General features: G+C 57.7%; 55 protein-coding genes and 1 tRNA gene (2 of these 56 cut by a window edge). 23 read left to right on the top strand and 33 right to left on the bottom strand.

Annotated elements, in window-relative coordinates; genetic code table 11:
- The 8 genes from AC2FF7_RS04465 to AC2FF7_RS04430 all read left to right on the top strand — a co-directional run.
- On the top strand, positions 1-531 hold the 3' portion of the coding sequence (locus AC2FF7_RS04465) for a TorD/DmsD family molecular chaperone (RefSeq protein WP_480867413.1). Its footprint begins 81 nt before the window's first position; 531 of the gene's 612 nt are visible here — the last part of the coding sequence; its start codon lies beyond the left edge, outside the window; its stop codon occupies positions 529-531.
- 63 nt (positions 532-594) lie between these two features.
- Positions 595-783, top strand: coding sequence for a ubiquinol-cytochrome c reductase iron-sulfur subunit N-terminal domain-containing protein (locus AC2FF7_RS04460; RefSeq protein ID WP_353393099.1), 189 nt, complete (start codon positions 595-597; stop codon positions 781-783).
- A 106-nt stretch (positions 784-889) separates the two neighbouring features.
- Entirely contained in the window at positions 890-3,784 is a 2,895-nt protein-coding gene (locus AC2FF7_RS04455) for a formate dehydrogenase subunit alpha (protein WP_480867411.1), read from the top strand.
- 12 nt (positions 3,785-3,796) lie between these two features.
- A complete protein-coding gene (gene fdh3B, locus AC2FF7_RS04450) occupies positions 3,797-4,390 on the top strand; it encodes a formate dehydrogenase FDH3 subunit beta (RefSeq protein ID WP_037307340.1) in 594 nt (197 codons plus the stop codon).
- Between the two features lie 73 nt (positions 4,391-4,463).
- Positions 4,464-5,669, top strand: a complete 1,206-nt coding sequence (locus AC2FF7_RS04445; RefSeq protein ID WP_496905249.1) for a formate dehydrogenase subunit gamma — start codon at positions 4,464-4,466, stop codon at positions 5,667-5,669.
- The gene (locus AC2FF7_RS04440; RefSeq protein ID WP_496905248.1) at positions 5,670-6,929 is read left to right on the top strand and encodes a c-type cytochrome; all 1,260 of its coding nucleotides are present in this window, start codon (positions 5,670-5,672) and stop codon (positions 6,927-6,929) included. It begins immediately after the preceding gene.
- A 17-nt stretch (positions 6,930-6,946) separates the two neighbouring features.
- The gene (locus AC2FF7_RS04435; protein WP_269149587.1) at positions 6,947-7,072 is read left to right on the top strand and encodes a hypothetical protein; all 126 of its coding nucleotides are present in this window, start codon (positions 6,947-6,949) and stop codon (positions 7,070-7,072) included.
- A complete protein-coding gene (locus AC2FF7_RS04430; RefSeq protein ID WP_480867406.1) occupies positions 7,073-7,945 on the top strand; it encodes a substrate-binding domain-containing protein in 873 nt (290 codons plus the stop codon). It abuts the gene before it with no gap.
- Here AC2FF7_RS04430 and AC2FF7_RS04425 read toward each other — a convergent pair.
- The 9 genes from AC2FF7_RS04425 to AC2FF7_RS04385 all read right to left on the bottom strand — a co-directional run bounded on the left by AC2FF7_RS04425 (position 7,942) and on the right by AC2FF7_RS04385 (position 17,238).
- Entirely contained in the window at positions 7,942-8,760 is an 819-nt protein-coding gene (locus tag AC2FF7_RS04425; RefSeq protein ID WP_480867404.1) for an ABC transporter substrate-binding protein, read from the bottom strand. The genes AC2FF7_RS04430 and AC2FF7_RS04425 overlap by 4 nt on opposite strands.
- 20 nt (positions 8,761-8,780) lie before the next feature.
- Complete coding sequence (locus tag AC2FF7_RS04420) at positions 8,781-9,515, bottom strand: ATP-binding cassette domain-containing protein (RefSeq protein ID WP_496905247.1); 735 nt, start codon at positions 9,513-9,515, stop codon at positions 8,781-8,783.
- Positions 9,508-10,221, bottom strand: a complete 714-nt coding sequence (locus AC2FF7_RS04415; RefSeq protein WP_170750743.1) for an ABC transporter permease — start codon at positions 10,219-10,221, stop codon at positions 9,508-9,510. Before AC2FF7_RS04415 ends, AC2FF7_RS04420 begins: the two co-directional genes overlap by 8 nt.
- Before the next feature lie 152 nt (positions 10,222-10,373).
- Positions 10,374-11,363, bottom strand: coding sequence for an ABC transporter substrate-binding protein (locus AC2FF7_RS04410; protein ID WP_170750741.1), 990 nt, complete (start codon positions 11,361-11,363; stop codon positions 10,374-10,376).
- Positions 11,364-11,416: 53 nt separating this feature from the next.
- On the bottom strand, positions 11,417-12,262 hold the full coding sequence (locus tag AC2FF7_RS04405) for an ABC transporter permease (RefSeq protein WP_480867399.1): 846 nt from the start codon (positions 12,260-12,262) through the stop codon (positions 11,417-11,419).
- Positions 12,259-13,176, bottom strand: a complete 918-nt coding sequence (locus AC2FF7_RS04400) for an ABC transporter permease (RefSeq protein ID WP_170353150.1) — start codon at positions 13,174-13,176, stop codon at positions 12,259-12,261. The genes AC2FF7_RS04405 and AC2FF7_RS04400 overlap by 4 nt, the downstream gene beginning before the upstream one ends.
- Before the next feature lie 4 nt (positions 13,177-13,180).
- On the bottom strand, positions 13,181-13,978 hold the full coding sequence (locus AC2FF7_RS04395; protein ID WP_170750737.1) for an ABC transporter ATP-binding protein: 798 nt from the start codon (positions 13,976-13,978) through the stop codon (positions 13,181-13,183).
- Between the two features lie 462 nt (positions 13,979-14,440).
- Entirely contained in the window at positions 14,441-15,895 is a 1,455-nt protein-coding gene (gene hydA / locus AC2FF7_RS04390) for a dihydropyrimidinase (RefSeq protein ID WP_170352863.1), read from the bottom strand.
- A 92-nt stretch (positions 15,896-15,987) separates the two neighbouring features.
- Positions 15,988-17,238, bottom strand: coding sequence for a Zn-dependent hydrolase (locus tag AC2FF7_RS04385; RefSeq protein WP_480867397.1), 1,251 nt, complete (start codon positions 17,236-17,238; stop codon positions 15,988-15,990).
- Between the two features lie 171 nt (positions 17,239-17,409).
- Between AC2FF7_RS04385 and AC2FF7_RS04380 the strand changes: the two genes are divergently transcribed.
- Positions 17,410-18,018, top strand: a complete 609-nt coding sequence (locus AC2FF7_RS04380) for a TetR family transcriptional regulator C-terminal domain-containing protein (protein ID WP_170750733.1) — start codon at positions 17,410-17,412, stop codon at positions 18,016-18,018.
- A 34-nt stretch (positions 18,019-18,052) separates the two neighbouring features.
- Here AC2FF7_RS04380 and preA read toward each other — a convergent pair whose 3' ends face one another.
- From preA to AC2FF7_RS04365, 3 genes are all read right to left on the bottom strand, one after another.
- Positions 18,053-19,357, bottom strand: coding sequence for an NAD-dependent dihydropyrimidine dehydrogenase subunit PreA (gene preA / locus AC2FF7_RS04375; RefSeq protein WP_496905246.1), 1,305 nt, complete (start codon positions 19,355-19,357; stop codon positions 18,053-18,055).
- 44 nt (positions 19,358-19,401) lie between these two features.
- A complete protein-coding gene (locus AC2FF7_RS04370) occupies positions 19,402-20,736 on the bottom strand; it encodes an NAD(P)-dependent oxidoreductase (RefSeq protein WP_480867394.1) in 1,335 nt (444 codons plus the stop codon).
- Between the two features lie 160 nt (positions 20,737-20,896).
- Positions 20,897-21,529 carry a cupin domain-containing protein gene (locus AC2FF7_RS04365; RefSeq protein WP_480867392.1) on the bottom strand — a complete coding sequence of 211 codons (633 nt, stop codon included), beginning with the start codon at positions 21,527-21,529 and terminating at the stop codon, positions 20,897-20,899.
- 152 nt (positions 21,530-21,681) lie between these two features.
- Here AC2FF7_RS04365 and AC2FF7_RS04360 point away from each other — a divergent pair, with 152 nt between their 5' ends.
- From AC2FF7_RS04360 to AC2FF7_RS04350, 3 genes are all read left to right on the top strand, one after another.
- Positions 21,682-22,677, top strand: coding sequence for a GT-B fold glycosyltransferase domain-containing protein (locus AC2FF7_RS04360; RefSeq protein WP_480867390.1), 996 nt, complete (start codon positions 21,682-21,684; stop codon positions 22,675-22,677).
- A 72-nt stretch (positions 22,678-22,749) separates the two neighbouring features.
- Entirely contained in the window at positions 22,750-24,042 is a 1,293-nt protein-coding gene (locus AC2FF7_RS04355; RefSeq protein ID WP_480867389.1) for an O-acetylhomoserine aminocarboxypropyltransferase/cysteine synthase family protein, read from the top strand.
- A gap of 3 nt (positions 24,043-24,045) precedes the next feature.
- On the top strand, positions 24,046-24,756 hold the full coding sequence (locus tag AC2FF7_RS04350; protein WP_496905245.1) for a GNAT family N-acetyltransferase: 711 nt from the start codon (positions 24,046-24,048) through the stop codon (positions 24,754-24,756).
- Between the two features lie 3 nt (positions 24,757-24,759).
- Here AC2FF7_RS04350 and AC2FF7_RS04345 read toward each other — a convergent pair whose 3' ends face one another.
- Entirely contained in the window at positions 24,760-25,455 is a 696-nt protein-coding gene (locus AC2FF7_RS04345) for an SIMPL domain-containing protein (protein WP_496905244.1), read from the bottom strand.
- A 165-nt stretch (positions 25,456-25,620) separates the two neighbouring features.
- On the opposite strand from AC2FF7_RS04345, the gene AC2FF7_RS04340 reads away from it, so the two are divergent.
- Entirely contained in the window at positions 25,621-27,519 is a 1,899-nt protein-coding gene (locus AC2FF7_RS04340) for a hypothetical protein (RefSeq protein ID WP_496905243.1), read from the top strand.
- A gap of 48 nt (positions 27,520-27,567) precedes the next feature.
- Here the strand turns inward: AC2FF7_RS04340 and hppD are convergent, their stop codons facing one another.
- A complete protein-coding gene (gene hppD / locus AC2FF7_RS04335; protein ID WP_480867383.1) occupies positions 27,568-28,665 on the bottom strand; it encodes a 4-hydroxyphenylpyruvate dioxygenase in 1,098 nt (365 codons plus the stop codon).
- 146 nt (positions 28,666-28,811) lie between these two features.
- Between hppD and AC2FF7_RS04330 the strand changes: the two genes are divergently transcribed.
- On the top strand, positions 28,812-29,267 hold the full coding sequence (locus tag AC2FF7_RS04330; RefSeq protein WP_170352849.1) for an Lrp/AsnC family transcriptional regulator: 456 nt from the start codon (positions 28,812-28,814) through the stop codon (positions 29,265-29,267).
- A gap of 15 nt (positions 29,268-29,282) precedes the next feature.
- Positions 29,283-31,163 carry a monovalent cation:proton antiporter-2 (CPA2) family protein gene (locus AC2FF7_RS04325; RefSeq protein ID WP_170352848.1) on the top strand — a complete coding sequence of 627 codons (1,881 nt, stop codon included), beginning with the start codon at positions 29,283-29,285 and terminating at the stop codon, positions 31,161-31,163.
- Positions 31,164-31,185: 22 nt separating this feature from the next.
- Here the strand turns inward: AC2FF7_RS04325 and cobT are convergent, their stop codons facing one another.
- Positions 31,186-32,199, bottom strand: coding sequence for a nicotinate-nucleotide--dimethylbenzimidazole phosphoribosyltransferase (gene cobT, locus AC2FF7_RS04320; RefSeq protein ID WP_480867382.1), 1,014 nt, complete (start codon positions 32,197-32,199; stop codon positions 31,186-31,188).
- A gap of 79 nt (positions 32,200-32,278) precedes the next feature.
- On the opposite strand from cobT, the gene cobS reads away from it, so the two are divergent.
- Positions 32,279-33,043 carry an adenosylcobinamide-GDP ribazoletransferase gene (cobS, locus tag AC2FF7_RS04315; protein ID WP_480867381.1) on the top strand — a complete coding sequence of 255 codons (765 nt, stop codon included), beginning with the start codon at positions 32,279-32,281 and terminating at the stop codon, positions 33,041-33,043.
- On the opposite strand, the gene AC2FF7_RS04310 is transcribed toward cobS, so the two are convergent.
- From AC2FF7_RS04310 to AC2FF7_RS04285, 6 genes are all read right to left on the bottom strand, one after another.
- Positions 33,040-33,810 (bottom strand): ion channel, encoded by a 771-nt coding sequence (locus tag AC2FF7_RS04310; RefSeq protein WP_170750707.1) that lies wholly within the window; start codon positions 33,808-33,810, stop codon positions 33,040-33,042. The genes cobS and AC2FF7_RS04310 overlap by 4 nt on opposite strands.
- A gap of 114 nt (positions 33,811-33,924) precedes the next feature.
- Positions 33,925-34,434, bottom strand: a complete 510-nt coding sequence (locus AC2FF7_RS04305; protein WP_170352844.1) for a CarD family transcriptional regulator — start codon at positions 34,432-34,434, stop codon at positions 33,925-33,927.
- A 283-nt stretch (positions 34,435-34,717) separates the two neighbouring features.
- Positions 34,718-35,056: a ferredoxin FdxA gene (gene fdxA, locus AC2FF7_RS04300; protein WP_170352843.1), complete on the bottom strand. Its 339-nt coding sequence runs from the start codon at positions 35,054-35,056 to the stop codon at positions 34,718-34,720.
- Between the two features lie 66 nt (positions 35,057-35,122).
- Entirely contained in the window at positions 35,123-35,488 is a 366-nt protein-coding gene (locus AC2FF7_RS04295; protein WP_480867379.1) for an RNA-binding S4 domain-containing protein, read from the bottom strand.
- A 6-nt stretch (positions 35,489-35,494) separates the two neighbouring features.
- Positions 35,495-38,293, bottom strand: a complete 2,799-nt coding sequence (locus AC2FF7_RS04290) for a helicase-related protein (protein WP_496905242.1) — start codon at positions 38,291-38,293, stop codon at positions 35,495-35,497.
- A gap of 16 nt (positions 38,294-38,309) precedes the next feature.
- Positions 38,310-38,918 (bottom strand): tetratricopeptide repeat protein, encoded by a 609-nt coding sequence (locus AC2FF7_RS04285; RefSeq protein WP_170352840.1) that lies wholly within the window; start codon positions 38,916-38,918, stop codon positions 38,310-38,312.
- A gap of 31 nt (positions 38,919-38,949) precedes the next feature.
- Here AC2FF7_RS04285 and AC2FF7_RS04280 point away from each other — a divergent pair, with 31 nt between their 5' ends.
- The 3 genes from AC2FF7_RS04280 (at position 38,950) to AC2FF7_RS04270 (ending at position 42,093) form a co-directional block, all read left to right on the top strand.
- Positions 38,950-39,240, top strand: a complete 291-nt coding sequence (locus AC2FF7_RS04280; RefSeq protein WP_170750697.1) for an SCP2 sterol-binding domain-containing protein — start codon at positions 38,950-38,952, stop codon at positions 39,238-39,240.
- Positions 39,240-40,205, top strand: coding sequence for an alpha/beta fold hydrolase (locus AC2FF7_RS04275; protein ID WP_496905241.1), 966 nt, complete (start codon positions 39,240-39,242; stop codon positions 40,203-40,205). The genes AC2FF7_RS04280 and AC2FF7_RS04275 overlap by 1 nt, the downstream gene beginning before the upstream one ends.
- Positions 40,206-40,272: 67 nt before the next feature.
- Positions 40,273-42,093, top strand: coding sequence for a M3 family oligoendopeptidase (locus AC2FF7_RS04270; RefSeq protein ID WP_480867373.1), 1,821 nt, complete (start codon positions 40,273-40,275; stop codon positions 42,091-42,093).
- Here AC2FF7_RS04270 and AC2FF7_RS04265 read toward each other — a convergent pair whose 3' ends face one another.
- The 3 genes from AC2FF7_RS04265 to AC2FF7_RS04255 are packed head-to-tail and all read right to left on the bottom strand — an operon-like array spanning position 42,094 to position 44,287.
- Positions 42,094-42,981, bottom strand: a complete 888-nt coding sequence (locus tag AC2FF7_RS04265; protein WP_496905240.1) for a DMT family transporter — start codon at positions 42,979-42,981, stop codon at positions 42,094-42,096.
- A gap of 3 nt (positions 42,982-42,984) precedes the next feature.
- Positions 42,985-43,254 carry a DksA/TraR family C4-type zinc finger protein gene (locus AC2FF7_RS04260; RefSeq protein WP_480867370.1) on the bottom strand — a complete coding sequence of 90 codons (270 nt, stop codon included), beginning with the start codon at positions 43,252-43,254 and terminating at the stop codon, positions 42,985-42,987.
- A 58-nt stretch (positions 43,255-43,312) separates the two neighbouring features.
- On the bottom strand, positions 43,313-44,287 hold the full coding sequence (locus AC2FF7_RS04255; RefSeq protein WP_480867368.1) for a Gfo/Idh/MocA family protein: 975 nt from the start codon (positions 44,285-44,287) through the stop codon (positions 43,313-43,315).
- A gap of 140 nt (positions 44,288-44,427) precedes the next feature.
- Between AC2FF7_RS04255 and AC2FF7_RS04250 the strand changes: the two genes are divergently transcribed.
- Complete coding sequence (locus tag AC2FF7_RS04250; protein WP_480867367.1) at positions 44,428-45,609, top strand: dipeptidase; 1,182 nt, start codon at positions 44,428-44,430, stop codon at positions 45,607-45,609.
- A gap of 45 nt (positions 45,610-45,654) precedes the next feature.
- Here AC2FF7_RS04250 and rpoH read toward each other — a convergent pair whose 3' ends face one another.
- Positions 45,655-46,551 carry an RNA polymerase sigma factor RpoH gene (gene rpoH, locus AC2FF7_RS04245; RefSeq protein WP_170750687.1) on the bottom strand — a complete coding sequence of 299 codons (897 nt, stop codon included), beginning with the start codon at positions 46,549-46,551 and terminating at the stop codon, positions 45,655-45,657.
- 146 nt (positions 46,552-46,697) lie between these two features.
- On the bottom strand, positions 46,698-47,732 hold the full coding sequence (locus AC2FF7_RS04240; protein WP_170750685.1) for an RluA family pseudouridine synthase: 1,035 nt from the start codon (positions 47,730-47,732) through the stop codon (positions 46,698-46,700).
- Between AC2FF7_RS04240 and AC2FF7_RS04235 the strand changes: the two genes are divergently transcribed.
- Positions 47,731-48,033 carry a DUF6476 family protein gene (locus AC2FF7_RS04235; RefSeq protein WP_170352830.1) on the top strand — a complete coding sequence of 101 codons (303 nt, stop codon included), beginning with the start codon at positions 47,731-47,733 and terminating at the stop codon, positions 48,031-48,033. The two genes, AC2FF7_RS04240 and AC2FF7_RS04235, sit on opposite strands and share 2 nt — an antisense overlap.
- A gap of 7 nt (positions 48,034-48,040) precedes the next feature.
- Here AC2FF7_RS04235 and AC2FF7_RS04230 read toward each other — a convergent pair whose 3' ends face one another.
- From AC2FF7_RS04230 to AC2FF7_RS04205, 6 genes are all read right to left on the bottom strand, one after another.
- Positions 48,041-49,024: a hypothetical protein gene (locus AC2FF7_RS04230; RefSeq protein ID WP_496905239.1), complete on the bottom strand. Its 984-nt coding sequence runs from the start codon at positions 49,022-49,024 to the stop codon at positions 48,041-48,043.
- 31 nt (positions 49,025-49,055) lie between these two features.
- Entirely contained in the window at positions 49,056-50,054 is a 999-nt protein-coding gene (locus tag AC2FF7_RS04225; RefSeq protein WP_496905238.1) for a glycosyltransferase family 2 protein, read from the bottom strand.
- A gap of 104 nt (positions 50,055-50,158) precedes the next feature.
- Positions 50,159-52,165 (bottom strand): tetratricopeptide repeat protein, encoded by a 2,007-nt coding sequence (locus AC2FF7_RS04220; RefSeq protein ID WP_480867361.1) that lies wholly within the window; start codon positions 52,163-52,165, stop codon positions 50,159-50,161.
- Positions 52,162-53,103 (bottom strand): hypothetical protein, encoded by a 942-nt coding sequence (locus AC2FF7_RS04215; protein WP_496905237.1) that lies wholly within the window; start codon positions 53,101-53,103, stop codon positions 52,162-52,164. Before AC2FF7_RS04215 ends, AC2FF7_RS04220 begins: the two co-directional genes overlap by 4 nt.
- Positions 53,104-53,108: 5 nt before the next feature.
- Positions 53,109-54,092 carry a glycosyltransferase family 2 protein gene (locus AC2FF7_RS04210; protein ID WP_496905236.1) on the bottom strand — a complete coding sequence of 328 codons (984 nt, stop codon included), beginning with the start codon at positions 54,090-54,092 and terminating at the stop codon, positions 53,109-53,111.
- A 151-nt stretch (positions 54,093-54,243) separates the two neighbouring features.
- A tRNA-Leu gene (locus tag AC2FF7_RS04205) sits at positions 54,244-54,330 on the bottom strand.
- Positions 54,331-54,476: 146 nt separating this feature from the next.
- On the opposite strand from AC2FF7_RS04205, the gene AC2FF7_RS04200 reads away from it, so the two are divergent.
- Complete coding sequence (locus AC2FF7_RS04200; protein ID WP_496905235.1) at positions 54,477-55,136, top strand: DsbA family oxidoreductase; 660 nt, start codon at positions 54,477-54,479, stop codon at positions 55,134-55,136.
- A gap of 39 nt (positions 55,137-55,175) precedes the next feature.
- Entirely contained in the window at positions 55,176-55,838 is a 663-nt protein-coding gene (gene lipB, locus AC2FF7_RS04195; protein WP_480867357.1) for a lipoyl(octanoyl) transferase LipB, read from the top strand.
- 338 nt (positions 55,839-56,176) lie between these two features.
- Here lipB and AC2FF7_RS04190 read toward each other — a convergent pair whose 3' ends face one another.
- Positions 56,177-56,545: the 3' portion of an HIT family protein gene (locus tag AC2FF7_RS04190; RefSeq protein WP_480867355.1), read on the bottom strand. The gene runs 54 nt beyond the window's last position; the window shows 369 of its 423 coding nt (coding positions 55-423); the start codon falls outside the window, past its right edge; it ends in the stop codon at positions 56,177-56,179.

The raw sequence follows: 56,545 nt of genomic DNA, 5'->3' as shown, positions 1-56,545 counted from the left end.
CTGTTGGCCGGTCCGCCAGATCAGATGCTGCTGGACCAGATGGTGGGCCTCAGCGGCGATGACAGCGATCTGGGTCAGGCTATTCAGGCGATGGCTCGGGTGGCCAAAGTCACCAAACCTGCGGCTGCTGAACGTGAGTTCAACGCACTGTTCATTGGGTTGGGACGCGGAGAGCTTCTGCCCTATGCCAGCTTTTACCTGACCGGATTCCTGAACGAGAAACCATTGGCACAGCTGCGCAATGACATGGCCGTGCGCGGTATTACCCGGGCGCAAAACGTCTATGAACCCGAAGACAACATCGCCTCGTTGATGGAGATGATGGCGGGGATGATCGTCGGCCGGTTCGGCCCGCCCGCGTCTTTGGAAGACCAGAAAGCGTTCTGGAACAAACATATCGGCCCTTGGGCCACGCATTTCTATTCGGATTTGGAAGGCGCCGAGAACTCGGTCCTCTATGCCTCGGTCGGCACTGCCGGTCGGGTCTTCATGGAGATCGAGCGCGAAGCTTTCCGAATGTCGGCAGCGTGAGACGTTGTCATTCGCCAGCGTCCCTTGCGGGGCGTTAAACTGCAAATGGGAAAGGAGAACCCCATGAGCAAGACCAAGGAAGAAGGTGCAACGCGCCGCGACTTCCTCAAACTGGCCGGAACCGCAGCACCCGCTGCTGTCGCCGCAGCCAGCCTGACCGGAAAGGCCGAGGCAGCTGAGCTGCCCACGGACGAAACCCGGATGCAGGACACCGCGCATACACGCGCATATCTGGAAAGCACCCGGTTCTAGGATCGGACGTTTTCACCACCCGACAGACGGTTGCGATTGGCCCTGACGTCGGTTTTGCGAAGTACCAAGCAGCTGTGGCTGACACGGCACGCAAGGGAGGAAAGTAATGCTTAGGAAAAAGACCAACGGGGTTGCGAGACGCCCCCAGCGGACAAGTATCCTGTCCCAGGTCGGCGAGAAAACCGTCGATCGCCGCGCATTCCTGCGTGGCTCGGGCCTGACGATCGGCGGCCTTGCCGCGATCAGCGCCACGGGTGGAACCGTGACGCCAGCCAGTGCCCAGACAGCGGCGAACAAGGCCGTTGAAAACATCAAATCCGTATGCACCCACTGCTCGGTTGGCTGTACCGTCGTTGCCGAAGTGCAGAATGGCGTCTGGGTCGGGCAGGAACCCGGCTGGGACAGCCCGTTCAACCTGGGTGCGCACTGCGCCAAGGGGGCCTCGGTCCGCGAGCACGCTCATGGCGAACGCCGCCTTAAGTACCCGATGAAAAAGGAAGGCGGAGAGTGGAAGCGCATCAGCTGGGAACAGGCGATCGACGAGATCGGCGACGGCATGATGAACATCCGCCAGGAATCCGGGCCGGACAGCGTGTACTGGCTGGGTTCTGCGAAACACAATAACGAACAGGCTTATCTGTTCCGCAAGTTCGCCGCCTACTGGGGCACGAACAACGTGGACCATCAGGCCCGTATCTGCCACTCAACCACTGTTGCGGGCGTTGCGAACACATGGGGCTATGGCGCCATGACCAACTCGTACAACGACATGCACAACAGCCGGGCCATCTTTATCATCGGTGGTAACCCGGCCGAGGCGCACCCCGTCTCGTTGCTGCATATCCTGCGTGCGAAAGAGCAAAACAACGCCCCTCTGATCGTCTGCGACCCGCGCTTTACGCGCACCGCGGCCCACGCGGATGAATATGTCCGTTTCCGCCCCGGCACCGACGTTGCACTGGTCTGGGGCATCCTGTGGCACATCTTCGACAACGGCTGGGAGGACAAAGAGTTCATCCGCACCCGTGTCTGGGGTATGGACCAGATCCGCGAAGAGGTTGCCAAGTGGAACCCCGACGAGGTTGAGCGCGTCACCGGTACGCCCGGCTCGCAGCTGCGCCGCGTCGCCCGGACCATGGTGAACAACCGTCCTGGCACCGTCGTATGGTGCATGGGTGGTACACAGCACACCAACGGCAACAACAACACCCGCGCGTACTGCGTGCTTCAGCTTGCGCTTGGCAACATGGGCACATCGGGTGGTGGCACCAACATCTTCCGCGGCCACGACAACGTGCAGGGCGCAACAGACCTTGGTGTTCTGTCCCACACCCTGCCCGGCTACTATGGCCTGTCCAAGGGTGCTTGGGGCCACTGGGCGCGTGTCTGGGGTGAAGACCCTGAATGGCTAGCGGGTCAGTTCGCCACGATCAAGGACAAGGAAGGCAAGGACAAGCCGCTTCAGAACGAGCGCGGCATCCCGGTCTCCCGTTGGATCGATGGTGTTCTGGAAGACCCAGCCAACATGGATCAGGACAATAATGTCCGTGCCATGGTTCTGTGGGGCCACGCGCCCAACTCGCAGACCCGGATGACGGAAATGAAGACGGCGATGGAGAAGCTGGACATGCTGGTCGTGATCGACCCGTACCCCACCGTCTCGGCCGTGCTGCATGACCGCACCGACGGCGTCTACCTGTTGCCCGCCTGTACGCAGTTCGAAACACGTGGCTCGGCCACGGCATCGAACCGGTCGCTGCAGTGGCGCGACAAGGTGGTTGATCCGCTGTTCGAAAGCTTGCCGGACGAGGTCATCATGGCCAAGTTCGCCAACAAGTTCGGCTGGGCGGACCGCTTCTTCCGTAATATCGAGATGGAAGATGCCGAGACCCCGAATGTTGAAAGCATCACGCGTGAATTCAACTCGGGCCTCTGGACCATCGGCTATACCGGGCAGTCGCCGGAACGTCTGAAAAGCCACATGGCCAACCAGCACACGTTCGACAGAACCACGCTGCAAGCCATCGGTGGACCCAACGACGGCGAATACTACGGCCTTCCGTGGCCCTGCTGGGGCACGCCGGAGATGGGTCATACGGGGACACCGAACCTCTATGACATGTCCAAACCGGTGGCCGAAGGCGGCCTGACTTTCCGCGCCCGTTTCGGTGTGGAACGCGATGGTGACAACCTGCTGGCCGAAGGGGTCTATAGCGTTGGATCGGAAATTCAGGATGGTTATCCGGAATTCACGATGCAGATGCTGATGGATCTTGGCTGGGATGGCGATCTGACAGCCGAGGAACGCGCGGCGATTGACGCTGTTGCGGGTCCTGAAACCAATTGGAAGACCGACCTCTCCGGCGGTATCCAGCGGGTTGCGATCAAGCATGGCTGTGCGCCCTTCGGGAACGCCAAAGCCCGCGCGGTCGTCTGGACCTTCCCGGATCCGATCCCACTGCACCGCGAGCCGCTATATACCAACCGGCGCGATCTGGTGGAGGACTATCCGACCTACGAGGACCGTCAGGCTTATCGTCTACCCACCCTTTATGCTTCGATCCAAAAGAACGACTTTTCAAAGGATTATCCGATAATCCTGACGTCAGGTCGTCTGGTCGAATATGAAGGCGGCGGTGATGAAACCCGGTCGAACCCATGGCTGGCCGAGCTTCAGCAGGACATGTTCGTCGAGATCAACCCCCGCGATGCCAACAACCTTGGTATTCGTGACGGATCACAGGTCTGGGTCGAAGGTCCTGAGGGCGGAAAGGTCAAGGTGATGGCGATGTTGACCAACAGGGTTGGCGCCGGCGTGGCCTTTATGCCGTTCCACTTTGGCGGCCATTTCCAGGGCGAGGATCAGCGGCACAAATACCCCGCAGGTGCAGACCCCTATGTCTTGGGTGAAAGTTCTAACACCGCCCAGACCTATGGCTACGACTCAGTAACCCAGATGCAGGAGACCAAATGTACTCTCTGCAAGATCTCGGCAGCGTAAAGGAGGACGAAAATGGCTAGAGCAAAGTTTCTCTGCGACGCTGAACGCTGCATCGAGTGCAACGCCTGTGTCACCGCGTGTAAAAACGAGCACGAGGTGCCATGGGGCATCAACCGCCGCAGGGTGGTGACGATCAATGACGGCAACCCGGGCGAACGCTCGATCTCGGTGGCCTGTATGCATTGTTCGGATGCGCCTTGCATGGCGGTGTGCCCGGTCGACTGCTTCTATCAAAACGAAGAAGGGGTCGTCCTGCACTCCAAAGACCTGTGCATTGGCTGCGGCTATTGCTTCTACGCGTGCCCGTTCGGTGCGCCGCAATACCCGCAGGCGGGCAACTTCGGATCACGCGGCAAGATGGATAAATGTACCTTCTGTGCCGGTGGTCCCGAAGAAACGCACTCGACCGCAGAGTTCGCCAAATATGGTCGCAACCGGATCGCCGAGGGCAAACTGCCTATCTGCGCCGAGATGTGTTCCACCAAGGCCCTGCTTGCCGGTGACGGCGACGTGGTCTCGGCCATCTACCGCGAACGCGTTGTGGCACGCGGGTTTGGCTCGGGCGCGTGGGGTTGGGGCACCGCCTACGACCAGAAAGACGGCTAAGTTCGTCTTATTGAACCAAACAGACGACCCGCATGCGTGGGTCGTCTGAACTGGATTTATGACCGAGGTTCAGATGTTCCGCTTACTCACCGCATTGTTGCTAACTTTTACGATGGCAAACGTAGCCATTGCACAATCAAGTGACACCGACGCTCCTGCCGCGAACGAGCGCACGTCGACAGGTGGAGCGACAACGCTTGAAGACATTCTTGCCCGTCAACGTGGTGAGAAAGTCGACAATACCTATCGGTCTGAAAACACTGGACAGGGTAACGTCGAAGGGTTGTTGGGCCAGTTTGGAACACGCGGCGTGGCGTCCGACAGTGACGTCTATCGCGCTCTTCGATACGGTTCGGCGGATGTGACCGTTTCATCAAAAGGACCTGCTGCAAGCGTCTTGATCCAAGATGGTGGCATGTGGTGGTGGGCTTTCCGCACCGGACCTCTGCGCGAATACGGCACTTACATCATCGCAGGCATGGCTGCAGTAATCTTGTTGTTTTTCCTGATCCGCGGAAAAATCCGCATTGATGGCGAAAAAACAGGCCGCACAGTCACGCGTTTCAACGGTTTCGAACGGTTTGGCCACTGGCTTTTCGCCGGATCGTTTTTGATCCTCGGGCTCACTGGCTTGCTGACGCTTTACGGTCGAGACTTTCTAATCCCAATCTTTGGAAAAGAAGGCTTTGCGACGATCGCGCAAGCCTGCAAATGGCTTCATAACAACTTGGCATGGGCCTTCATGCTGGGCCTTGTCATCGTCACTGTAAACTGGATCGCCCATAACATCCCAAACCGTACCGACCTAAAGTGGTTGGCCGCTGGCGGTGGGCTTTTCACCAAAAACAGTCATCCTCCAGCCAAGAAATTCAATGCAGGGCAAAAGGTCATTTTCTGGGCCTGCATTTTGCTTGGCGTGTCGATCAGCCTGTCGGGTTTGTCCCTGTTGTTTCCGTTCGAGATGCCCCTGTTTGCCAAAACATTCCAGATCGCCAATGCAACCGGGTTGCCTCAGGCAATGGGCCTGAATCTGCCGGTGCAAATGTCGCCGCAAGAGGAAATGCAATACGCCCAAATCTGGCACGTGATGATTGCCTATGTCTTTATCGCCATCATTATCGCGCATATCTATCTGGGCTCGGTGGGAATGGAGGGCGCCTTCGACGCCATGGGAACCGGCGAGGTCGAGGAACAGTGGGCGCGTGAACACCATTCGCTGTGGCTGGCAGAGGTGCAGGAAAAAGAGGCTACCAAGGGCGCAGCCTCGCCTGCCGAATAGATGCGCGTACTGGCGCTGATCCTTGCGCTGATCCCCCTGCCCGCGTGGTCCGAGTTCTTTACGCTAAAAGGCCATGGCGGGCCGATCATGGGGATCGCGACGGCCCCGGATGGGCGGATCGCTACGGCAAGCTTCGACAACTCGGTCGGCCTCTGGTTCGACCAGATGCCCGAATGGCTGGAAGGCCACGAGGCGGCGGTAAACGCAGTCGCCTTCAACGGCACCGCGATCTATTCCGCAGGTGATGATTTCACCCTGCGCCGCTGGCCGGGCGGAGAGGTTGTGGGCCAGCACAAGGGCAAGATCGTCCACATCGCAGCGTCGAAAACCCATGTGGCGACGGCCAGTTGGGACGGCACAATTGGCCTTTGGCCGGCGGATGGGTCGGACCCCACGGTTCTGTCTGCGGGCGGCGGCGTCAATGCGGTTGTGTTTACGCCCGACGGATCACAGCTCTATTCCGCCGGGGTCGACGGGGCGTTGCGCCTGTGGGATGTCGCAAGCGGGCAGGAAACTCTGCGTGTGGTCGAGCATGGCTTTGGCATCAATGAGCTGGTCCTGAACGCGCAAGACAACTGGATCGCCTATGGCGCGGTCGATGGCGTGACCCGCATTCGCGATCTGACCACGGGTGAGGAACGAGATTTCACCCTCGACCGCCGTCCTATTCTGGCGCTGGCGCTCAGCCCGGATCGCAGCTTGTTGGCGGTGGGGGATGGCGAAGGCTATATCATGCTCATCGACACGGTCGATTGGCGCATCGCACAGGATTTCCGCGCCACGTTGCGCGGGCCAGTTTGGGCGCTGGCCTTTTCGCCGGACGGCCAGAACATCCATGCAGGCGGGATTGACGAGGCCATGTATAGCTGGCCCATCGCCACCTTGCGCGAACAGGACCAGATGGCCGCCGTGGAGCCCAGTTTCCTGAAAAACCCCGATCAGATGAGCAATGGTGAACGGCAGTTCGCCCGCAAATGTTCGATCTGTCATAGCCTGATACCAGACGGCCAGCGCCGCGCCGGGCCGACGCTGCATGGGGTGTTCGGACGCAAGGCCGGGTCACTGCCGGGATATTTCTACTCGGACACGCTGCAAGACTCTGATATCATTTGGAATGACGAGACCATAAATGCCCTTTTCGACGAGGGGCCAGACCACTACATTCCGGGGTCGAAGATGCCGATGCAGCGGATCACGCAGCCCAGCGACCGGGACGATTTGATCGCCTTTCTGCGCCGCGCCACGGCACCGGAAAACTGAAAGACCGGAGGAGACAGATGAAAGCCTTCCTTGCCGCCGTGGCCGCCATGGTCGTCATTGCAATAGCAGCGCCTTTTGTGCTGAATCAGATCGGATTCAGTGCCGCCGATGCTGGAACCGGTTCAGCGGTGCGCCTCGACTGAATGCCTGAATTCCTGACCACAAAGGAACTGGCCGACCTGCTGCGTATCGGCGAGCGTAAAGCCTATGATCTGGCCTCGTCGGGCGAGGTGCCCTGCGTACGCGCCATGGGAAAGCTGCTGTTTCCCCGCGCCGAGGTCATCGCCTGGCTGAACGCGTCGCGCAGTGGCCCGCAGGTGGCAGAACCGCCCCTGCCTCCGATTGTCGCGGGTAGCCATGATCCACTTCTGGACTGGGCGCTGCGCGAAAGCGGTTCGGGATTGGCGACGTACTATGACGGCTCGTTCGATGGCCTGAACCGGTTGAAAGACCGGACTGCGCAGGCCGCCGCGCTGCATATTCACGAAGACGGCGGGTTCAACCTTGGGGCTCTGCGCGGTGCGTTGGGCGAGGCGCCGGTGGTTTTGTACGAAGTTGCGCAGCGTCAGCGTGGATTGCTGTTGGCTCCGGGTGTGAGTGACATCTCAGGATTTACCGACCTGAAAGGCCGCCGCGTGATCCTGCGGCAGGAGTCGGCCGCCAGCCAGCGCCTGTTTGACGGGCAACTGGAGGCACATGGCCTCACCCGCGCGGATCTGGACGCCCTGCCCACTTGCGCCCGTACCGAGGAAGAGCTGGCCATCGCCCTGCATGACGGCAAGGCTGAGGCCGGGTTTGGTCTGGGCGCGCTGGCGGGGCTGTATGATCTGGGCTTCTGTCCGACCCATGCTGAACGGTTGGACCTGGCCATCTGGCGGCGGGCCTATTTCGACGAACCGATGCTCAAACTGCTGGCCTTTGTGCAATCCGACCGATTTGCCGCCCGCGCCGCAGAGTTTGGCGGCTATGACCTAAGCCATCTGGGCACGATCCATCACAACGGAGCCAGCGGTTAAGACCCGCTGGCGTTGGGAAAGAACAACTGCTGGCCGTCCAGCTTGTAAGACGCAATCGCCGCTTGCCCGTCCGGCCCGGTCAGCCAATCGATGAACCGCTGGCCCGCTGCAGCCCGAACACGTGGATGCTTGTCCGGGTTCACCAGAATAACGCCATATTGGTTGAACAGACGCGGGTCGCCCTCGACCATCACCTCAAGATTGCCCCTGTTGCCAAAGGATTGCCACGTGGCGCGGTCGGTCAGCACATAGGCATCCATGCCGCTGGCCACATTCAGGGTCGCCCCCATACCCGAGCCCGTCTCGCGATACCATGCGCCCGATGCAGCCGTGGGATCAACCTCGGCCGCAGTCCAATGGCGCATCTCGGCCTTATGCGTGCCGCTGTCATCCCCGCGCGAGGCAAAGGGGGCCTCGGCCTCGGCCACAGCGGTCAAAGCCGCCACGATATCCGTGCCGCCTTTCACCTTGGCCGGGTCGGATTTCGGCCCGACCAAAACAAAATCGTTATACATGACGTCAAAGCGTTCGACGCCCCAACCATCGGCGACGAACTGATCCTCGGCCTGTTTGGCATGGACCAGCAGAACGTCTCCGTCCCCGTTGACCGCATTGCGGATCGCCTGCCCGGTGCCCACAGCCACCACACGCACGTCTATCCCAGTTTCGGCCTCGAACCCCGGCAGGATATAGTCCAGAAGCCCCGAGTTCTGCGTGGACGTGGTCGATTGCACGACGATAAACGGCTCTTCGGCGAACGCAGGTGCGGCCAGGCCAAGCGAAAGCAATGCTGCCCGAAGAAAATTCCGGATCATTTCGATCTCCGTCTTATTGATTAAGTCACAAGCCCGCCCGCCAGATAGCGGCGTGCGGCATCACTTTGAGGCGCGTTTAAGACCTGTTTAGCCAACCCATGTTCAACCACATGCCCACCCTGCATCATGACGATATCCGCAGCCAGTCGGCGAGCCTGCCCAATGTCATGGGTCACCATGACAATCCGCACGCCGCGACTTGATGCCCTCAGGATCATCCGCTCGATCATCTGGGTCGCGCTTGGGTCCAGCGCGCTGGTGGGTTCGTCCAGAAACAGCGTCTCGGGGTCCAGCGCCAGCGCGCGCAGGATGGCCAGCCGTTGAGCCTCGCCCCCGGACAAGGATCGCGCGGGCTGACGCGCCTTGCCTTCCAGCCCGCCCTCAGCCAACAGGCTTTCGATCCGTAGCTTGCGGGCACCGCGCGGCAGCCCCTGACGTTTCAGAACGAAATCAAGATTGGCCGCAACCGAGCGGCGCAGCAGCACAGGTTGTTGAAACACCATCGCCTGTTGCGCTTTGTGCCTATCGGTCAGCCGTGACCCATCCTGCTCAACCCGCCCCTGATCCGGTTCGATCAAGCCATGCAAACAACGCAAAAGCAGGCTTTTGCCAGCCCCGTTCGGCCCCAGGATCAGTGTCGGACCCGGCCCGTCCAGCGAAAGGCGCGAAACATTAAGCAGCGCTTTGCCGTTTCGAACAACGCGCAAATTTCGCACCAACAGGCTGCTGGCTGTATCACATAGCATATCACGCATGACGCAGCCCTTCCTGTTCAGCGCGCAGGCTGACTGCGCTGACCATAGCGTTTACCGCGATTGCAATTCCGATCAGGATCGCGCCCAACGCCAATGCCAGCGCCAGATTGCCCTTGGAGGTCTCAAGCGCGATGGTCGTGGTCATCACCCGCGTCACGTGATTGATGTTGCCGCCCACGATGATCACCGCGCCCACCTCGGCGATAGCGCGGCCAAACCCGGCCAGCAGCGCCGTGATCAACGCCAGCCGCGCGTCCCATAGCAGCACCGGGACCGAGGCCAGACGCGACACGCCCAGCGATCGCAACTGTTCCGAATATTCCTCGGCTAGCATCTCAATCACCTGTCGTGTCAGAGCAGCTACGATCGGTGTCACCAGCACGACCTGTGCGATGATCATGGCCGTGGGCGTATACAGCAGTTCCAGCACACCCAATGGCCCTGAGCGCGACAGCATCAGATAAACCAACAGCCCCACAACGACCGGAGGGAACCCCATCAAAGCATTCATCAACACGATCATCGCCCGCCGCCCCGGAAAGCGCGCAACGGCCAGCGCTGCCCCAACAGGCATCCCGATCAATGCAGCGATCAGCACGGCAAAAATCGAAACTTTCAGGGACAACAGAACAATCGCCCACAACTCGGCATCCCCGTTCAGGATCAGAGCCAAAGCCGATGTAAATTCTGCTGCAAATCCCTGCATAATCTCCCCATATCCACGCAATCGGAACCAAATGCGTTTAATTTCATAGTAATACTAAGGCATTTTTCAACGAATGGCACACACTTTTCCGGCATCTCAAACGCAAAACGCGGCCCCCGAAGGGACCGCGTCAAATGCGTCTGACAGACGGCTTAGTTCAGGGCTGCATCCGTGATCTGATGTGTCCAAGCGCCCTCAGGCTGCTTGGTGATCACTGGATCCGACCCGCCAGCCAGCAGTGTGCCCACCGTGCGTTCAAAATCCGCAGGGTCCAGCGCACCGTTCGAACCAGCGGTCAGCTTGGCGATTTCACCCATCATGCGCTTTTGGTGCTCTTCAGTCTGGGCACCGGTCGCGTCGTTTTCCAGCACGATTTCGGCCGCCTCATCCGGGTTTTCCTCGGCGTATTTCCAGCCTTTCATCGATGCGCGCACAAAGCGTTCCATCTTGTCCGTAAAGGCCGCATCACTGAGGTTTTCCTCAAGCACATAGAGACCGTCTTCCAACGTGGCGACGCCCTGATCTTCGTATTTGAACGTCACCAGCTCATCAGGGCTAACGCCTGCGTCGATCACCTGCCAATACTCGTTGTAGGTCATGGTGCTGATGCAATCGGCCTGACGCTGCAACAGAGGGTCCACGTTAAAGCCCTGTTTCAGAACCTCAACTCCGCTTTCGCTCTTGCCACTGGTGTCGATGCCCAGCTGGCTCATCCAGCTCATGAACGGAAATTCGTTGCCAAAGAACCAGACACCTAGCGTACGGTTCTTCAGATCCTCGGGCGAAGTGATCCCCGCATCCTTCCAGCAGGTCAGCATCATGCCCGAGCTTTTGAAGGGCTGGGCGATATTGACCAGCGGAAGCCCCTTTTCGCGCGCGGCCAGCGCGGCGGGCATCCATTCAACGGTTACATCGGCGCCGCCCCCTGCGATCACCTGCGTGGGTGCGATATCGGGGCCGCCGGGCAGGATGGTGACGTCCAGCCCCTCTTCCTCGTAGAACCCTTTGTCTGCCGCCACGTAGTAACCCGCAAACTGCGCCTGCGTGACCCATTTCAGCTGCAATGTCACCTCATCCGCCGACCATGCCGCACCGGCTGTAAGTCCAAAGGCAGCAAGCGCCCCGCTAAGTAGCTTATTCATCTTCATGTCTCCTAGTTGCTGTTGGTGCCCCGTTTTCGGGGTCTGTTGAAGTGTTATCCTCTTTGTGACGGGTGCCAGAAGGTCACCGCCTTTTCGATCATCGCGACCGCGCCATAGAATGCGGTTCCGGCTAGTGCGGCTACCACGATCTCGGCCCAGACCATATCCAGCGAAAGCTGACCGACGCTGGTGGAAATCCGAAAGCCCATACCCAGGGTCGGAGAGCCAAAGAACTCGGCCACGATAGCGCCGATCAGCGCCAATGTGGTGGAAATCTTCAACCCGTTGAACACAAACGGCATCGCCGCAGGCAGGCGCAGTTTCAGAAAGCTCTGCCAATAGGTTGCGGCATAGGTCTCCATCAGGTCGCGCTGCATCGCCGTCGCCTCGCGCAGGCCGGCCACAGTATTCACCAGCATCGGAAAGAACACCATCACAACGACGACTGCGGCCTTGGAATGCCAGTCGAACCCAAACCACATCACAAGAATGGGGGCCGTGCCGACGATGGGCAGAGCGGCGACGAAATTTCCAACGGGCAGCAGACCCAGACGCAGGAAATCCCAGCGGTCCACGGCGATCGCCATCAGAAACGCGGCACCACACCCGATGATGTAGCCGCTAAGCGCCCCTTTGACGATGGTCTGCACGAAGTCCGCCCACAGGATCGGCAGACTGTCCGCAAAGCGCACCGCAATCACCGAGGGCGCGGGCAGGATGACCAGCGGCACTTCGAGCCCACGCACCAGCAGCTCCCACATACCGATGATCGTAAGGCCAAAGATCAGCGGGGCCACGACGCCCACAATGCGCGTGTCAGCATAAGGCCCGCTGGCCAGACGGCCATTCACCCACCAGCCCAGCAGCCACAGAAGGATTGCACCAATAACCAAGATCATTGCGCCATTCCCATTCGTTTCAGCACCGTCCGTTCGATCAAGCCCAGCAGCGCCACAAGACCGGCCGCCAGAATGGCCGCCGCAAACAGGGCCGACCAGATTTGCACCGTCTGACCATAATAACTGCCCGCCAGCAGACGCGCGCCCAGGCCAGCGACGGCCCCGGTCGGCAGCTCACCAACGATGGCCCCGACCAGCGAAGCAGCGATGCCGATTTTCAGCGAAGTGAACAGATACGGCATCGAGGCTGGCAGGCGCAGTTTCCAGAAGCCTTGCGACCGACTGGCACCATAGGTGCGGAGCAGGTCCAGCTGCATCGCGTCGGGGCTGCGCAGACCTTTGACCATACCTACGACCACCGGGAAAAAGCTGAGATAGGCCGAGATCACCGCCTTGGGAATGATGCCCTGAATGCCCACCGAATACAGCACCACGATAATCATGGGCGCCAGCGCGATGATCGGGATGGTCTGGCTGACAATGGCCCATGGCATCACCGACAGGTCCATCACCCGGCTATGCACAATCCCCACCGCCAGCAAAATGCCCAACCCGGTGCCGATGGCAAATCCCAGCATCGTCGCACTCAGCGTCACCCAGCCATGATAGATCAGCGACCGTTTCGAGGTGATCTTTTTCTGCACCGTCGTCTCCCACATCTCAATGGCGACCTGATGTGGCGCAGGAAGACGGGGGCGGTCCTGCTCCCACGTGGCGGGGATGGCAAAGCTGTTGTTCAGCACCAGGCCGAACTCGGACATGTCGCGCCGATCCTTGGCCGAGGGCGGCTGCACCTCGGCCCCTGCCCGCTCTTGTTCGGTCAGCACGCCCTTGATGTTCATCGGCACGCAGGCCGCGTACCAGAACGCAACGATCACGGTCAGGACGGTCAGCACCGCCCAAAAGGCTTTCAGGCCGCTAGTCATCCGAATGCCCCGCCCGCAGCCCTTCACGCACGCGATGAGCGACCTCAATAAACTCGGGCGTGTCGCGGATATCCAAAGGCCTTTCCTTGGGCAGAGGGCTGTCGATCACATCCGTAATCCGCCCGGGCCGAGGGCTCATCACCACGATCTTGGTGCTGAGATAGACCGCCTCCGGGATCGAATGCGTCACGAATCCGATGGTCTTGCCCGTCCGCGCCCACAGCGCCAAAAGCTGTTCATTCAGGTGATCGCGCACGATTTCGTCGAGCGCGCCAAAGGGTTCATCCATCAGCAGGATATCGGCGTCAAAGGCCAGCGCCCGCGCGATACTGGCCCGCTGCTGCATCCCGCCCGACAGCTGCCACGGGAATTTGCCACCAAAGCCCGCCAGATCGACCAGTTCCAGAACCTTGCTGACCCGTTCTTCCTGTTCGGCCGCCGAATAGCCCATGATCTCAAGCGGCAGTTTGATGTTCTTGGCGATGGTCCGCCACGGATACAGCCCAGCGGCCTGAAACACATAGCCATAGGCCCGTTTCCGCCGCGCCTCATCCGGGGTCATGCCGTTGACGGTCAGTGTTCCCCCGGTTGGCGTCTCAAGCGCCGCAATACAGCGCAGGAAGGTGGTCTTGCCACAGCCCGAGGGGCCGATAAAACTGACGAAATCGCCCTTGTCGATGGTCAAGTTCACATCTTTCAACGCGTGAACCGGGCCATCATTGGTTTGGAAGGTGAGGTCGAGATTGGCAGCTTCTACGACTGCGGAATTGTTGTTTGGATCGGTTGGCATTTCTTACTCAGGAATAGGCAGTGTGACACACGCCGCAATCATTGCGGCAGGGACTCCGAAAATTAACAGGAAGGCATTCCCAAAGGGCTGACTAGCTGAACTGAAAGCCCAAAACAGTATGCCAGCGCCAGTCCAGGAAAACACGGATACAGCTACTGCCGCGATCAGTGTAGGCCCGCGGCGACCGATTGGAAGTCTGGTGACGACGCGACGCATCGCCACAAAAACAACGCAACCCGGAAATAGCGCGCAAAGCAGTATCGGACCCCATATTGGCCATCCGAGCAGCAAAGTAAGCGTTAACATCGACAGCAGGCTGGGAAGCAAGTTCGCTAGCCCAATTTTGGGCAGTGCGAGCATTGCACCAATTACCCAAAACGCGAGCACAGCGATTAGCGTGGCGAGAACCGCGAACGCAATAAACTGAATCGCAGTTGGGTATTCTGTGCTTTGCGTCAACTCTTAAACCCCCGTCGCCGGAATACCCGTCCGCTCGACCGGACGCGGTGCGGTCAACTCTTTCCAAGTGCTCAGCGCCCGGTTCACATGCCCGTTAGGCTCGCGCGCTACGAAGTCGCCATGACCTTCCTGCGTACGGATTTCCCCGTCATGTACGGCCACCTGACCGCGTGTCAGGGTAAAGCGTGGCAAGCCCTTGACCTCTTTGCCTTCGAACACGTTGTAGTCGATCGAGGACTGCTGCGTCTCGGCGCTGATCGTCTTGGTTTTTTCGGGATCCCAAACAACGATATCCGCGTCAGCCCCAACCAGAATCGCACCCTTTTTCGGATAACAATTCATGATCTTAGCGATGTTTGTTGAAGTGACAGCCACGAATTCGTTCATCGTCAGACGCCCGGTGTTTACACCATAGGTCCACAGCATTGGCATCCGATCTTCCAACCCGCCGGTCCCGTTGGGGATCTTGGTGAAATCACCCACGCCATAGCGTTTCTGATCGGTGGTAAAGGCGCAATGGTCGGTGGCCACCACGCTCAACGTTCCTGAATGCAACCCGTTCCACAGGCTATCCTGATGCTGCTTATTGCGGAACGGAGGGCTCATGACCCGGCGTGCCGCGTGGTCCCAATCCTGATGGAAATATTCACTCTCATCCAGGGTCAGGTGCTGGATCAGAGGCTCACCCCACACCCGCTTACCATTCATCTTGGCCCTACGAATGGCCTCATGCGCCTCTTCACACGAGGTATGCACTACATACAAAGGCACACCTGCCATGTCGGCGATCATGATGGCCCTGTTCGTGGCCTCGCCCTCAACTTGAGGCGGCCGGGAATAGGCATGCGCCTCGGGCCCTGTATTGCCTTCGGCCAGCAGCTTGGCGCTGAGCTCAGCCACCACATCGCCATTTTCAGCATGAACCATGGCGATCCCGCCCAGCTCAGCCAGACGTTTGAACGAGGCAAACAGCTCATCATCATTCACCATTAACGCGCCTTTATAGGCCATGAAATGCTTGAACGTGTTGATCCCGCGCGTCTCGATCACGGTCTTGATGTCGTCGAACACCTGCTCGCCCCACCAGGTGACGGCCATGTGGAACGAATAATCGCAATTCGCACGCGTCGATTTGTTGTCCCAACGCTTCAACGCATCCAGCAGGCTCTCACCCGGGTTGGGCAGCGCGAAATCCACCACCATCGTGGTGCCCCCGGCCAAAGCAGCCCGCGTCCCGCTTTCAAAATCATCGCTGGAATAGGTGCCCATGAACGGCATCTCTAGATGAGTATGCGGATCAATCCCACCCGGCATGACATAGCAGCCAGTCGCATCAAGCTCTTTGTCGCCCTTCAGATCCAAGCCGATTTCGGTGATCACCCCGTCCTCGACCATGACGTCTGCTTTATAGGAAAGATCCGCGGTTACGACGGTCCCATTCTTGATAACAGTGCTCATTCTAATCTCCCTGACGCGGTCTGCGCCGCTTGCTTCATCTGGCTAAAAATACCTCGGGGGAGTCGCCCAGGGGGCAACGGGGGCAGCGCCCCCTACTCCACGATCTCCGCCGTCTCAACGACCGCATGAAACAGAACATCCGTCCCGGCTGCTGCCCAGTCCTTGCTGATCTCTTCGGCCTCGTTATGGCTCAACCCATCCACGCACGGACACATCACCATGGCCGTCGGTGCCACACGATTGATCCAACACGCATCATGCCCCGCGCCCGAGATGATATCCGTATGTGAATAGCCCAGCCGCTCAGCCGCATCGCGCACTGCGGCCACGCACCCTTCGTCGAATTGCACCGGATCGAACCCACCCACCTTCTCGAACTCGATCTGCAGGCCCATTTCATCCACGATATCCTCAGCCGCGACCCGCAGACGCGCCTCCATATCCTTGATCACCTCCAGATCGGGCGAGCGGAAATCGACCGTGAACACTACTTTGCCCGGAATCACATTGCGCGAGTTCGGGAACACATCGATATGCCCCGCCGCCCCAACTGCATGAGGCGCATGGGACCATGCGATCTCATCCACTTTCTCAAGTATGCGCGCCATCGCCAGCCCGGCATTCTTGCGCATGGGCATCGGAGTCGAACCGGTATGTGCATCCTTGCCCGTCACCGTGATCTGCGTCCAGCTGAGGCCCTGACCATGAGTGACCACACCGATATCCTTGCCCTCGGCCTCAAGGATCGGGCCCTGTTCGATATGCAGCTCAAAGAACGCATGCATCTTGCGCGCGCCAACCTCTTCGTCTCCACGCCAGCCAATCCGTTGAAGCTCATCACCAAAAGCCTTGCCTTCGGCATCTTCGCGCGCATACGCCCAATCCTGCGTATGCACTCTGGCAAACACGCCCGATGACAGCATGGCTGGCGCGTACCGGGTACCCTCTTCGTTGGTCCAGTTGGTTGCAACAATGGGGTGTTTCGTCTTGATCCCCAAATCATTCAGCGTGCGGATGACCTCCAGCCCGCCCAGAACCCCCAGCACACCGTCATACTTGCCGCCCGTCGGCTGCGTATCCAGGTGCGAGCCTACGTAAACCGGCAGCGCGTCCGGGTCTGTGCCTTCGCGCCGGGCGAACATGTTGCCCATCTGATCGAGCCCCATCGAACAGCCCGCATCCTCGCACCATTTTTGAAACAAGGCGCGGCCTTCGGCATCCTCATCCGTCAAGGTTTGACGATTGTTGCCACCGGCTACGCCGGGGCCGATTTTGGCCATCTCCATCAGGCTGTCCCACAACCTGTCGCCATTAATCCGTAGGTTCTGCGCCGGAGCTGCCATCTTGTTCTTCCCTGTCGCTTGCGATTTGGCTCGCTTTTGGTGTCTTGATTTGACCATCTGGTCAAACTCACGCTATCACGGGTTCGAGATCAGTCAAGAAATTGCAGGACACCGCCAGATTTTTTGACCTATTTCACGCCCGAATGCCGGAAAAAGAGACAGCCTGAAAACATGCCTAAAGACCGCGCCCCGACCCGTATTCAGAAAAAGAACCGCGCCGCGATTCTCGAGGCCGCATTAAACGTGTTTTCAGCGCACGGATTCCGGGGTGCAACCGTGGATCAAATCGCGGCCGAAGCGGGTCTGAGCAAGCCAAACCTGCTATATTACTTCCCGTCGAAAGAAGCGATTCATACCGCCCTGCTGTCCGGCCTGCTAGACGTCTGGCTGGCCCCTTTGCACGATTTGGACGAAGCGGGCGATCCGATGCAAGAGATGCTCTCGTACATCCACCGCAAGCTGGAAATGAGCCGCGACCTGCCGCGAGAAAGCCGCTTGTTTGCCAACGAACTGGTTCAGGGTGCCCCCAGAATTCATGCGGCTCTGTCGAGTGACCTCAAGTCGCTGGTCGATGAAAAGACCGCTATTCTCATCAGATGGATGGAGCAGGGTAAAATTGCAAAACTGCATCCTTATCACCTGATCTTTTCGATCTGGGCACTGACTCAGCATTATGCGGATTTTGATGTTCAGGTCCGTGCGATACTAGCTGATGAAGACCCGTTCGAAGGCGCTGAACCCTTTATCGATACACTTTATCGCAAACTTCTGACGCCCTGATAAAAGGGGCCGATTGCCGGCCCCTTTTTTGTGATTACTCAGCCGCTTTGGCCATCGGGTTGTTCGGGTGCGTCGTCCAGTTCGCATAGTTGGGCTGCACTTCGCGGCCAGTGCGTGGGTCTACCTCTCCCGCGGCCATCGGCTCCATGGAAATACACCCATCTACAGGACACACATCCACACACAGGTTGCAGGCAACGCATTCATCGTCCATCACCTCAAAAACACGGTCTTCAGACATTGAAATCGCCTGATGGCTGGTGTCTTCGCACGCAGCGTAGCAACGGCCGCATTTGATGCACTGGTCCTGATCGATCTTTGCTTTTGCGACGTAGTTGAGGTTCAAATACTGCCAATCCGTCACGTTTGGCACAGCCAGACCAACAATTTCAGAGACGTCTTTGTACCTCTTCTCATCCATCCATTTCGACAGCCCGGCGGTCAGTTCGTCGATGATTTTAAAGCCATAGGTCATCGCAGCAGTGCAGACCTGAACTGTACCACAACCCAACGCCATAAACTCGGCCGCATCGCGCCATGTAGTCACGCCCCCGATGCCGGAAATCGGCAGGCCATGCGTCGCTTGAGCCCGTGAAATCTCGGACACCATCGACAGGGCAATCGGTTTCACCGCCGGGCCGCAATACCCTCCGTGGCTGCCTTTGCCGTCGATCGAAGGTTCAGGGCTGAACGTGTCCAGATTGACGCTGGTGATCGAGTTAATCGTGTTGATCAGCGACACCGCATCAGCGCCGCCATTCTTTGCGGCTTCGGCAGGTTTGCGAATATCCGTGATGTTTGGCGTCAGCTTCACGATCACCGGGCGGTCATAGTATTTTTTGCACCACCGGGTGACCATCTCGATATATTCCGGCACCTGGCCGACAGCAGATCCCATGCCACGCTCGCTCATGCCGTGCGGACAGCCAAAGTTCAGCTCGATCCCATCTGCCCCGGTTTCGGCGACCCGTGGTAGAATAGCTTTCCACGCCTCTTCCTCGCACGGAACCATGATCGAAGCGATCAGCGCGCGATCCGGGTAATCGGCCTTGACCCGCGCCATCTCTTCAAGGTTCACCTCAAGCGGACGATCGGTGATCAACTCGATATTGTTCAGACCCAGCAACCGCCGATCCGCGCCATAGATCGCGCCGTACCGAGGCCCGTTTACGTTCACCACCGGAGGCCCCTCGGACCCCAGCGTTTTCCAGACCACACCGCCCCATCCGGCCTCGAACGCGCGGCGGACGTTGTATTCTTTGTCAGTCGGCGGCGCCGAGGCCAGCCAGTACGGGTTCGGGCTTTCGATTCCCAGAAAGTTAGTTTTTAAATCAGCCATTTATCCGGCCCTCCTGATGCCACTCAGCATCCCAAATCCAGTTTTCACGCGGTCAGATTTGCGTGGATATCCATTGCCGCATCGCGGCCCTCGGCTACAGCGGTCACGGTCAGGTCTTCGCCGCCGGCAGCGCAGTCGCCTCCGGCCCAGACACCCGTGATCGAGGTACGCCCCGCGCCCGTGACAGCGATCTTGTTACCGTCGAGTTTCAGCCCTTCGGGCGCGCCCTCCAACGTCTGACCAATCGCTTTCAACACCTGATCTGCAGGCAGGCGGATTACCTCGCCCGTGCCGGTCAGTTGCCCACCTTCGCTAGATGTATACTCCAGCTCAATCTCAGCCGCAGCGCCGTTTCCATGCACGGCCACGGGCTGCACGTTAGTCATGATCTTGACCCCATGCGAAGCCGCCAAGTCCTGCTCGTACCGGCTGGCACCCATGGCGTCGCGGCCCCGGCGATAAGCGATGGTCACATGCTCGGCCCCCAGCAGCTTGGACTTTACCGCCGCGTCAACAGCGGTCATGCCACCACCGATGACAACGACATTGCGCCCCACGGGCAATGCCGCCAGATCACTGGCCTGCCGCACGTCCGAGATGAACTCGACCGCCGGGCGCACGCCGTCTTTGTCGACGCCACCGGCGCGCAGGGCATTCACCCCTGCCAGACCGATCGACAGGAACACCGCGTCGTAATTCGTGGACAGCCCATCCAGCGAGATCGTCTCGCCCAGAACCGATCCCGTCTCAATCGTGATACCACCGATCTGCATCAGCCAATCCACCTCGGCCTGCGCGAAGTTGTTGGTCGATTTATAGGCTGCGATCCCGTACTCGTTCAGGCCGCCGGGCTTGGGCTTGCTTTCGTGAATGACAACGTCATGCCCGAGCATCGCCAGCCGATGCGCGCAGGCCAGCCCAGCGGGCCCTGCCCCGATCACCGCGACGGTCTTTCCGGTCGGCGCGGCACGGTCGAACGGATGCGCCCCGCCCGCCATTACACTATCGGTCGCATAACGCTGCAAACGCCCAATCTCGACCGGAGCCCCTTCGGCAGCTTCGCGTACACAGGCTTCTTCACACAGTGTCTCGGTCGGACATACGCGGGCGCACATACCGCCCAGAATGTTTTGCGCCAGAATGGTCTCGCCCGCTGCTTCGGGCTGCCCGGCCTGAATATGCCGCATGAACAGCGGGATATCGATCTCGGTCGGACAAGCCGCCACACACGGCGCGTCATAGCAGAAATAGCACCGATCAGCAGCCACGGCAGCCTCGTGCGGGGCCAGTGGTGGATGCAGATCCGTGAAATTCGAGGTCAGCTCATCGCTGGAAAGCCGCCCGGAGACAATGCCGGGGGCCATCTGGCCCTGTGCCATCGCTCTACTCCCTGTAGATATGGTTGTTATGGGATCAGCTTGCCACAGTCTGAAATTTTATCAATTGGTAAAATTTGCCAAATGGTCAAAAAATCAAAAAACCGGGCTCAGCGGCCCGGTTTTCGGAAAAATATGCCTGTTTTTGATGCAGCGGCGAAATTCAAACCATCTGCGATAGATGCCCAGACTTGATCCAGACCCGTGCGCCGGCCTCTCCTGCCGTGGCGACGGAGTGGGTGCCGGGCGGCAAGCGAAGCCAATCCCAATCGGAAAACGCCTCATCCGATTCCCGAACAGTGCCTTCGATGACAAACAGCTCGAGCCCCTTTTCGGCATTCAAATCCAGCGCTTCATTCGGCGCCAAACTGAGAACCCGCACGTCCTCAAGGTCATCCTTGAACAGCTGGAGTTTTTCTGCCCCCTCGATTGACCGGCGCACTTCGGTTCTGTCTGCAGGGTCGAACTGATGCAGCTTGACCAGAATCGTCGCGCCGTTCTTGGCCGAGGGCGTATGAGAGGACGTCGGCGGGTTGCGCACATAGCTGCCGACCGGAAAGTCGCCTGTTTCGTCCTGAAACACTCCATCCAGAACCAGGTATTCCTCGCCGCCATCATGGGTATGCGCAGCGAACGCGCTGCCCGGCGCAAATCGTACGATTGTAGTGGCGCGGGCAACTTCTTCACCGATACGGTCCAGCATTTTTCGCTCGACCCCGGCTGCGGGGGACGCGACCCATTCGTTCTGATCAAAGTGGACGGCGACGCGCTTTGTGAAATCTGCGTTGACCCTCATGCGGTATCTCCTTCTGGACATCTCAGCCTAAGATGGGGGCATCATGCCGGTTTTCAATTTTTGCATCATGCGATCGTCTTCACATCTGGTTTTGTCTGCATACCCTGCGTACTGTGCCGCCAACAGATAATACGAGCGACGACCACCGACCGATGCAGGCCAGCCCTTCGAAATTCAATATTGTCATCATTGGCCAGAATAACCGGCTGCAATACGAGGCATTGCTGTTTGCCGCCTCTTTGCGCCACAGCAGCCCCGATTTCGCCGGCCGCCTGTTTGTCGCTATTCCACAACCCAGCCAACGATGGTCACAAGATCCCAGCATCCAGGACGAAGATATCCTTAAAGCGCTGCGCCAATTGGATGCCGAGCTGCTGCCTTTTGAAAATCAGGTCTTTGGCCAGACTTACCCGCATGGGAACAAGATTGAGGCGTTGTCGGCTTTGCCAGAAGGCGAGCCATTTGTATTCTTCGACAGTGACACGCTGATCACCGGAGATTTGAACGCCGTTCCCTTCGACTTTGCCCACCCCGGTGCATCGCTGAAAGTCGAGGGGACATGGCCACACCCAACGCTTTATGGGCCCGGATATGATGGTATCTGGAAGGCGCTTTATCACAGGTTCAATCTTGATTTCGAAAGTTCGGTCGACACAAGCCAACCGCATGATTATTGGCGGCGGTATTTGTACTTTAACGCTGGTTATTTCTTCCATTCCTGCCCCCGCATCTTTGGCGACAGGTTCCGTGACTATGCGCGCACTATCCGGGATGAAGATATCCCAGAGCTGGCCGGCCAGACATTGGACCCCTGGCTTGACCAGATCGCTCTGCCCTTGGTGATCCATTCCCTTGGCGGGGGGCGAGACGCCCTGCCCCACGGCCTGTTGGATGGCACCGTGAGCTGTCACTATCGCCTGTTCCCACTGCTTTACGCACGTGAAAGCGACCATGTGGTCGAGCTGCTGGAGACGGTGGTAGCGCCAAACCGCATCAAAAAAGTGCTCAAAGGGTATGAGCCGATCCGAAAGCTGGTCATTCAGCGAAAGGGTCACAAGATCCGCGAGATGTTCGACCGAGACAACCTGCCCCAACGCGAGCAGGCTATACGTAACAAAATCAAGGCAAAAGGCCTATGGATGCGCTGACAGGATTGTTGTGCGCAGCCCGTCAATCGCCTACAGAGTCTGCAACCAAAAAATCAACGGGAGATTTCCAGAATGTCTGACGGCCCAAGCTACGGTTTCGACACGCTTCAGATTCATGCGGGCGCACGTCCCGATCCGGCGACAGGTGCGCGCCAAACGCCAATCTACCAAACCACCGCTTACGTGTTCCGCGACGCCGATCACGCCGCTGCGCTGTTCAACCTGCAAGAAGTGGGCTTCATATACTCCCGCCTGACCAACCCGACCGTGGCCGTTCTGCAAGAACGCGTCGCCACGCTGGAAGGCGGCGTTGGGGCTGTGTGTTGTTCCTCGGGTCACGCCGCGCAGATCATGGCGCTGTTCCCGCTGATGGGACCGGGCTGTAACGTCATTGCCTCGACCCGCCTTTACGGCGGCACGGTGACTCAGTTCAGCCAGACCATCAAACGCTTTGGCTGGTCCGCTAAATTCGTCGACATGGACGATCCCGAGGCGGTAAAAGCCGCGATTGATGACAACACCCGTGCAGTGTTCTGTGAATCCATTTCGAACCCCGGCGGCTATGTGACCGATATTCGGGCGATGGCTGACATCGCCGACGAAGCCGGCGTACCGCTGATTGTCGACAACACTTCGGCAACACCTTACCTGTGCCGCCCCATTGAACAGGGCGCGACACTGGTGGTGCACTCGACCACCAAATACCTGACCGGGAACGGCACCGTCACCGGCGGCTGCATCGTGGATTCGGGCAAATTCGACTGGTCAGCGAATGACAAGTTCCCCTCGCTCAGCGAGCCCGAGCCAGCCTATCACGGGTTGAAATTCCACGAGACCTTTGGCCCGCTCGCCTTTACCTTCCACGGCATCGCAATCGGTCTGCGCGATCTGGGCATGACCATGAACCCGCAAGCCGCCCACTACACGCTGATGGGGATCGAGACCCTGTCGCTGCGGATGGAGCGTCATGTCGAGAACGCACAAAAGATCGCGGCCTGGCTCGAGGCGGACGACCGCGTCGATTATGTGACCTATGCGGGCCTGCCCTCGTCGCCCTATCACGACCGGGTCAAGGCACAATACACCAAGGGTGCCGGTGCCCTGTTCACCTTTGCTGTAAAGGGCGGCTATGACGCCTGCGTCAAACTTGTGAACGCGCTGGAGATCTTCAGCCACGTCGCGAACCTTGGCGATGCGCGGTCGCTGATCATCCACTCGGCCTCGACCACGCACCGTCAGCTGACACCCGAACAGCAAGAGGCCGCAGGGGCCGGTCCGGGGGTTGTTCGCGTTTCGATCGGGATCGAAGACGTCAATGACCTGATCGCGGATCTGGACCAGGCTTTGGCAAAGGCGACTGCCTAAATCATGCCGCGGCACACGATGAACTCACTTGGCCAACCCGTGGGCATGCCGGTCTCGGGTGAGTTTCCTCGCCCGACGCCAGCTCGCACGGGCATGCAGGGTCGGTTCTGTTCAGTGGTGCCTTTGGACGCGAAACAGCATACGTCCGGTCTGTACCGGGCGTTTGCCGAAGACAAGGACGGTCGAAACTGGACCTATCTGCCCGAAGAACCAATAACATCTGAAGTGGCTTTCGCAGATTGGATGGTTTGGGCTGAGAACAGCGCAGACCCGTTGTTTCACACGGTGCTTGACGGCGATGGAGCTCCGGTTGGGCATGCCACATATCTGCGCATTCAGCCCGACGCCGGGGTCATCGAGGTCGGGTACATTCATTTCTCACCCTTGTTGCAGCGCACCCCTCTGGCCACCGAGGCCATGTATCTGATGATGCGCCGCGTCTTTGATGAGCTTGGCTATCGGCGCTATGAGTGGAAATGCGACGCCCTGAATGCCCCCTCACGTAGCGCGGCCGAGCGGTTGGGCTTTACCTTCGAAGGCATTTTTCGCCAGGCAACCTACTATAAAGGGCGCAACCGGGACACCGCGTGGTATTCAATTCTGGATAGTGAATGGCCACGCATCCAGACTGCATTCGAAACATGGCTATCGCCAGAAAACTTCGACCAATCGGGCCAGCAGCGTCACACACTGCAGGCCCGAGCGGCAGAGTAGTATTTATTCGGATATCGCAAATTCCATCGTGACATTGACCGAGACTGAAATCTCACCGCCTGCCACCGGAACCCCCGCCGAATCCGCAACTTTGAATTCGCGCATCTGCGCGGCAGGGCGGATACCTCCGACATGCTCGTTGATTTGTTGCACAGGTCCCAAAGTCAGCGAGGCAGCCTGCGCCAGTTGCTCTGCCTTGGCAGTTGCTTCTGCCACAGCTTTGGCGCGGGCTTGCGCCTCAAGCGGTTTAGGGTCCTGAACACCAAAGCTCAGCCCCCCGAAGTCATTTGCGCCATCTTGGATGACGGCATCCATTACGGCACCCAGTTGTGTTAGGTCACGAACCCGTACGAATACTCGGTTTGATGCCGAAAAGCCCGAAATCTCGGGTCGGTCGCCGTTGGGGTTATTTCGGCCCGACCAAACCGGCGAGAGCGACAGATCCCTTGTCTGGACATCCCGTGCTTCAATGCCCATCTGCTCCAGACGCGCCAATATTGCCGACACCGCGTCGGACGTCGCCTGCATCGCGTTCGCGGCCTCGGCATCCTCGTGTGTCACTCCCAGTGTTATGGTCGCCATATCGGGCACTGCCAGAGCGGTCCCAAGGGCGTCGACAGTAATGCGACGTTCTTCCGCACGGGCCATCCCTGCCGCCGTTGCAGCCATAAAAGCCGCTAAAAAAGCGTATTTCTTCAAGGTCTTCCCTCCGATCTCTTTGTCATAAACATGGGGTGGCAACGGTCTGCCGAACAAGGGGGAAACCCGGCTTTTTCTTTCCCTCGGCAAGATCCTGCTTTAATGTCAGTCTGCGGACAGAATGACTGTCTGCTTAGACGATGACAATTATGGTTCTTCCGGATTATGAAACCCGCTTTTGCGCTGTCTTTTTCTACTGCCGGAATTTCTTTGCACCACTTTTCGGATGGTGACTGGTTCTGCGTTGGTGATGTCTCGCTGGATGCCCCGGATTTTTCGGATCAGGTCAAAGCACTGCGCGACAAAGGATTCGCGCTGGAAAATGACCTGAATTGCAAGCTGGTCCTGCCGGCCGATCAGGTTCGGCTCCTTAGCCTTGGAACCGGCGATGAAGATGCCGAAGGACAGAGCCTATTGGTTCAGACCGCGTTAACGGATGCGACGCCCTATACGCTTGAAGACCTGAGATACGACACCGCAACCGACGGCGCGGTGATACATGTGGCAGCGATCGCCCGGCAGACGCTGGATGAGGCAATGGCATTCGCCAACGACTATGGCTTTGTTCCGACCCAGGTCACGACCAACACCGACGAGCAGGGCTACCCGTCCGAGCCTCAATTCCTGGCACCAAGAAACCCGGCCCCCGCAGAAGAGACTCCCGTTTCGGCGCTTCCGGTGCACGCGATCGCGGCCGAAGAAAAGCCAACGGAATTCCGCGCAGCTGCGGCTGCAGAGCACCACGAGGCGTCACTTTCAAACCGTCTTGAAGGATACGGTATACCTATCAGCGCCGCGGCTGCTCTGGGTATCGCCGCCGTTTTGATGTGGGCCTTCCTTGGGTCGGGTGATGATGATGTCACTCTACCGGAAACTGCACTTGTCGAAGAAGCAGCGCAGGAGGCACCATCCAAAACCGCCGTGTCGGAAGCAGAAACACCGGAATCGTCCCCGATCACAGCCGAAACCGAACCAGCTGAAAAGCCAACTGAATTGACCGTTGTCGAACCGGCACCAGAAACCTCAGTTGAAGACACCGATCCCAAAGCGCCCAAGGTTTCTCCGACCGATGCCGCCATTCTTGAGGCTTTGAAGATTGCACCCACCGAAGTCGAGCCGATTGAAACAACCCCCGAACCAGAGCAGCTGCATGCTGGCGCGCAAATAGGCTCGGTTGAGCCTCTGTCTGGTCCTGCGTCGGAATCGCCTGATGCCCAATTTATAGCGTCAACCGATCGATCAGACCTGTCGCGCGATGCCGTGGCTCCGCCATTGGTGACCAGCTTTGCGATGGGAGACGTATACTCCCAACCCAGCGAACCCAGCGCCTCAGGGACGCGGTTTGATCTGGACGAACGCGGACTTGTGAGCGCAACAGCAGAAGGCACGCTGAATCCGGACGGTGTTCTAGTTTTCCTTGGCCGACCGTCAAAAGTCCCGCCAGAAGTACCAGTCCGTTTCGAACAGGAACCAATTGAAGAAGACCCAACGACCAGACTGGCAGAGCTGCGGCCCAACCCTCGTCCATCCGATCTGATAGAACGGTTCGAACGGCAGCAACTTGGCGGTCGAACTCTTGCCGAATTGGCGGTTCTTCGGCCCAAGCTACGTCCGGCGTCGTTGCAACAACGCCCACAGGTAGACGAAACACCAACCGCGCTGGCGGTTGTTCGCGTCCCGCGCCCGAAACCGCGTCCTGCTGGTGTTACCCGACCTGCAAGCACCACCGCAGTCAGTCTTGGGTCGACCGCTGCGATACAGCGAAGCACCAACGAACCTGACACTTTCCAACCGCGGGCGGTGGCCCCGAAAATTCCGTCATCGGCGTCGGTTGCGCGGCAGGCAACGATCGACAACGCAATCAACCTGCGAAAACTGAATCTCATAGGCGTGTATGGCACCCCGGCAAACCGTCGAGCGTTGGTGCGGTTGCCCAGCGGGCGCTACAAAAAGCTGAAGGTTGGGGATCGTCTTGATGGCGGCAACGTTGTCGCGATCGGTGACAGCGAATTGCGATATCAAAAACGCGGTCAGAACGTTACGCTGAAAATGCCCAGAAGTTAAAGGCGACACAGGTGATGCGCCGCCCAATTTACGCATTTGATAACCAGCTCAAGCCGCTGATATTTCACCACTTTCGATCTGCTCGCGCTCGATGGATTCGAACAGCGCCTGAAAGTTGCCCTCGCCAAATCCATCGTCACCTTTGCGCTGGATGAACTCGAAGAATATCGGCCCAATCACTGTTTTTGAGAAAATCTGAAGCAAGATCCGCGTTTCGCCACCGTCCAGAACGCCTTCGCCGTCGATCAGAATGCCGTGTTTCATCATCCGATCCAGTGGCTCTTCGTGGTCGACCACGCGGTCTTTGGACATTTGGTAATACGCTTCGTTTGGGCCGGGCATGAATTTCAAACCCTTTTCGGCAATCGCATCCGTCGACGCATAGATATCCTCGCTGCCGACGGCGATATGCTGGATGCCTTCACCCTTGTACTTTTTCAGATAAGAGACGATCTGCCCGGTCTCGCCGCGATCTTCGTTGATCGGGATGCGAATACGGCCACAGGGCGATGTCAGCGCGCGGCTGTAAAGCCCTGTGAACTTACCCTGAATATCGAAAAAGCGGATCTCACGGAAGTTGAACAAATCGCCGTAAAACTTGAACCACTTGTCCATATTTCCCTTGTAGACGTTGTGGGTGAGGTGATCGAGGTAATAAAACCCGTCACCCCGCGGCTTGGACTGTTCGGTCCACTTGAACTCTTGGTTGTAGGGAGACGTCTCATAATATTGGTCGATGAAATAGATCAAAGACCCGCCGATCCCTTTGATCGCAGGTACGTCCATCGTTTTGTCCGCAGCATCATAGGGCTCGGCGCCCTTGCTGACCGCGTGTTCATAGGCTTTTTGCGCATCCACGACGCGCCACCCCATCGCCGGTGCACAAGGGCCATGTTCTGTAACAAAATTAGCTGCAAAACTGTCCGCATCCGCATTGAGGATGTAAGTCACATCGCCTTGCTGCCACAGTTCCACCGATGGCTTCGTCTTATGGTGACCGACCAACTCAAAGCCCATCTTGGTGAAAAGATCACGCAGCTCTTGCGGGTTGGGATGGGCAAATTCGACAAATTCGAAACCGTCGGTTCCGGCGGGGTTTTCGTTGCTGATGGCGGATTTCGGGGCGTTATGCGGGAAGGGTCCCATGGCGCGTCTCCGTGAAAACAGGAATTTCTTTGCTGATTCCAAAATACGCCTTATTCGGCGCTGTTTCTGCGCATTGTTTTCGAGTAAACTAGGTGGAAACGCGCGATGTCCGCACCAAAACAGATTTTTACGAAAGAAGTCCGCATATGCTGGATTCCACCGATACGCGACTCTTATCAGCACTTCAGACAAATGCGCATCTGACGGCGCATCAGCTGGGTGAGATGCTGAACCTGTCGCCCAGTCAAGCCGGCCGCCGTCGTCAAAGGCTGGAGGCTGAAGGATACATCACCGGCTACGCCGCGCGTCTGGACCCGCTGAAGCTGGGGCTGCAGGTACAAGGCTTTGTTCAGGTCCATCTCGGCACTCACGGTCCGGAACAATCCGAAAGTTTTGCCCGCATGGTCGACACCCGGCCCGAAATCACCAGCGCTTGGACGATGACAGGTGAGGCAGATTACCTGCTTCATGTCTATTGCGACGATCTATCCGCCCTCAATCGCTTGCTTCATCAGGTGATACTGCCGCATCCTGCGGTAGCACGTGTGCAAAGCCAGATCGTTATGGACCAACTCAAGCGCGACGCGCCCCTGCCTACCTGACCCAAAGAGGATAATATGGACGATTTCCTTTACCAGGCTTCGATCTATCTGGCTGCCGCCGTGATCGCTGTGCCGCTGTCGGCGCGCCTGGGGCTTGGTTCGGTCTTGGGATACCTGGCCGCAGGGATCGTCATAGGGCCCATGTTTGGACTGGTCGGCGCCGAAACCGAAAGCCTGCAGCATGTGGCCGAGTTCGGCGTGGTCATGATGCTGTTCCTGATCGGGCTGGAACTGGAACCCCGCGCTTTGTGGGACATGCGCGAGCGCTTGCTGGGATTAGGTGGCCTTCAGGTTTTGCTGTCTACCGGAGTGATCGCGGGCGTTGCCATCTACGCCAATCATCCATGGTCCGTGGCACTGGCAGTCGGTTTGACCTTGTCTTTGTCCTCAACAGCGATCGTTTTGCAAACCTTGTCCGAAAAAGGCTTGATGCAAACGAACGGAGGGCGCGCGACTTTCTCGGTGCTTTTGACGCAAGACATTGCAGTGATCCCGATCCTTGCGCTGCTACCGTTGCTGGCCCTGCCGGCGATTCCGCAAATTCAGAATGACGGTTCCATAAACAGGGCCGCAACGGACCTTCACGACAAGGCGCATCACAGCTTGTCACTGGTCGAAGGCCTGCCGGGCTGGGCCGTCACATTGGTCACTATCGGTGCCATTGCCTTTGTCATTCTGGCTGGTGTCTACCTGACCCGCCCCCTATTCCGCTTTATCCATGCTACGCGCCTACGTGAGATGTATACGGCATTGGCATTGATGATCGTTGTCGGGATTTCCTTTTTGATGACGTTGGTTGGCCTTTCCCCGGCCCTCGGTGCGTTTCTGGCGGGGGTAGTGCTGGCCAGCTCGGAATTCCGGCATGAGATGGAAAGCGATCTGGAACCCTTTAAGGGTTTGTTTCTGGGCCTGTTCTTCATCACCGTCGGGGCCGGAATTGACGTCGCCTATTTCTTCAATGATCCGTTCGATCTGATCGGGCTGGCCCTTTTAGTCATCCTCGTCAAAGGGATCATTCTTTTTCTGGTCGGCCGCGCGTTTAAATTACGTGGTCGCGATCATTGGCTGTTCACGCTGGGGCTGGCGCAAGCGGGCGAGTTTGGGTTTGTTCTACTTGCCTTTTCGACCCAGCAGAACGTCATCCCTCCAGATTTGTCACAAAAGCTGCTGATGATCATCGCTTTGACCATGTTGATCACGCCGCTTCTGTTCATCATCTATGACCTGTTGTCGCGCCGGATGAGCGACGGCGCTCCGACACCCGAACCCGATGAGATAGATGAAAAAGGCCCTGTGATCATTGCCGGGATTGGCCGTTTCGGTCAGATCGTCAACCGGCTGGTTCAGGCCAGTGGGACCAAGACGGTCGTTTTGGACCACGACATTGAGACGGTCCAACTGATGCGTCGGTTCGGCGTCAAAGGGTTTCTGGGCGACCCCACCCGTCCTGAACTGCTGCGCGCCGCTGGCCTGGAAAAAGCTGCTGTTTTGGTGGCCGCGATGGACGATCCTAAACAAGTTACTCGTCTGGTTGGGTTCGCACGTCGTCAGCGACCCGATTTGCACATTATCGCCCGCGCCCGGGACAGAACCCATGTCTATGAACTGTATCAGGCTGGCGCCAATGATATCGTGCGCGAGATGTTTGACGGATCACTGCGTGCTGGTCGGTATGTTCTGGAAAACATCGGCCTGAGCGAATACGAGGCCGCGCAGGCCGAACAGACCTTCTATCATCACGACAGGATGTCGGTACGCGAGTTGGCCGAGCTTTGGATTCCCGGAATGCCGACAGCCGAGAACAAGAAATACATCGAACGGGCCCGACAGTTCGAAAAGGATCTCGAAACCGAGCTGTTGGAACTGGCCGAAAAACACGCCAAAAAGTCAGCGTGACCCAAAGGGTCAGGCCATAAGATCAACCGTCTGACACGCCCGCCTCGGCAAAAGTTGCCATGCCAGAATGACAGGCCACTGCGCTTTTGAGGATATTGATCGCCAGAGCGCCACCCGATCCCTCGCCTAGTCGCAAACCAAGGTTCAGCAGCGGCTGTTTGCCCAGCTTTGCCAAAACCGCGCCATGGGCACCTTCGGCACTTTGATGTCCAGCGACGGAATGATCCAACGCGCCGTCGGCGACATCCGCCAAACACGCAGCGGCGGCCGAGCAGATGAAACCATCCAAGATGACCGGGATACGCAATACCCGCGCTGCCGCGATCGCTCCAGCCATGGCGGCGATCTCGCGTCCGCCGAGACGGCGCAGAATTTCGATCCCATCACCCGTGCCGCCATGCAGCACAACGCCCTCGGCCACAACACGGGTTTTATTCGCAAGACCAGCGTCGTCTACACCGGTGCCCCTGCCCGTCCAGTCCGCAGCGTCACCGCCAAACAAGGCGCAGGCAATTGCGGCAGCCGGGGTGGTGTTGCCAATTCCCATCTCGCCAACCACCAACAGATCGGCGGTTGCGTCTACCGCGTCCCACCCTGTGCGAAGCGCGGCCAACACCTCGGCCTCAGACATCGCAGGACCCGCGGTGAAATCCGCTGTTGGACGGTCCAACTCAAGCGCATGTACATCCATGGTCGCTCCAGCCGACTTGGCAAGCTGGTTGATGGCCGCTCCGCCATGCTCAAAGTTCATCACCATCTGAACGGTGACTTCCGGTGGAAATGCAGACACACCCTGCGCCGTTACGCCATGGTTTCCGGCGAAAACAATCACCTGCGGTGCCGAAATCTGTGGCCGCGCATCCCCGCGCCAACCCGCATACCAGATGGCCAGATCCTCAAGCCGCCCCAATGCGCCGGGTGGCTTGGTCAGTTGCCCATTTCGGTCTGCGGCTCCGTTCACAGCGTCCTGATCAGGGCCCGGCGCACGAAGAAGGGCATCTCGAAAGGAATTTAGGTCTTTAAGTTCAGGCAGCATCCAAAGCCTCGTTGCATCAGAGTGGTCCTGTGTGTTTAACCGAAGCAATCCATCCAACAAGACCCTGAAAGGCGTGGAAATGGCAAAAAACGACACGGTGCCCATTTCCTTGTGGGATATTCCGCTGGCTTTGGTCCTGTTGACGCGTTTGCCCGTCCCCAAACTGCCTTCGCAGGTATTTGCGCGACAGGCCAGCGCTGCATGGGCCTTTCCTTTCGTCGGAGCTATTCTTGGCGCTTTGGCCTGCTGTGTAGGTTGGGCTGCGATGTCAATCGGGCTGAACGCCACGGCCAGCGCCATTTTGGTGGTAACCGCACTAATTCTGTCCACTGGCGCCATGCACGAGGATGGCCTGGCAGATACAGTTGACGGGTTTTGGGGCGGCTTCACCCCCGAACGTCGGCTGGAGATCATGAAGGACAGCCACATTGGCACGTATGGCGTTTTGGCGTTGATCATGTCACTTTTCTTACGCGTCACCTTGATCGAGACGCTGCTCGCGGCCCAGTATTTCTCGGCAATTTTGGCCGCAAGTGTCTGGTCGCGCGCGATGATGCCTCCTGTTATGGCCAGCTTACCGAATGCACGAGGGTCGGGGCTGAGCCAATCGGTTGGCGCCCCAAAGATATCTATTGTCGCGGGCGGCGTCGGATTGGCGTTCGGGATTTGCGCAGTTCTGATCGGGATTTCCGCTTTAGCGGCCGTTCTGTTGAGCGCGCTGGCAGTTTTTGCTCTGGCAATGGTCGCAAGGTCCAAGATCGGCGGTCAGACAGGCGACGTACTGGGCGCGACTCAGCAAATCTCTGAAATCGCTATGCTGCTGACATTGGTTACTTTGCTTTAGGACGAGCCACCTGTCTCAATCCGCAGCACCTCGCCGCAGTGTTTGCAATGAACTGCATCGGGGTCGTGACGGAATAGGCCGCAACTCGGGCATTTGTAGCGCACCTTCTGCGGCATGAAAATTGCCTGCGCGAGACGCACAAATAGCGCAACACCGACCACCATAATGAAAACTGAAAAGAGTTTACCACCCGGAGTGGCCAATGTGATGTCCCCGAAGCCAGTGGTGGTCAGCGTCGCCATCGTAAAATACAGCGCGTCGATATAGGCTGTCTGGCTGTTCTCAGGGATGAAGAATACCAAAACAGCTGTCGAGGTCACGAACACAAAAACCAAAAGGTTGATCGCCGCGATCACCGCATCTTCATGTGTGCGGAAAAACGAGCTGTCACGGCGCAGGTCTCGCAGCAAGTGATACGAATGAATCAAGCGCAAAGCCCTGAGAATACGCAAAAACGCCAGATTACCAGTGATCAGGGGGTCAAGCATCAAAGACAGAATGACTACCACATCCGCCAGTGTGTAAACCTTGAAGAAAAGCTGCCAGGGTTTCTTTGCGATCCACAGACGGGCAGAAAAATCCAACAGGATCAAAAAGCCCACGATCATGCTGGCGGCTGAAATTCCGGGACCATGAGGAATATGCGCCGTGGCAATAAAGAAAACGATAGTTCCGGCGTCGAACAGGATCAGACAATATCGGAACCAGACCGACACCGGATCGTGGCCGATATATAGATACCTGAGAGTTTTCTTTATCCTTGCCATCTATCCGCCTCTACCCAAACGGAAATTAGCGGATTTTCCTCAGTTCACCAAGCCCGTCAAACGGAAAAGGCCGCCTGTGATACAGGCGGCCCATCGAAATTTGTAGTAGGTCGATTAGGCGGCGCGCGATGTCAGGACTTCGTCCACTTGTTTGGCCGCAGACACCTCGCCTGCCCCTGAAACGGCGGCAACTTCACGGGTCAGACGCTCAAGCGCAGCCTCGTACAGCTGACGTTCGGAATAGCTTTGTTCGCGCTGATCATCGGTGCGGTGCAGATCGCGGACAACTTCGGCGATCGAGATCAGGTCGCCTGAGTTGATTTTCTGTTCATATTCCTGCGCCCGACGCGACCACATTGCGCGCTTGACCTTGGCCTTACCCTTCAAGGTTTTCATCGCTTGGCTAATGACGTCCGGTGAACTCAGCGACCGAAGGCCAGATTCTGTTGCCTTGTTGGTCGGAACGCGCAAGGTCATCTTGTCTTTTTCAAAAGAAATCACGAACAGCTCGAGCGAATATCCCGCGACTTCCTGCTCCTCGATCGAGATGATCTGTCCCACGCCATGGGCTGGGTAGACAACATAATCGTTCGGGCGGAACTCAAGCTTTTTCGACTTAGACATACAGGTTCATCCTTGGTTAAATGAGCTGGACAACAGACAACAATACGCCCCAACCCGCGCCACTCTGGCCCGGTCAGGCGGTTTGTTTGTCTAAAAATCAAAACTCCAAAGCGTACATACTTACGGAGTCATCCCCAGCTCAGTCATCATTCAGCTACCAAGTATATCACAAAAATGCGACACACGAAAGCAGCGCGGATAGACAAAGCACTAAATTTAAATAAAAACAAAATGTTAAGAGGATTTCTTGCTCTTAAACTAAAGAGTTTAGGCGGCGAATCGCTTAACCGCCTTCACCCGGTGCTTCCGAGAAATACTTCTCCATTTTACCCTCTTCACCGTCGCGTTCTTCGGCTTCGGGCAGCGGGTCTTTTTTGGTAATGATAACCGGCCACATTTCCGAGTATTTCCGGTTGAACTCGACCCATTGGTCCATGCCCGGCTCGGTGTCCGGGCGGATGGCGTCGGCGGGGCATTCGGGTTCGCAAACGCCACAGTCAATGCATTCGTCCGGATGAATGACCAGCGTGTTTTCACCTTCATAGAAACAATCCACCGGGCACACTTCGACACAGTCGGTGTATTTGCAGCCAATGCAGTTTTCAGTGACAACGTAGGTCATGTTCGGATTCCCGTTTGCGCTTTGGACGTCTAGCTAAATCAGTATGGCGTCAGCTTCAAGATAGGATCAGCTATCGAGATTGCGAGAAAGATCAAGCGCGCGCCGATCTTTCTTGGTTGGACGACCTTTTCCTTCAAAGCTTGGATTTCGCGGCGGCTTGTCCTGCTTTTCGGTCAAATCCGTATATAGCGTTTGTGCCTCGGGGGCCGGGCCGCGGCGTTCACCCAGTTTTTCCACCCGCACAACACACACAATGCGGCCCTGCGGAAAGGTCAGAACGTCTCCGGGGCTGATGGCTGTCGCCGGTTTCAGCACCCGGTTGCCGTTCAAGCGCACATGGCCGCCGCTGACCTGTTTGGCCGACAGGCTGCGGGTCTTGAAGAACCGCGCCTGCCACAGCCATTTGTCGATCCGCAGCTTGGCCTCGGACATGCGCGTTTAGTTGCCGTCCTTCAGACCCATCAACGCAGCGGCGAAGGGGTTGTCGGGATCAATGGCTTTCTCTTTCTTGGGCGGACGGGCCGAGAAGGATTTCGCGCCTTGCGGCTTGCCACCCTTTTTGCCCTGCGGGCGGCGGTTGTCCTGAGGTTTGCCACGCGGCTTGCCCTTGCCCTGCCCCTGTTCGCGGCGCGGACCGCGGTTTTGCTGGCGCTGGCGGCCCCATGTGAAGGTGTAGAACACCTCAACCTCGGGCTCATCAGTTGCGGGTCCTGCGACCGGAGCCTTGGCTGCCGCCTCGGTGCTTTCGGTGGCCTCGGCGGGTGCGGCGGCCTCATCCGTCGCACCTGCGTCGGCCGAGGTTTCCTCAGTCACAGGTTGCTCGGACGCTTCTGCCGCAGGTTGTTCAGCAGGAGCGGCTTTGACCTTTTCACGCTCGCCACGCTCGGCCTTGTAACCCAAGCCTTGCATCAGGTCGGCGAATTGCTCGAGCGTCATACCGGTGATCGAGAGCATGTCGGGCTTGGCTTCGAACCCACCACGACTGTCCTCAGACCGCAGCATGTCGGCCAGACGTTCCAGCATATCGATACGGATCGAACGCTCACCGGCATCGCGGTAACCGCACATTGTGTCATAGCCCCGCGGCGCGTCCTTGGCGACTGGCACCGTGACCAGGCCCGGAGGTGGCGCTTCGGGAAATTCCTGCAAGCCACCCGCAAGCGCCCACAGAACAAGACGTAGGCGCGTCGGCGCAGGTTTCAGCAGCAGCGGCATGAAGATGGTAAACTGGCCAAACCGGATACCGTGCTTGCGCAGCGCTCCGCGGGCGTCCTGATCCAGATCCTTCACGTCTTGCGCGACCTGCGCGCGAGGCAGAATGCCCAATGCCTCGACCATGCGGAAGGCAAAGCCCTTGGCCAGACCGCTCAGCTCCTCGTCCCGTGACAAGTTCAGCAGCGGTTCAAACAGCGCGGCCACCTTGCGGTCGATGAAGTGCTGCAAGCGGCGCTGCACTTTTTGTTCGACGTCGGGGCCTGCGGCTTCATCCACGAAGACCTCGACCATGGGCTTGAGCGGTTCTGCCCCGGCAACCAGCTTGCCGACGGCATATTCGCCCCACATCAGGCCACCTTGTTCGGTGAAATCAATTTCGGTATCGGGCGCGTTGTAGAAGCGATCGGCGCGCAGATGGAATTGCGGCGCGAGGGCCTGCAAGGACGCCGATTTCAAAGCTTTCGCCTCGGTCCCCTGCGCAGCCTTGTCCGGGCTAAACCGGAACCCTTCCAAACGACCGACGAATTCGCCTTCGACGGTCACTTCACCCTTGTCATTTACTTCGGCCAAAAGGGCCTCCTTCTGTTTGAGCCGCCGCAGCAAAACGGATGTGCGCCGGTCCACAAATCGTTGGGTCAGACGGTCATGTAATGCATCTGACAGCCTGTCTTCTACAGTGCGCGTTTCCTCACGCCAATGGGATTCGTCACGAACCCATCCGTTTCGTTGCGCAACATATGTCCAGGTGCGAATATATGCTAGCCGTTTGGAGAGCGCATCAATATCTCCGTCCGTCCGATCAATCCGGCGGATTTGCCGCGCCATGAAGTCATCAGGGATCGACTGGCGTTCGTGCAGATGCCCGTAGATCACCTCGAGCAGGCTGGCATGTTCCGAATGGCTGATGCCGCGAAAATCGGGGATTCGGCACACATCCCACAGCAGGCGCACGGATTGAGGATCGCTGGCGCGGGCCATGACCTCGGTCACTTGTGACAGCGATTTCAGCACGTTCAGATCGTCGGCGGGCCGTGCTTTGAGCAGGTTTTCGTTGTCGGGACTGACTTCTAGCGAGTCGATCAGCGCCTCGATGGATCCGAACCGCAAGGCAGCATTCCGCCAGTTCAGCTTTTTCATCGGCGTGAAGCGGCTGTCCATGATCGCTTGTGCTGTGCCTTCGTCCAACGGCGGGGCCTCGCCCGTGACGCCAAACGTGCCATCCGACATCCCACGCCCGGCCCGGCCTGCGATCTGGGCCAGTTCGTTTGGGGCCAAGGGCCGCATCCGCCGACCGTCAAACTTGGTCAGCGAAGAAAAAGCCACGTGATTCACGTCCAGATTCAAGCCCATACCGATGGCGTCGGTGGCGACCAGATAATCAACTTCGCCATTCTGATAGAGGTCCACCTGCGCATTACGGGTGCGCGGGCTGAGCGCCCCCATGACCACGGCCGCCCCTCCCTTTTGACGACGCAGCAGTTCCGCGATGGCATAGACGTTATCAACCGAGAACCCGACGATGGCGCTGCGTGGAGGCATCCGGCTGATCTTTTTCGACCCGGCATAGACCAGTTGAGACATCCGTTCGCGCCGCACGAACTGTGCCTCGGGCACCAGTGCTGATATGGGACCACGCATGGTGTCCGAGCCTAGGAACAGCGTCTCGCTTGTACCGCGAGACCGCAGCAGACGGTCGGTGAAAACATGGCCGCGTTCAGGGTCGGTACACAGCTGGATTTCGTCGATGGCCACGAAATCGGCGCCAATACCCTCGGGCATCGCCTCGACCGTGCAGACCCAGTATTGGGTGCGCGGCGGCACGATCCGTTCTTCGCCCGTAACAAGCGCCACGACGGACGGCCCGCGAATGGCGACGATCTTGTCATAAACCTCGCGCGCCAGCAGACGCAGCGGCAGGCCGATAACACCTGTCCGGTGGCCCAGCATCCGCTCGATCGCGTAATGAGTTTTGCCTGTATTGGTTGGGCCCAGTACGGCCACGATTCGGGATGACCCGCTCACTCTTGCCCCCTGCCCCTTAGAGGGACGAGCCCTCGACCTGAGGCTTCAGTCGATTCACCGCATTGGTTACTTCTTCATGATGGGGATGTATAGCCAATGCACGCTCGTAGACAGCCAGCGCTTTGTCCGGTTGGCCAATAATCTCAAAGATCAGGCCAAGACCGTAGATCGCTTCGTAATGGTTCGGGTTAAGTGTCAGCGCGTATTCCAGATCAGCGGCTGCCAAGCCAAACCGTTCAACCCCAAAAAATGCCGACGCGCGTACGTGCCACCCTTCTGCAAAGTCAGGCGCATGATCGGTCAGCGCCGTCAGATGTTCGATAGCCGCCTTTGTATCACCGTCATCCAGCGCCTCACGTCCCCGTTCCAGCAAAAGATCAGCCGAGGCTGAACCCGATAACGACCACAGAGACTTGAGTTGACGATCAATGCCAATCGCTTGATCGGGTGTTGATTGCGCCAATTGCTGCAATAGCTCGGCTTCATCCCGTGAATCTGCCTGCTGTGCAAGACAAGGGATGGAAAACGTGACTAGCAGCGCGGTTGCCGCGACGATACCTTTGAGATTGGTGCTTGCAATGCTCATAACAACGGTCAGTGTAGCGTAGCGCAGGAGGATGTCCATTCCCTGTGCTCAAATCAAAGTGAGGAGAACCATGAGCGACACTCTGGAAAAAGCCGCAGCGGCGCTGAACGAAAAACTGGCCGACAGCGGCTTTGGCGCATCCGCCAAGTTCGCCATTGAAGGTGTGGGTTCGATTGTTCTGGACGGCAGCGGCGCGCGTGTCAGCGACGAAGAAGCTGACGTCACCATGAACGCTGATGTCGACACGTTCGAACAAATCCTTAGCGGTGAGCTGAACCCGACCGGTGCTTTCATGTCCGGCAAGCTGACCGTCGATGGTGACATGGGTGTCGCCATGCAACTGGCATCGGCGCTGGCCTGATGGAAATGTCGTCGGCCCCTTTGTTCGAAGACGTGGCCGGCGCACCCGCCGGTGGACAGGCCCATTGGCTGACGACCTCTGACGGGGTTCGCATCCGAGTGGCTCATTGGCTGCCACAGGGTGATGCGGTCGGGACTGTGTTCATGTTTCCCGGCCGTACAGAATATATCGAGAAGTACGGCAATGCCGCGACTGAGTTTGTCGGGCGTGGATTTGCATTTCTGGCGATCGACTGGCGTGGTCAGGGGCTGGCCGATCGCCCTCTGGACGACCCGCGTGTCGGACATGTCGATACGATACCGGATTATCAGATGGATGCTCAGGCCGCTTTTGCGCTGGCCACAGAGCTGGACCTACCCAAACCGTGGCACGTCATCGGTCACTCGATGGGCGGTGCCATTGGCCTGCGGGCTGTACTTGAAACTGACAAGTTTGCCACCTGCGCGTTTACCGGGCCAATGTGGGGAATATTCTTCACCCCATTGATGAAACCGCTGAGCAGGTTGACCGCCTATTGGGGCCCTCGGTTCGGGCTGGGTGAGAAAACCCCGCCCACGACATCTTTGGAAAGCTACGTCCTGTCGCAACCGTTTGAAGGCAACGTGCTAACGCGTGATCCAGCGATGTATCAGATGATGCAGGATCAGCTCAACGTCCATCCCGAGTTGGTGCTAGGCGCACCCTCAACAATCTGGCTGCGCGAGGCGCTGGACGAATGCGCTTGGTTGATGGAGCAAACTGCCCCCACCATTCCGTGCCTGACTTTCCTTGGAACCCATGAACAGATCGTCGACCGCAAGGCGATCCGCGCCCGTATGGCCAACTGGCCCAGCGGCACGCTGGTGGAAATCCCCGACGGCGAACACGAGGTTTTGATGGAAGCGCCTGAGGTCCGCGGCCCCGTTTTCGACCAGTTGGCGGCGCATTTCATGGCTGCCGAACGTGAACCTGCCCTGTCTGACTAACACCCCGCTTGTGATCCCTGCCCGGCACGCCTAGATGTTGGCGAAAGCTGTTATTTCGAGGTGATCCATGCGCGACCTTCCCTTCCCCGTCCGTGACGCAAACGCAGTCGGCGGGTCCGACAATCTTGGCAACCTACCGGAATGGGACCTGACGGATCTGTACAGCTCGGAAGAGGCGCCGGAACTGTCGCGCGATCTGGACTGGCTGGAAGGCGAATGTGCGTCCTTTGCCGCAGACTACGAGGGCAAGCTGGCCGATCTGGATGCCGATGGCCTTCTGCAATGCGTCCTGCGTAACGAAAAGATCAACGCCATTGCCGGGCGGATCATGTCCTTCGCCGGTCTGCGGTACTACCAGCTGACCACCGATGCGGACCGCGCCAAGTTCCTGTCGGATATGCAGGAAAAGATTACCATCTTCACAACGCCGCTGGTGTTCTTCACGCTTGAGATCAATCGTATCGACGATGATGCGCTGAAAGCCCGGTTCGACGCCAATGCGGATCTGGGACGGTATGAACCCGTATTCCGCCGCATCCGCGCGATGAAGCCCTATCAACTTTCTGATGAGTTGGAGAAGTTCCTGCACGATCTGGGTGTTGTCGGCGATGCATGGGAACGTCTGTTTGACGAAACCATCGCCGGCCTGACCTTTGACATCGAAGGCGAAGAGCTGAACATCGAAGGCACCCTGAACCTGCTGACCGAGCAGGACCGGAGCAAACGCGAAACCGCTGCTCGGGAATTGGCGCGGGTGTTTCAGGACAACGTCAAAACCTTTGCCCGTGTTCACAACACACAGGCCAAAGAGAAAGAAATCGTAGACCGCTGGCGCAATATGCCAACCGCTCAAACCGGTCGCCACCTGTCAAACGACGTGGAACCCGAAGTGGTTGAGGCTCTGCGCGAAGCCGTCGTCGCCGCCTATCCTAAACTGAGTCACCGCTACTACGAGCTCAAGCGCAAATGGCTGGGGCTGGATGTGATGCAGGTCTGGGACCGCAACGCGCCCTTGCCGATGGAAGACACACGCATCGTCGGTTGGGACGAGGCCGAAAAGACCGTAATGGATGCCTATAACGCGTTTGACCCGCGCATGGGCGATATCGCCGCCCCCTTCTTCAGCAAAGGCTGGATTGATGCCGCGGTGAAGCCGGGCAAGGCACCGGGTGCATTTGCCCACCCGACCGTCACCGACGTGCACCCCTACGTGATGCTCAACTATCTGGGCAAACCGCGCGACGTGATGACCCTGGCGCACGAGCTGGGTCATGGTGTCCACCAAGTACTGGCCGCCGGTCAGGGCGAGATGCTGTCCTCTACCCCGCTGACACTGGCCGAAACGGCCTCGGTCTTTGGTGAGATGTTGACCTTCCGCAAGATGCTGGATCAGTCCGAAACCCCCGAACAGCGCAAAGTGCTATTGGCGGGCAAGGTCGAGGACATGATCAACACGGTCGTCCGCCAGATTGCGTTCTATGATTTCGAATGCAAACTCCACGCCGCCCGCCGCGAAGGTGAGTTAACGCCCGACGACATCAACTCCCTGTGGATGAGCGTTCAGGCCGAAAGCCTTGGCCCCGCGTTCGAATTCATGGACGGGTACGAGACCTTCTGGGCCTATATCCCACACTTCGTCCACTCGCCCTTCTACGTCTACGCCTACGCGTTTGGCGATGGCTTGGTGAACGCCCTCTATTCCGTTTACGCAAGCGGGTCCGATGGGTTCGAGGACAAGTATTTCGACATGCTGCGCGCCGGTGGTTCGATGCACCACAAGGAACTGCTGGCCCCGTTCGGGTTGGACGCGAGCGACCCCAAGTTCTGGGATAAGGGCCTGTCGATGATCTCGGGCTTTATCGACGAATTGGAAGCGATGGAGGGCTGATCATTTCTGGTTTTTGGTGGTCAGAAACACGGCCAGCACGATCAGCACACCCCCAAGGGTCGCAATCGGCGTGATTGCGGCCCCCAGAAACAGCGCCGAATTGACAAAGGTGAACACGACCGAGGCCGCAAACATCAAGGTTGCGGTCAAGGTCGAAACCCGCGCAGCAGCCTCGTACCACAGGTAATAGGCGCAGGCGGTCGGCAGCACGCCCAGCAGGATCAGGAACACGACGTCATTCACCGTTGGAACCTGCATCGAAAACGCGGCAAGCGGCAGCAGAAGAACCCCGGAACACAAGAAGATGCCGAACAGGAAGTTCAGCCGCTCTCCGGTCGATTTCGAATTGCGCATAGCCCGACTGCTTGAGATCAGGAAGACCGCCCAGCTTAGCCCGGCTCCGATTTCAAGAAGATCCCCGAATAGGGGCTCTCCACCTCCTTGCAAGTCCCGGAAAACGGTCAGAAAAACGCCCAGAATTGCCAAAACTGTGGCCAGAACATCGGTTCGCGTGACCGGTGTATCCGCAAAGAAATAAAGGAAAACCAGCACGAAAAAGGGCGCTGTGTTCTCCAAAACCATCGCATTGGCCGCGCCGGTATGTTCAAGCCCGATGTGGAACAGGATATAGTTCACAACGGTCGACAATACGGCCAGACGGAAATTCCAGTCACTCAACCGGATCGAGGCGGAAACCCGCATCAGACGCAACATGCAATAAATCGCCAACGCCGCGATGAACAGGCGCGAGACCGCGATTTGCAACCCGCCCAGATCGCTGGTCAGATAGCGCACGATTACGCTATGCGCACCCCACAAGAACGCAGCCAGGAATCCAAGAACCAATCCATTCTGCAACAGTGGCTGTTTTGGCATGGGCTCAGGCATGGACTATTTCAACTGACTGTCCTTGGACCCGCGCCGATTGATCCCGGACCGCGCTTTGAACGCACCGTCCCTATCCTGCTGGCAATCCAGACAGAGTTTCACCCCCGGCAAGGCAAGTCTGCGTTTCTCGGGGATCGGCTCTTCGCATTCTGCGCAATGGGTCAGGCTTTCGCCCTGGTGGCGCTTTTGCGCCTGCATCCGGGCCAGTTCGTCGGATATCGACGCCTCGATCTGTTCACTTACCGCGCCGTCACGCGCCCAGCCGCCAGCCATTGGTCGCCTCCTGTTTGGGTGGCGACCAGATTAAGTCACGGGGCCCATGTGTGGCAAGTCAGAGCGGCAATGCACCTTCAAACACGCTGTCAATCACCTCTTGCGTCCCTCGTGAAAACTCAAGTGAGCAAAGATAATCCGCCCCTTCACGCACTGAACGACAGAATGCCTCGACCTGCAGTTTATAGTGATCATCACCGGGGAACCGTATGACCTGAACCTCAAGCCCCGGACGATGCAGTTCGACGCGTGCTTCGCCAAAGACTCGCGCGTTGAACGGTGTCGTCAGTCGGATAACGCCGCCCTCGCCGTGAAAGACCATCTCTTGATGGGGATGCATACGGATCGAAACGTAACTGGAATATGTAAAATCAGGGAACTGAGCACGAATTTCGGTGAAGGCATCAATACCGTTCTCCCACCGGATTGCAGATTGTACCGACACCGGTTCCTGCCCGGTAGCGAACCGTGCGCTGCCAATCACATAGACACCAATGTCGCGCAGCCCTCCGCCACCGGTTTCCGCACGATTGCGGATGTTTTCGGTTTCTGCACGATTGTCAAAACTGAACGCCCCCGTCACATGCACGAGCTTACCAATCGCGCCATCTGCGATCAGCTTGCGCGCGAACTGCCACTGTGGATGATGCACGATCATATAAGCCTCGGCCGCCAGCAACCCGGTTTCATCCCGTTTAGCAATCAAGGCGTCAAACTCATGTGCCTGCATGGTCATCGGTTTTTCGCACAACACATGTTTGCCAGCGTCCAGCGCCTTCAAAGACCAATCTACATGCATGTGGTTCGGCAATGGAATATAAACCGCCTCGATCTGCGGGTCAGCCAGCATCGCATCATAACTGTCGTAAACGGTCAGGTCCGGGCAAAACGCCTGAAAAGGTTCGGCCTTTTCCGGGCTGGACGTCGCCAATCCGGCAAACCGCGCCCCGTCCGCTGCATGAATGGCCGGTGCCATGAACCGACGCGCGAAATTCGCGGCGCCCAGTACACCCCATTGAACAGGTTTTTGCATTGATCCCTCCCACATTCTCGCAACATCGTTATCGCTAACGGCAAAATCTCTGCTGTTCTAGCAACGTCTGGACGCGAAGTCAGGCTTTTATCTGCTTCAAACGAACGTAAGCTGACATCGCATACTGAAAGGAACCGGGAATGCGCAGATTTCTTAAATGGGTCGGCGGGCTGACAGGAACAGCAATGGCCGCTGGCTTGTTGATTTTCTTTGTTTTTTTGCCACCCTATATCGAAGGCAAACGCAACAACGTCATCGACCACGCGCCGTACCCAGTGACAGATTCAGCCGCCGCTTTACACGAAACTTTGATCGTAGGCGACCTGCACGCTGACCCTTTGCTATGGAGTCGCGACCTGACCGAACGCGGTACGCGAGGACAGGTGGACATCCCCCGACTGATCGAAGGAAACGTCGCCCTGCAGGTCTTCACCGCGGTCACGAAATCCCCTGCTGGTCAGAACTATGAGGCCAACTCGGCCGATGCGTTCGACAATATCACCCTCCTGGCGATCGGGCAGCTTTGGCCGCTTCGAACCTGGGACAGCCTCATGCAGCGCGCAGTCTATCAAGCTGAAAAGCTGCATCAGTTCGAGGCGGCCTCGGATGGAAAGCTGAAAGTTGTCAAATCCCGTAGTGACCTAGAGGACGTGCTGGCCGCTCGTGCGAGCGGCCAAGCCGTTGTTGGGGGTATCCTCGGCATCGAAGGGGCCCACGCGCTTGAGGGGGATTTGACAAATCTGGATACCCTGTTTGACGCCGGACATCGGGTGTTTGGCCTTCAGCACTTCTTTGACAATGAATTGGGCGCATCTTTGCACGGACAGGCGAACACCGGACTGACGGAATTCGGTCGCGACGTTGTTGCCCAATTGGCCGAAATGCCCGTCGTCATCGACCTTGCCCATTCCAGCCCTCTGGTCGCACGGGATGTGATCGCGATGACGGACGTTCCACTGATAGTCAGCCATGGCGGGCTACACGGCTTCTGCGCCGTCAAACGGAACTTTCCCGATGATCTGATGCAAGAGATCGCGGCCACCGGAGGCGTAATAGGCATGGGATACTGGGCCGACGTAACCTGCGGAGATATCACCCCTGCAGGCGTGGCCAAGATGATCAAGGCGGCAGTCGATACTGTTGGGGAAGATCACGTCTCGCTTGGGTCGGATTACGACGGGTCGGTCGAGACCGCGTTTGACACATCTGAACTTGCGGCGCTGACCTCGGGCCTGTTGAGCGAAGGTCTGACCGAGGCGCAAATCCGCAAGGTTATGGGCGAGAACATGGTTCGCGTGTTTCGCCAGCAGTTGACCCAATAAAAAAAGCCCGCCGAGACAGGCGGGCTTTTAATCACACCGGCCTGATTACATCTGGCCCAGCATTCCCTTCTCACGCGCGAGATCGCGCATTTTCTTTTGCAGCTTTTCGAACGCTCGTACTTCGATCTGACGAATGCGTTCGCGGCTGACGTTATACTGCGTGCTCAGTTCTTCCAGCGTCACAGGCTGATCCATCAGGCGGCGCTGAGTCAGAATGTCCTTCTCGCGGTCGTTCAGAACCTCCAGCGCGGCCGCCAGCAGTTCACGCCGAGCGTCCAGCTCGTCGCGCGCCTCATAGTCGCCTGCCTGATCAGCGTCTTCATCCTCAAGCCAGTCCTGCCACTGCATGGTGCCTTCGCCTTCGGAACCGACGGTCGCGTTAAGCGAGGCATCGCCACCGGACATCCGGCGGTTCATGCTGATGACTTCTTCTTCGGTCACACCAAGATCATTGGCGATCTGAGCGACATTCTCGGGGCGCAAGTCACCCTCTTCCAACGCGCCGATACGCGCCTTGGCCTTGCGCAGGTTGAAAAACAGCTTTTTCTGCGCCGAGGTCGTGCCCAGTTTCACCAGCGACCAAGACCGCAAGATGTATTCCTGAATCGAGGCGCGAATCCACCACATCGCATAGGTCGCCAGACGGAACCCTTTTTCCGGGTCGAACCGTTTGACGGCCTGCATCAGGCCGACATTGGCCTCGGAAATCACCTCGGCCTGCGGCAGACCATAGCCGCGATAGCCCATGGCGATCTTGGCCGCCAGACGCAGGTGCGACGTGACCATTTTATGAGCCGATTCAGTATCTTGCTCTTCAACCCAGCGCTTGGCGAGCATGTACTCTTCTTCTGGCTCAAGCAGGGGAAACTTGCGAATTTCCTGCATATAGCGGTTCAGTCCGCCTTCCGGCGTCGGCGCGGGGAGATTTGCGTAATTTGCCATAATTCATGTCCCTCCGACAAATGTTTAAGTTGTTAACATAGGATATGGGAGGTCATCCCCATCCGTTCAAGAGGTACCGTTAACAGTTTGGGATTAACGATTGATAAAGGAAAGATAAGAACGTGTTACTCACAAGTGTTTGCGCATTATGACAATGGCTTGCGCAGCTGTTCAATCAGATTTTCCATATCGGCGGGCAGATCCGCTTCAAACCGCAGGTTTTCGCCCGAAACCGGGTGTTCGAAACCCAAAACAGCGGCGTGCAGCGCTTGACGTGGGAATGCACGAACAAGCTCTGCGGTTTCCATGCTGAACGCCTTAGCGGCCAGTTTTCGCTTACCGCCATAGACCGGATCGCCAACCAGACCGTGGCCCGCATGGGCCATGTGCACGCGAATCTGGTGCGTACGACCCGTTTCCAACCAGCACTCAATCAACGCCAAACCCGCCGGAGTGCCAAAAGTTTCAACCAGCCGCGCCCGCGTCACCGCATGGCGGCCTCCGTGGAACAGCACGGCCTGTTTCTGACGGTCGGTTTTGTGTCGCGCCAGTTGCGTGGTCAGACGCATGACATTGCCGGGCTCAAAACTCACGCCCTTTACGCCACGCAAGCGCGGGTCGTTTGCGTCGGGTACACCGTAACACACCGCACGATAATAACGCTCGACGCTGTGGGCTTCGAACTGGGTCGCCAACCCATGATGTGCAGCATCCGATTTAGCAACAACCAGCAAGCCGCTGGTTTCCTTATCTATCCGGTGTACGATCCCCGGGCGCTTTACCCCGCCGACACCGGACAAGTCATCGCCACAATGATGCAGCAGCGCATTGACCAAAGTTCCGCTGGGCGATCCCGGGGCCGGATGCACCACCATGCCTGCGGGCTTGTTCACAACAATCAAATCGGCGTCTTCGTAAACGACATCCAGCGGGATATCCTCGGGGCCGATATGGCTGTCTTCGGCTTCGGCTACTGTGATCACCACAACCGCCTCGGCGGACACCTTGGCCTTGGGGTCGCGCACCTCGGACCCGTTGATCAGGACAGCGCCCTCTTCGATCAATTTGCCCAAACGGGTGCGAGACAGGTTTTCCTCGGGTGGAACATCACGCGAAAGCGCCTTATCAAGACGAGGCGGCGGATCGTCCGCGATGTGAAATTCAATCTGGCGAGTGCCCATGACTGTCCCTTCCGAACCTCAAGAACCGCTGGAAACGCCGCAGATTCGACTGCTGCGGCGGATGGTCATGCTGCTGACCGCGGTGATGATTGGCGGCGTTCTAGTGACATTCGCACTGATTGTCATCCGGCTAACGGACAGAACCCCCACCCTTCCTGACGAGATCGCCTTGCCCGATGGTGCCAAGGCCCAAGCTTTGACAATCGGCAGCAACTGGTACGCCGTCGTTACAAATGACAACCGCATTCTGATTTTTGACAAGACGACCGGACGCCAGCGTCAGGAAATCAAGCTAGATTAGGTCGCGATCAGCTCTCCAGCGCCATTCGAAAGACGATTTCGGACGCTTTGCTGAACGCCTGATATTCCTGCGGAGTGTCCCGGCGGAACTCAAGTTCGCTCGCGTTGAGCTGTTTCGGCGCGAACACCTGCGACGCATCCGGAAAGAACTCCTGCTGAAACGCAACATCCTGCTTTGACATAAGGGTATCCAACCATTCCCGTTCGTCCGGCTCCAAAACGTCGTGGCGGCGCACCATAACGGGGTCTTCGGATATCAATCGTCTGAGCTGGCGACTTTTCTTGCGCCCCAGCGCCCGCGTGACGACCCCAAAGGCTTCGCTGGCGGCGCGCGATTGCGACGGGTTGGATGGTGACCCTGTAACATATCCTTCTGGCAATGGCGTTCCAATCCGCGACAGAAAATCGTCCACGACATGGCCATTGGTCATCTGTTCGCGCTCATACACCGAGGGAACAATCGTCACGCCAGGAAACGCCTTTCGGATTTGCTCAACCCGTGACGTGAAGCTAAAGGCTGCAGGGTCCGCTTCAATTCGGGACAATTGGGAACGGATGTAATCAGTACCGACAACGGGTAAGCGTCCGTTCTTGGCGCGTTGTTTGTAATCGGCCTCAAAAAAATCCGAGTACCGACGGCAGTAAAATGCAATTCGCAGGGCGCGCGCCGGAATTTCCGCAAAGACCTGCGCCAGCTTCTCGAAATCGCAGGAATAGAACATCTCAGATGACACAACACAGGTTTGCCCTGAATGCGCATCAAATTCCGAGGTCATCCCTGCCCGGAAAGGATCCATTGGCTGATCGCTTTGGTTCATGTGGAACGCGATGATGTTATGGCTGATCGCAAGTCGAGGATTACCGTCCAGCCTGCGTCGGCCGGTTTCCATGTAACGCAAGCCGATCTGATCAAGAACGGGCTGGTTGCCGCGCAAGAACCCCTGCAGCGCTGTTGTTCCGGTCTTGGGCATACCCAAATGCAGCCACAGCATCATATGTCTCCGACGTCAGGATACAACTGCATCACGAGGCCGTATTCTCGGCCGAAACAGACGTCATTTGCTGCATCAACTCTTGCATTTCAGGCTGCTCGCGTAGCTGCGCGATCTGCTGCCTGTGGAGATCACAAGACATGTGGTGCAATCGCGCGATTTCCGGGTCAGCCAGCATCTCGTAATACAGCGCGCGCTTACGCTCCAGAACAGCGTCAATGGATGTGCAGGTCGTCGCGTTCTGGTTCATCATGTTCCAATATTCCAGACCCAGACTCTCGCCCAAGTGGTGCGCCCGTCCGCGCATCTTTTTGACCAGATAACTTTCACAGGATTTAAGGGCATAATGGTTGAGTTGAACATATTCATACCCAACCGACGCGCGTGTCGACCGCCAGCTTTTGTCATAGTAATGCTCGGGCATTTTCTGGCCAGAACCGTTGTACCAGTGACACTCTTCCATCGTTTCGACGGTCGCGCGTTTCGGCCGGTGGACGCCCAGCGCGTCCCATAGCCCGCGCTGGAACATCGTCTTGAAGCCCCATGCCTGTGGCGGGCGAATAATCCTTTCGGGCGCGGCTTTGCGGAACTGGTCGGATAGGAACCGATCCTCATATCGGACAATTCCCGCATTTCCGAACAACCGCCACGTCATCGAAATCGTTTTGGCATCCGGAATAGCCTGTGTCAGCGCACGCAGAGTGTTGTCGCCCGTCTTGACGTTGATATGTTCATCCGCGTCGATCACGATCACCCAGTCCTGCGGGCGCGCAATCTCCATCTTAAGAAACGCGTTATAAGCGCGCTTTTGCGGGCTTGTCCGGCGACGAGAGTTGTTGTCGACATGGGTCACCACACCCATCTCATCAAGCCTCTGTAACAAAGCATCTGTACCGTCGGTGCAATCATTGGTCATCACGACCATCTGATCAACGCCAATCGCCCGATTATGCGCCACCCATTCCAGCACGAAGGGCCCCTCGTTTTTCATGGGGGTGATGCTGATAAACCGTGATTTTTCGTCGCTCATTCCTGGGTGCCCCAATCGCCCTGTCGATACCTTGTTCTGGCTGAACATATCATTTTTGATCTTTCAAACTTCCTACGTTCAATTCCGAATGTAACCAAGCAAAATCAAGATGCTCCTCCTCCTGCGCGCTGCAGTTGGTTGGAAAAGCGTTGATATGTCGGACACAAGTCTTTCGCAGCCCGCAAATAAAGCCGGGCCGCTTTCCTGTCGCCCCTTTGCAGAAGAATGCGCCCGGCTTCGCCCTGAATAGCTGCCGTGTTCTTGTCCATGCCCGCGGCTTGAATAATCTGCTTGTGCCCCTGTTCTGTTGCACCAATCCGTTGAAGGCAGCGCCCCATCGCAAAGACAAGAAATGGGTTACCTGGATCACAAGCTAGTGCATCTGCCATTGCGAGACGTGCGTTGGTCGCGTCTCCTTCGGCTTCAAAGAGCCCGGCCAGTCGTTTGTGATACAAAGGGTTCTCGGGCGCTTCGGCAACAACGCGACGCATCAAGTCGACCGCTTTGGTTGCCGTGATTTCCCCTGTATGCACGCTCAGCACGGTTTGAAAGCTCTGCACTCGGACATCTGTGTTCGGAAAATCCGTCATGCGGGCAAGACCATCCACAAGGCGCTGCAACCGCGGTGTGCTGCTGAACAATCTACGGGCTTTCTGGTCCAGCGACAAATCCCACCAGTCCATAAGCAGAAAATCGAAGTTACATGGCAGCCGTACAAGGACTTTTCGTTGTGCAACGTGAGCGTTGAAGTTGAACCATGGCCTGCGAATAACCTTCTGCAACTCCCAATCGGTCGGAGGGAACAGCCGAAGTGAAATGTGATCCCGATACACCACCCTCGACCCAAACACCAAAACGTCGGGCCGGATCGGCTTTGCCCAAAATCCCTGGCTGAACGCTTGCGCCGCCTGCCAGCGCTTGCGTTTTTCGCCCAACGCAGCAGCCTTAAGAGCGCACAGAACGGCATGGTCTTCAGGCCACACATTTGGATCCTGCAAGACAGCGTCCACAAGCCCTAAAGCGGCATCCCACTGTCCTTGGTAGAACAGGTTCAGGGCCTGCAAAAGCGGTAGGAATGCGTTATCGGCGCCTGCGTGTAACAGCTTATCACCCAAGCTGGACGCCTCTTCGGTACGATCTTCGGCATTCAGGCGATTAAAGTGGAATAACACTTTGGAATAGATATGCGCCGCCTCGGACGGGTTCAAAAACTTATCCAAGGGGCCGTTCAATCGGGTGATCGCAGCCTCATAGGCTTCGGATATCTCGTCCTCGGTCAGGACGTCGCGAAACACTTTGCGCTGTCGCCCTGAAATGCGCGCGGCCGCCATTGAGAAGGCGCTGATTACGGGTGCGACCACCTGATCTGCGCGCGACATCGTGTAAAGCTCTAGAAAGTCGCGCTGTGCCCGTGTCATGCCCGAGACGTCCGCGATATCCGACATTTGCAACAGGTTCGGAAACCGCCTTTGAAACCGCGTGATCAGTTCTGGCTGGTCCGAGAACATGATCGCCCCACGACCAGCCGCTTTTTCAAGATGCGCCTCGTAGAACTCCTCAGGTTCGATCTTGGCAGGCCAGGTCGTGTGCTTCCACGGTAGGCCATTCAGGATATCACCACGCCGGATATGATAGGCTGAAACCCCCTGCCCCGATAACCGCTCATCTGCGCGGTTCATAATCAAACGGAGTTCATCCGTGAAGCCAATCCGGTGAATGAAGTCACGATAGCGAGGGCGGATCGCTTCGATATCCTCCCACGGGAAGGCGAGCACCTCAAACCCTTCTTCCACAAGCACCGAGCGGCCTGCGTCGAGATGCGCGATCAACTTGTCCGGGGTTGCATCGCCTTGAAATGCCCAGATCGGTTTGGCGTCTTTGCTCAGCGCGTCAAAGTCGTCGGCGTTTGCAAAATGAACATCCATCCATTCTTGCGTGAACAGCTCGTGCGGGTAGTCCAACTCTGGCGCGTCCGCCCCCTGCGGGAACCAGTTGACACGGTAGTCGGTACCATAATCCTCGGCCAGGCGGATACAGGTCAGCATCATCAGTAAGCGCGCACCCATACGGTCGCGGCGCTGACCGATGAAGACACCACGCGCAGCGCTCATGATGCGTCGTCTGCCGCAGCCATTGCAGCCCGGCGCAACCTGCGAAACCGCTGACGCGCTTGCCGAACCAACATGTCATGACGGTCGCCTGCCATACCCTCGATGCCCCGCATAAACATCGGAAGCCTGCGACGCGCGCGCATCATCTTGTAAAAAGCCGCGGGCTCTAACGATCCATCCATCGCCCCCAGCATAACAGGTTTCAGGATGTCCAGCTTGCGCAACATCGGCGCGGCAAAATGGTTTGAAAACCAGGTTTTTAATAGAAAAACATTGTCGCCCTGCAGCCGTTCGACCTGCCGTCGGTCAAGGTCAAAGAACGGATCATAGAAAACGTAAGCCCGACCTGCATTTACCACCGTTTGCGCAGCATCCCCCAGTGGCAAATCCCAATCCTGAACCTGACCAAACCGGTATCGGGTTTCCCAAGGCACAAGACGTTCATCCAACGAGGTCTGAGGATTGAAGGCAATAACCGTCGCACCGGGTACCAGTGCGGAAAAGGTCAGCGCCCCGAACCCGCCCATTGACGCCCCGGCAAATACAACCTTGTCGAACCTGTCAAAGAACCCCTCGGCCGCCCTACCCTGAAAATATGAGATGATTTCAGGATCGCGGTACCACGCCTTAGAGCGCGCAAAGACACCCATATGCGACCACCCTTCATCCCGGAAGAACTTCCAACCCCAGGGTTCGCGCGCAAAAGACAGGTCGTTGGCGTTAGCGATATTGTCAAAGCTGATCACCAGTTGTGACGCCGAACGTTGGTGAAACAAGATCGAATGACGGTCGAGTTTCTGCAAGAACCCCGTTCCGTCGCCACCCGGGTAAAGCTCGACAAACCACGGTGGCGGCGGATCTGTAAGGATCCGCTCGTACCCCGTCTTACGCTCGGGACGCTCGGGTTGAAGCTGTTCTTTTGAAAGATCGTCCGCCATGGCTATCAGATCAGGTTCTCAGCCAGCCAGCCGCGAAACTCGACCCAGTCGGGGCGCAGCTTGATTTCCGCGATCTTGGCCCGATGCCAGTCGCAGGCCTGTTGGTGCAGCCTGTTCAATTCAGGATCCGCTTTCAGTTGTTCAAGAACCGGAGCAGCCTTGCGAGCGGCAGGCAGGATCGATTGGTCGACCTCTTTATTGGCATTCATGTCCGTCCAATAGGATTGCCCTTGGTCCACGCGGATATGGTTGGTTCTTCCCCGATCACGCTTGATCAGGAACCCGTCCAAAGACCGAACCGAATAATGGTGCAAACGCCCAAGCGAATGGTCAAACCCCCGCCAGGCCCGCCACCCCACCTTATCTGCTGGAAACAGTTTGCCGCCAGCATCCGACCACGCAATGTCGGCCGCGGCTTCGTCTTCGAATCCTTTTGGGCGGTGCGGCCCGAAACGCGTGAATTTTCCATTGTTTCGAAACAGGGTTTTCAAGCCATACGCCCGACCCGAATGGTACGGATAAGGCTGATCTGCCATCGAGAACGCCTCGGTCACCGGTTTATCTTCGAAACTGATATTGCCTGAACTGCCGAATAGCTTCCAGGCAAACGAAATAGCATCGACAGGCTGACCAGCCCGGTCCTCAACTTCGGCGATCAAAGCCCCGAATCCATTGTCACCGCATCTGATGTTCCAGAACTCGTCCACGTCGAGGCATAACAGCCAATCAGCCTCTTTGACTTTGGGTTGCCGCCGTGCACGTCGCAACATCTGATGCTGAGGGTTACCGCCTTCTTTCACCTCGTTGGGAACGTGTGTGGCAATGCCCAGATCCTCAAGCCTGCGCGCGATGTCGTCCGTGCCATCTTCACAGGCGTTGGTGAAGATCACAAAGTGTTCCACCCCAAGGGATTTATGGAAGGCCACCCACTCTAACATATAGGCGCCTTCGTTTTTCATAGTCGTGAAGACGGTAATGGCCTGAGACATCTGCACCTTTCCCGAATGGTCTTGCCTCCGACTCATACACATCCCTAACCGCACGGGCGAGACAGGAAATAGAGGTTTGCACAGTCCGGTCCGAACTGGTGCATCTCTACACAAGATTTCCTTAAGAAACGACTGACATCTGAGTGGGAGATGGTGCGGTCGAGAAGACTCGAACTTCCACGGGTGTTACCCCACAGCGACCTCAACGCTGCGCGTCTACCAATTCCGCCACGACCGCACTGTATGTGACTTGGTAGAGGGGCGTATAGACGGTGCGGAACGGGATGTGAAGACTCAAAAACACGCCGGATTGAATTCCTTTTTTCTGCTCATATCTGTACCGGTGAATTCTTTGCTTACCGCCCTGAACAGGAGCCCTCCGACATGACCACACCAGACCCACGCCCCGTCATTCAGGTGGATATCGTATCAGATGTGGTCTGCCCATGGTGCATCGTGGGATTTCGGCAATTGGACATCGCGTTGCAACAGGAAAACGTTCTGGCACGCCTCCGGTGGCACCCGTTCGAATTAAACCCGAATATGCCACCCGAGGGCCAAAACCTGCGGGAGCACATAACCGAGAAATACGGCTCGACGGCGGAACAAAGCCAACAGGCCCGCGAGCGCTTGGTTCAAATCGGCGGCGAACTTGGCTTTACCTTTAACTTCAACGACGACAGCCGGATCGTTAACACATTCGCAGCTCACCAACTCTTGGGTTGGGCTGAGTCACAGGGCAAACAACACCCGCTGAAACTAACGCTGTTCAAAACTTATTTCACGGATGGCCTGGATGTATCAGACACCGAGGTACTGCTGAATGCGGTGCAAGCTGCAGGGTTGGATCGTGACGCAGCACAGGCAGCGCTTGAATCGGGTGCGCATGTAGGGCCGGTACGCGAAAAGCAGCAGTTTTGGACCAGCCGTGGAATCTCGGGCGTGCCATCCATGGTCTTTGGGGGCAAATACTTGCTAACAGGCGCTCAGGGCTCCGAGACCTATTCCCAAGTCCTACAGCGGTGCCTGACCGAGGCCGCCTGACCTCTTTTCAACGCTTCGTCTGCGGGGTATGAGGCCCTCATGGAATGGAAGATCACAGACGGTTTGACCGACTATGACGAGGCTTTGTCCTTTATGGAAAAGCGCGTTGCGGCTATCGCAGCCGGCGACGCGGATGAGTGTATCTGGCTTCTGGAACACCCGCCGCTTTACACGGCTGGCACCTCGGCCAAAGCAAGTGATCTGACCGATCCCGACCGGTTCCCTGTCTACGAGGCAAAGCGGGGCGGCGAATATACCTATCATGGCCCTGGCCAACGGGTTGCTTATGTGATGCTTGACCTGAACAAGCGCGGCAAGGACGTGCGGCGCTTTGTAAAGCAGCTTGAGGAATGGGTTATCGCGTCCTTGGCCGAGTTTAATGTCACCGGGGAAATCCGAGACGGGCGTGTTGGTGTCTGGGTGCGTCGGGATGACAAACCGCTGACCCCGACTGGTCAACCTGCCGAAGATAAGGTTGCCGCCATTGGGTTGCGCCTGCGCAAATGGGTTAGCTTTCACGGTATTTCGATTAACGTCGAACCCGACCTCGAACACTTCTCAGGCATCGTTCCCTGCGGCATCAGTGAACACGGCGTCACCTCGCTGGTCGATCTAGGGCTGCCCGTTACAACGGCTGACGTGGACATTGCGCTGCAAAAAACCTTTGCTCGCGTGTTCGAGACGATCGCGCCAATCCCATAGAGACGCGAATCGCGCAACACTCGGGAAGATCACGAACAATTCGTTTTGTGACAGCGTCACTGTTTCCAAAAGAGGTTTGATCTTTAGGGCGTAGCCCGGTGCAAAAGCTAAAATTTACCCAAAAACCACTCAAATGAATACACGAGACCGTTTCAAGAGTAAGATGTATTCACCGTTCTAGAGTGAGTGGTGTGTTAACCGGTCAGCACCGGAAGCCCCCAGTGCATCGGAAAAGTTCTTGGTAACGAGTCTGCCGTTCCGACCCCAAATCGGAACGGCAATTCTATTCCAGCGACGGTTTTGTTCTACGGTCAGACGCTTGCAGTTGCTCGGTCGATTTATTGACCCAATGCGGCTTTGATCTTTTCGGCATGCTGAGCGATCAGATCGAAATCCCCCATTTTTCCCGGCGCACGCAACGGCAAGGCTTCGTGACGTGGCAGAACGTGGAAATGCAGGTGAAAGACTTCCTGCCCTCCGGCGGCTTCGTTGAACTGCTGTACGGTGACGCCATCAGCCTCAAATGCGTTCATCACAGCTTTCGATAGCTTTTGAACTGTTGCGATGACTGCCGCCAGCTGCTGAGGCGTCGCGTCAAGAAGATTGCGGCACGGAGTTTTTGGGATCACCAGCAAATGCCCGTCAGACCGAGGCATAATATCCATGAACGCCAAACTCTCGTCATCCTCGTACACACGTGTCGAAGG

Source organism: Ruegeria sp. YTSC325, from assembly GCF_059609525.1.
The sequence above is the reverse complement of the archived record's forward strand: the minus strand, read 5'-3'. Positions and strand labels throughout refer to the sequence as shown.

What these genes read in the sequence shown, in the direction of transcription:
- AC2FF7_RS04255 (WP_480867368.1), bottom strand. Translation starts at nt 44,287, where the DNA reads ATGCAAAAACCTGTTCAATGGGGTGTACTGGGCGCCGCGAATTTCGCG.
- AC2FF7_RS04225 (WP_496905238.1), bottom strand. Translation starts at nt 50,054, where the DNA reads ATGAGCGACGAAAAATCACGGTTTATCAGCATCACCCCCATGAAAAAC.
- hppD (WP_480867383.1), bottom strand. Translation starts at nt 28,665, where the DNA reads ATGGGACCCTTCCCGCATAACGCCCCGAAATCCGCCATCAGCAACGAA.
- AC2FF7_RS04350 (WP_496905245.1), top strand. Translation starts at nt 24,046, where the DNA reads ATGCCGCGGCACACGATGAACTCACTTGGCCAACCCGTGGGCATGCCG.
- rpoH (WP_170750687.1), bottom strand. Translation starts at nt 46,551, where the DNA reads ATGGCAAATTACGCAAATCTCCCCGCGCCGACGCCGGAAGGCGGACTG.
- AC2FF7_RS04365 (WP_480867392.1), bottom strand. Translation starts at nt 21,529, where the DNA reads ATGAGGGTCAACGCAGATTTCACAAAGCGCGTCGCCGTCCACTTTGAT.
- AC2FF7_RS04410 (WP_170750741.1), bottom strand. Translation starts at nt 11,363, where the DNA reads ATGAATAAGCTACTTAGCGGGGCGCTTGCTGCCTTTGGACTTACAGCC.
- AC2FF7_RS04435 (WP_269149587.1), top strand. Translation starts at nt 6,947, where the DNA reads ATGAAAGCCTTCCTTGCCGCCGTGGCCGCCATGGTCGTCATTGCAATA.
- AC2FF7_RS04280 (WP_170750697.1), top strand. Translation starts at nt 38,950, where the DNA reads ATGAGCGACACTCTGGAAAAAGCCGCAGCGGCGCTGAACGAAAAACTG.
- AC2FF7_RS04340 (WP_496905243.1), top strand. Translation starts at nt 25,621, where the DNA reads ATGAAACCCGCTTTTGCGCTGTCTTTTTCTACTGCCGGAATTTCTTTG.
- AC2FF7_RS04370 (WP_480867394.1), bottom strand. Translation starts at nt 20,736, where the DNA reads ATGGCACAGGGCCAGATGGCCCCCGGCATTGTCTCCGGGCGGCTTTCC.
- AC2FF7_RS04330 (WP_170352849.1), top strand. Translation starts at nt 28,812, where the DNA reads ATGCTGGATTCCACCGATACGCGACTCTTATCAGCACTTCAGACAAAT.
- AC2FF7_RS04385 (WP_480867397.1), bottom strand. Translation starts at nt 17,238, where the DNA reads ATGGCAGCTCCGGCGCAGAACCTACGGATTAATGGCGACAGGTTGTGG.
- AC2FF7_RS04265 (WP_496905240.1), bottom strand. Translation starts at nt 42,981, where the DNA reads ATGCCTGAGCCCATGCCAAAACAGCCACTGTTGCAGAATGGATTGGTT.
- AC2FF7_RS04405 (WP_480867399.1), bottom strand. Translation starts at nt 12,262, where the DNA reads ATGATCTTGGTTATTGGTGCAATCCTTCTGTGGCTGCTGGGCTGGTGG.
- AC2FF7_RS04445 (WP_496905249.1), top strand. Translation starts at nt 4,464, where the DNA reads ATGTTCCGCTTACTCACCGCATTGTTGCTAACTTTTACGATGGCAAAC.
- AC2FF7_RS04250 (WP_480867367.1), top strand. Translation starts at nt 44,428, where the DNA reads ATGCGCAGATTTCTTAAATGGGTCGGCGGGCTGACAGGAACAGCAATG.
- preA (WP_496905246.1), bottom strand. Translation starts at nt 19,357, where the DNA reads ATGGCTGATTTAAAAACTAACTTTCTGGGAATCGAAAGCCCGAACCCG.
- fdh3B (WP_037307340.1), top strand. Translation starts at nt 3,797, where the DNA reads ATGGCTAGAGCAAAGTTTCTCTGCGACGCTGAACGCTGCATCGAGTGC.
- AC2FF7_RS04455 (WP_480867411.1), top strand. Translation starts at nt 890, where the DNA reads ATGCTTAGGAAAAAGACCAACGGGGTTGCGAGACGCCCCCAGCGGACA.
- AC2FF7_RS04210 (WP_496905236.1), bottom strand. Translation starts at nt 54,092, where the DNA reads ATGTCTCAGGCCATTACCGTCTTCACGACTATGAAAAACGAAGGCGCC.
- cobS (WP_480867381.1), top strand. Translation starts at nt 32,279, where the DNA reads ATGGCAAAAAACGACACGGTGCCCATTTCCTTGTGGGATATTCCGCTG.
- AC2FF7_RS04200 (WP_496905235.1), top strand. Translation starts at nt 54,477, where the DNA reads ATGACCACACCAGACCCACGCCCCGTCATTCAGGTGGATATCGTATCA.
- AC2FF7_RS04430 (WP_480867406.1), top strand. Translation starts at nt 7,073, where the DNA reads ATGCCTGAATTCCTGACCACAAAGGAACTGGCCGACCTGCTGCGTATC.
- AC2FF7_RS04420 (WP_496905247.1), bottom strand. Translation starts at nt 9,515, where the DNA reads ATGCGTGATATGCTATGTGATACAGCCAGCAGCCTGTTGGTGCGAAAT.
- cobT (WP_480867382.1), bottom strand. Translation starts at nt 32,199, where the DNA reads ATGCTGCCTGAACTTAAAGACCTAAATTCCTTTCGAGATGCCCTTCTT.
- fdxA (WP_170352843.1), bottom strand. Translation starts at nt 35,056, where the DNA reads ATGACCTACGTTGTCACTGAAAACTGCATTGGCTGCAAATACACCGAC.
- AC2FF7_RS04270 (WP_480867373.1), top strand. Translation starts at nt 40,273, where the DNA reads ATGCGCGACCTTCCCTTCCCCGTCCGTGACGCAAACGCAGTCGGCGGG.
- hydA (WP_170352863.1), bottom strand. Translation starts at nt 15,895, where the DNA reads ATGAGCACTGTTATCAAGAATGGGACCGTCGTAACCGCGGATCTTTCC.
- AC2FF7_RS04310 (WP_170750707.1), bottom strand. Translation starts at nt 33,810, where the DNA reads ATGGCAAGGATAAAGAAAACTCTCAGGTATCTATATATCGGCCACGAT.
- AC2FF7_RS04305 (WP_170352844.1), bottom strand. Translation starts at nt 34,434, where the DNA reads ATGTCTAAGTCGAAAAAGCTTGAGTTCCGCCCGAACGATTATGTTGTC.
- AC2FF7_RS04285 (WP_170352840.1), bottom strand. Translation starts at nt 38,918, where the DNA reads ATGGACATCCTCCTGCGCTACGCTACACTGACCGTTGTTATGAGCATT.
- AC2FF7_RS04460 (WP_353393099.1), top strand. Translation starts at nt 595, where the DNA reads ATGAGCAAGACCAAGGAAGAAGGTGCAACGCGCCGCGACTTCCTCAAA.
- AC2FF7_RS04220 (WP_480867361.1), bottom strand. Translation starts at nt 52,165, where the DNA reads ATGAGCGCTGCGCGTGGTGTCTTCATCGGTCAGCGCCGCGACCGTATG.
- AC2FF7_RS04260 (WP_480867370.1), bottom strand. Translation starts at nt 43,254, where the DNA reads ATGGCTGGCGGCTGGGCGCGTGACGGCGCGGTAAGTGAACAGATCGAG.
- AC2FF7_RS04395 (WP_170750737.1), bottom strand. Translation starts at nt 13,978, where the DNA reads ATGCCAACCGATCCAAACAACAATTCCGCAGTCGTAGAAGCTGCCAAT.
- AC2FF7_RS04425 (WP_480867404.1), bottom strand. Translation starts at nt 8,760, where the DNA reads ATGATCCGGAATTTTCTTCGGGCAGCATTGCTTTCGCTTGGCCTGGCC.
- AC2FF7_RS04440 (WP_496905248.1), top strand. Translation starts at nt 5,670, where the DNA reads ATGCGCGTACTGGCGCTGATCCTTGCGCTGATCCCCCTGCCCGCGTGG.
- AC2FF7_RS04230 (WP_496905239.1), bottom strand. Translation starts at nt 49,024, where the DNA reads ATGCTGTGGCTGCATTTGGGTATGCCCAAGACCGGAACAACAGCGCTG.
- AC2FF7_RS04215 (WP_496905237.1), bottom strand. Translation starts at nt 53,103, where the DNA reads ATGGCGGACGATCTTTCAAAAGAACAGCTTCAACCCGAGCGTCCCGAG.
- AC2FF7_RS04415 (WP_170750743.1), bottom strand. Translation starts at nt 10,221, where the DNA reads ATGCAGGGATTTGCAGCAGAATTTACATCGGCTTTGGCTCTGATCCTG.
- AC2FF7_RS04360 (WP_480867390.1), top strand. Translation starts at nt 21,682, where the DNA reads ATGCAGGCCAGCCCTTCGAAATTCAATATTGTCATCATTGGCCAGAAT.
- AC2FF7_RS04380 (WP_170750733.1), top strand. Translation starts at nt 17,410, where the DNA reads ATGCCTAAAGACCGCGCCCCGACCCGTATTCAGAAAAAGAACCGCGCC.
- AC2FF7_RS04275 (WP_496905241.1), top strand. Translation starts at nt 39,240, where the DNA reads ATGGAAATGTCGTCGGCCCCTTTGTTCGAAGACGTGGCCGGCGCACCC.
- AC2FF7_RS04235 (WP_170352830.1), top strand. Translation starts at nt 47,731, where the DNA reads ATGACTGTCCCTTCCGAACCTCAAGAACCGCTGGAAACGCCGCAGATT.
- lipB (WP_480867357.1), top strand. Translation starts at nt 55,176, where the DNA reads ATGGAATGGAAGATCACAGACGGTTTGACCGACTATGACGAGGCTTTG.
- AC2FF7_RS04355 (WP_480867389.1), top strand. Translation starts at nt 22,750, where the DNA reads ATGTCTGACGGCCCAAGCTACGGTTTCGACACGCTTCAGATTCATGCG.
- AC2FF7_RS04295 (WP_480867379.1), bottom strand. Translation starts at nt 35,488, where the DNA reads ATGTCCGAGGCCAAGCTGCGGATCGACAAATGGCTGTGGCAGGCGCGG.
- AC2FF7_RS04240 (WP_170750685.1), bottom strand. Translation starts at nt 47,732, where the DNA reads ATGGGCACTCGCCAGATTGAATTTCACATCGCGGACGATCCGCCGCCT.
- AC2FF7_RS04325 (WP_170352848.1), top strand. Translation starts at nt 29,283, where the DNA reads ATGGACGATTTCCTTTACCAGGCTTCGATCTATCTGGCTGCCGCCGTG.